The following is a 57,671-nucleotide window of genomic DNA, read 5'->3' as shown; positions in this document are numbered from 1 at the left end:
ATAATGTCTATAGCAATCATATAAGGATAAATTTGGTAAGTCAAGTCTAGAAAAAATAGATAGACAAAAAATACGATAATGTTTTTTTATCAAATTTTACTAAGCATGATGAAACCAGCCTTATAACATGTTGAAAAATACGTATTCTACAAGATATGAAAAAATAATAATAATATGTAAAAAAATGTGTTGACATTATGAACTACAGATGGTAATATATTAAATGTTGACGGCGCAAAACGTTGGAAACACAAACGTGGCGGTGTAGCTTAGTTGGCTAGAGCGTCCGGTTCATACCCGGAAGGTCGGTGGTTCGAATCCACTCGCCGCTACCATTAAAAAAATGGGCGTTTAGCTCAGCTGGGAGAGCACCTGCCTTACAAGCAGGGGGTCATAGGTTCGAGCCCTATAACGCCCACCAAATTACAATATGGCCTGGTAGTTCAGTTGGTTAGAATGCCAGCCTGTCACGCTGGAGGTCGTCGGTTCGAGCCCGATCCAGGTCGCCATTTTTATTAAAAATTCATATTAATAAAAAGTAACATGTATGGTGGGTATCGTCAAGTGGTTAAGACACAGGGTTGTGGCTCCTGTATACGTGGGTTCGACTCCCACTATCCACCCCATTATAACTTTTATTTGTTGGGGTATCGCCAAGCGGTAAGGCAATGGATTCTGATTCCATCATGCGCAGGTTCAAATCCTGCTACCCTAGCCAATTAAACGGCTAGTCGTAAGGCTGGCTTATGGCGGCATAGCCAAGTGGTAAGGCAGAGGTCTGCAAAACCTTTATCCCCAGTTCAAATCTGGGTGCCGCCTCCATGAGAATAACTCTAAACTCGTTGAAATTGATGGGTTTAGAGTTTTTTGTTTGTCTTGATTTATGTATGCAGCTGTATGCACTATCCTAAAACAGATGTCATTGTTTTGGTAACTTTGCTTGTGTTGTACAGTGTGAATTGTTATAATTCTACTGTGATAAATGCAGGGAAGCGTTGATTAATTCCGTGCGCATTCCTTAGACAAAATTTTTTAGAAAAGAGGATAACAAAAATGATTCAAGTAGAAAAACTTTCCTATGGTTTTCCTGCAAAAGATTTATATAAAGAGGTTTCGTTTACATTGAGAATGGGGCAGCATTGCGCTTTTATTGGAAGCAATGGTGCTGGAAAATCGACTCTTGTTGATATGATTATTCATCCGGATAAGTATTTGTACGATGGAAAGATAATCAAAGATGAAAGCTGTCGTATTGGTTATGCCAGCCAGTTTGCTGTGAGAGATAAAGAGCAGGAATGCACTGTTTTTAAATATCTAAGTGAGAGATTCGTGGAAAATCAGCAAGCGACAGTTGCAGTGTGTGAAGAAATGGCAGTGGCTGAGGATGCATCACCGTTATTCCAGAAATATCAGGATCTTTTAGATGCCTTTGAAGCCATGGACGGAGATAATTATGCAAACAAAATCCGTAAACAGTTATATGTAGCCGGTATGCGTGAATTAGAAGAAACAAAGTTATCACAACTTAGTGGTGGGGAGTATAAATTACTTCAGATTATGAGAGAAATATTATTATCTCCCAATCTTCTTGTGTTGGACGAACCGGATGTATTTCTTGATTTTGGCAACTTAAATAGACTTTGTCAGTTGATTAATGGTTATAATGGCACCTTATTAGTTATTACACATAACAGATATTTATTGAATCACTGTTTTAACAAGATTTTACATTTAGAGAACGGTGATATTCAGGAATATGATGGTAATTATACAGAATATCGTTGTTCCCAGCTAAAGGAAAAATTAAAACTTAAACTGCAGAGTACTTCCGAACAGGAAGAAATTGAGCGTACTGAGAAAATGGTTGATATTTTGCGCACAAGAGCTACGATACTTGTCAATCCTGTTATTGGAAGTGCTGTAAATGCAAAGCAAACGCAACTTGACCGTTTACGTGCAAGAGAAATTAAGGCACCTTTTATTGAACTTCGTGAGCCAAAGATTGAACTTCCGGCAATAGAAGTTGAAACAGAGCATACTGTTTTAAGCATTACAGATTATAATATTTCATTTGATGAAAGTTTACTTAAAAATATCAATTTTGAATTGCTAGCTGGCGAAAAAGTAGCTATCGTTGGTGCAAATGGTACAGGAAAAACTACTTTAATGCGCGATATCTTAAAGAATAACCATCCTTCCATCCATATCGATGAGAATACAAGCTATGCGTGCTTATCTCAGCTTTTGGGCGAGAATATGGATGAAACAAAAACGGTATACGAGGTTATGGAAAACTTAGGCTTTGAGACAAGGGAAAGTATCCGTGAGTATCTTGGAAAATATTGTTTGGAAGGTGATACCTTAAAGCAGAAGGTGGGTCAGTTATCCGGTGGAGAAAAGAATTTGCTCCAAATTGCGATGATTGCAAATACAAATGCAGAACTTCTTATTCTTGATGAACCGACTAGCCATTTGGATCTTTACGCACAAATGGCTCTGGAAAAAGCTATTTCCGAATATAAAGGGGCTGTACTCATGGTAAGCCACGATTTCTATCTTGTAACAAATTGTGCAGATTACGTTTTACTTATAGAAGACAATACGATTAGACGTATGCGTACACGCTCTTTCCGTAAAATGGTATATAATAAATATTTCGATCAGAAGTATTTAGAAATAGACAAGAAAAAACAAGAATTAGAAGCCAATATCACATTAGCCTTTAAAAAGAATGAGCTGATAACTGTAGAAAAATTTTGCAGCCAGTTAGAAGCACTTAGCGCAGAATAGTGAGTAGTATGGAGGAAAAAATGACTGAATTATTAGCCCCAGCAGGAAATATGGAAGCTTTAAAAGCTGCAATTTCTAATGGTTGTGATGCAATATACTTAGGAATGCAAAAATTTGGTGCACGTGCATACTCATCAAATTTTGATTTAGAATTGTTAAAAGAGGCTGTTACGTATGCGCACCTTAGGAATGTTAAAATCTATGTAACAATGAATACCATCGTTTTCCAAAACGAAGTTGAAGAGATGAAAGCGCAGATGCACGAATTAAATGAAATCGGTATTGATGGAATTATCGTTCAGGACTTGGCTGCTTTCGATTACATGGTTAAAAACTTTCTTGATATGGAAGCACATTGTTCAACTCAAATGGGAATAGACGATTTAGACGGAACTTTATTATTTAAAGAACTTGGTGCTAAAAGAGTTGTTTTGGCCCGTGAGGCCCCGATTGAAAAAGTAAAAGAGATAAAGAGAATCGCCAAAATACCTTTAGAGATTTTTGTTCATGGTGCTTTATGTGTTTCTTATTCTGGAAACTGTCTTATGTCTGGATTAATCGGCTATCGAAGCGGAAATCGCGGAAGATGTGTTGGATCATGTCGTAAGGAGTATGAGCTAATTGATACGGCAACAGATACCTCTTTAGGGAAAAACTATATTCTGTCTACTAAGGACTTAAACACGATCAACTATATCGATGATTTAAAAGAAATTGATTCTTTAAAAATAGAAGGCAGAATGAAAGAGCCTGCATATGTTGCGAATGTTGTATCAAAATATCGCAAGGCCTTAGATCATAAATTAAACGAAGAAGATAAAGAGAATCTGAACAAAACATTCAATAGAACCTTTACGAAAGGATATTTGTTTCACGAAGATCAGAAAGATATTACAAACATTTTAAGACCGAATAACTTTGGTTATGAAATTGGTAGAATTAGCAAGTTTGTTAAAGACATGGTTGAAATAACACTTACACGACCTTTAAATCAAAACGATATCATCAGAATAAGTCATAACAATGAAGATGTTAATTTAACTGTTGTAAAATTGTACGATAAAGATGGCAATTTTATCAACAAAGCAGAAGATGTCTGCTATATCAAAATCAAAGAAAAGTTGGCTAAGGGTGATTTAGTATATATAACGAAGGATTATTCCTATTACAAAGAGTTGGAATCATCACTGGAAAAAGAATTTAGGCGCTTTAACCTAGATATTAAAGTGTATGCATATCCAGATTCAAAGCTTATCATAAATGGGTCGGGCTTAGGCTTTAATTATTTATATGAAAGCGAGGAAATACTAGGGGTCGCAATTAATAATCCAACAACAAAAGAACAGGTAATAAAGCAATTTTCGAGATTAAATGATACGATATTCGAACTGAATCATATAGATTTTGAGGAATGTAATTCATTTATTCCGGCTAAACTGTTAAATGCGGCAAGAAGAGAACTTGTACAGGGCTTATATGACTTAAAGCTTAACAGTCAAAAGAAAAGAACCAAGGCTTTGAAAGCAAAAGAAAAAATAAGCTTTGCTCTTGAAAAACCATACCTTACGGCTTCTGTAACGACTAAGGAACAGTATGATGCTTGCGTGAGCTGTGGAATTCAGGAAATCTATTTTGAAAACATTGTTAGAAGAAACCAGAACGATTATAAGGAAAAGGAAGGAATGCTACTGATTGGAGGGTATGGCGGAATATATCACTACAGAAAAACGAATCCTTTTGTTACGGACTATTCTCTAAATGTTGTTAATTCTGCTAGCTGCTATGAATTATATACATTAGGTGCGAAACGAGTAACTTTATCGTATGAATTGAATAAGAGCCAAATTGAAGATTTAATGAATGCCTATTATGAAGAAAATGATGGCTATCCTGCGCTAGAAATGATTGTATATGGTAAGGCTCCTTTGATGTTTACAAAATATTGTCCGTTGAAAAAAATGGATCAATGTGGTGTTTGTAGAACAAAGAGCTATGAGTTAAAAGATGAGTACGGGACGTTCCCTATCATTTGTCATGATGATTGTACAACGACTATCCTAAATGGAAAGACCCTTAATCTGTTAGATGAGATGCCTTGCATAAAAGGAATCGAGGCATTCAGATTAAACTTTACGGTTGAATCAAAAGAGCAGGTTGAGAGAACCATTCAGAAGGCCTTAAGCAAATTAAATGGTGGAGTGGGTAATGCGGCCTTTAATCAGGAAACAGACACAAGAGGACATTTTAATAAAGAGATTTTGTAGGGAAATCCCAGTTTAAATCTGGGCGTTGCCTCTAAACGTTGAAGTTTCAATATTCTAAGGGTGTTGAGACTTCTTTTTTTGTTTTTACCCTTGAAGGAAAAAGGTCTGTAAGAAAGGATGATAATATAACACATTCTCGAATAGGGTCGTTTTTGTCGAAATAACTCAAGTCAATGAATTTGAAATTATTGGTAATTAGGCGTATTATATAAAATAAAGGATAATATGAAACTATTGACTTTAACAGGAGGTTTGTATGAATGATAAAATGATGAAATGTAAAGCTTGTGGAGCTGACATTGCAAGAAATGTAAAAAGCTGTCCCCAATGTGGTGCAAAAAACAATAAACCAATAATAAAGCGTTGGTGGTTTTGGGTAATTATAGTAGTCGTTGCTTTAGGTATCATAGGTTTGGGTAGCAATAATACTTCGTCCAATACTGATCCTTCGGCTTCGCAGACTGCATCAGAAAACGAAAGCAATGCTGCATCAAAAGAGTCAGCATCTTCAACTGAAGATAAGGTACCAGCAGAGTACAAATCTGCACTCAAAAAGGCAGATTCTTACGCAAACAGCATGAACATGTCTAAAGCAGGTGTATATGACCAATTGATTTCTGAGTATGGTGAACAATTCTCAAATGAAGCTGCACAGTATGCTATTGACAATGTAGAAGCTGACTGGAAAGCCTGTGCTCTTGCTAAAGCTGAGTCTTATTCGGATACTATGAATATGTCCAAAGCAGGTGTATATGACCAATTGATTTCTAAAAACGGCGAACAGTTCACAGAAGAAGAAGCGCAATATGCTATTGATAATGTTGAGGCTGATTGGAAAGCTAATGCTGTTGCCAAAGCTAAGTCATACCAAGAATCAATGTCTATGTCTCCTTCAAGTATTCATGACCAGTTAGTATCCGCTAATGGCGAAAAATTTACCGCCGAAGAAGCTGACTACGCTATACAACATTTAAATGATTGAATATATTTAGAGAAATACTAAATGGCTATAAATTTATAATATACATATAAAATAAACCTCCTAGATTAAAGTATATATAACATTAATCAGGAGGTTTTTTGTAGAAAAAATTAATTATAATTTAGAATTGAAAAATTACCATCTATTGAATCTACTAAAATAAAATAGTCTATATTGTCTACATCTTTACATTGCGTTAAGTAAAATAATTTATGAAAATTCTCAGTATTTATGATTAAAATATTGGGAGTATGCAGTAGTTTCATTTTACCCAAATACACTTTCATGACGTAATCATGTCCGATGTTCTCCATATCATATTCTGATACCTGAGGGGCTATGGCAATCGTATGATCAATTTCTCTTTCTACAAATTTAGGTTTGCCTTGACCAATTGCAGGTTTCCCATAAACAGAATCAATGTTACACATAATTTGTTTATCAAATTTGCCCATGATACCATTGAATTTTATGGAGTAAATTTGTTTTGTATAGGGATAATATACCTCATCAATTTTTACAATATTAATAGCGCCATCTTTCTCTTCTAACATCCTAACTACTTGGTCAGATGTATAAGTTTCTTCGATTGTTTTGATTAACATGATAAATAAAAACCTCTAGATTTCAAATATTCTTGATTTAACATGTGGTTTGAAACTGCTTTACTTTCTGTAACTAAACTTTTGCAATTAGCACTTTCAAGTTTTGGTGAAATTTTAGCATTTTTACCCGATGCTTTTTCTAATAATTCTTTTATTTCAGGCGTGGTTTTTTGACCAAACTGACTACCTACAATCATTGCAAGAATTGAAATGATTGTGCCTGCAAAGAATGCCGAATCTCCCATTCCCATAGCGGTCATAACAAAATTGGTTCCACCACCGCAGACCATTGATGCGCATGCTCCTGTTGCATTTGCTTTTTTCCACCATATCGCACAAAAATAGGATGGCATAAATGCACAGGCCATGACACCAAAGGCAAAAATTACAAGTTTAAATACGCCTGGGGGCTGGATTACGGCAATTGTAATACCTACTATACCAACTGCAAAAATCATAAGTCTTGACATAATTACAACTTGTTTATCGGTTGCGTTAGGTTTTAACCATCTTTTATAAAGATCGATTGATAGAACTGTTCCGGTTAATAGTAATAATGCTGCAACGGTACTCATAATAGCAGACATAATAGCAGTTAAGACTACGGCAGCAATTACCCCAGGAAACATCATAAAGGCCAACTCTGGTATAACCATTTCAGGATCAAGAATGTTTGGAAGCAAGATAATTCCACAAATACCTAAAATATAAGGTGAGAATATAAATAATTGATTCCAAATGGTAGCATAAATTAAGGTTGTCTTGGCAGCTTTTGGGCTTTCCATGGCCATGTGCTTCACCAGAACATGTGGCAGTCCAACATAACCTATTAAGTAAATTAAAATAGCACTTGCTATGACTCCCCAAGCACCATGATATTGCAAATCTTTACCCCATACACTCAAATAGGTAGGATCAATCGCTGCAAGCTTAAGATTGAGTGCAGTAAGACCACCGATTTTCTTGATAGAAAGCACCAAGACTCCAATAACAGCTGTTACCATAATTATTCCTTGTATAACATCTGTCCAAGCAACTGCAAAGTATCCACCCACAAAAGTATAAAATAAGATAACTCCTACACCAATAATTAAGGAAGGAGCAAAAGGAAAATCAAAGAGTAATGCAATCGTTTTGCCAGCTGCTAAAAATTGAGCAAGAATATACCCACTTAAACCAAATATACAAATGATAGCTGCAATTGTTTTTACAAATTTAGAATTATTATAACGTTTTTCTAAATATTCGATTGGGGAAATACAATCAAGAAGCTGAGAAAGTCTTCTCATTCTTTTACCCATTACTGCAATATTTACAATACCTCCACCGGCATCACCAACTGCATAAAATAATGCAAACCAACCTATTGCATAAGCTAGAGATGGCCCCCCCATAAACATATAGCCACTCATCGCGGTTGTCTGGAGTGTCAAAGCTGTAACAAAAGGACCCATAGATCTTCCACCAAGCAAATAGTCTTCAGATTTTTTAGCTTTCTTTTGCCAGTAAAGTCCCATTCCTATCATTGCTATAAAATAAAATGCTAATACAATAATTTCTACCCTCATTAAGTCTGCCTGCCTCCCCTCTCGAATTCGCTATCATCCGTGATAGCATCTTGTTTTGCCATAAAAATATAAATTATGATAGCTATGGTCATAAAAATTACTGGCCAGCTTAAAAATGCAAAGAATGATATGATTGGCATTCCAAATAAAGTCATGATGACCCCTCCCTTTTAAATAGATAAATACTCTTATTACCATCATACGATAAAATTATTTAGAATATTCTGTATACATCACCTTATATAATCCCCAAAAGGCAACTTTAGCGCTTTGAAGGTGAGAACTTATATGTTAATATATGAACAACAGTTTATGGAGAACATTAATCAACGGATTAAAAATATAGAGTGAAGAAATATCCATATTGAGGGGAAAGGTAAAGTTATGAAGAAGGTTGCTGTTGTTGCCACGGAAAAAGACTATGGCATTTTTTTGAGAAATAACATAGAAAAATATTTAGGAAAATATGCAAAATTTAAAGAATATTCCATGAGGGAAATGCAACGGATAAATGCATTACAGGAAGATATTGTTCTGATTTCAGGGTTTAATATTTTTCAAAGTGTTAAACCTAAGTTAAAAAGCAGTTCAAAGCTAATTGTACTTTCTGTAACCCTAAATAAACCCCTGACAGAGAAACTAAAAGACGTAAAAACAGGTAGTCGTGCGCTTTTGGTAAATTTTGATATTCGGTCATGTATAAATACCATTACTAATTTACATGCTGCGGGGTTTGAGAATATAGAATTTATTCCATATTACCCTGGAGTAGAATATGACAAGAGTATAAAACTTGCAATTACTCCCAACGAAGCACATCTGGTTCCGGAAGAAATAGAAGCAATACTTGATATAGGTGAGGGAATTGTAGATATAAATTGTATCTTTGATATTGCGGAAGCTCTTGGAGTTACCAATTTATTCACATCAAATGAAATGATGAAGGCTAAGGAAAATTACTACTTTACTAATTCTAATATGGAAAGGTTGTTGGGAGAAAACGAAAATCTGTCTGGAGGAATTGAGACCCTTATTAAACTTATGAAACAAGGTATCATTATTACAGATGTGGCAGGAAAAATACTTCAGGCTAATAAAAAGTCAGAAGTTATTCTGCGTGGCAGAACGGATATGCTGATTGGTTTTAACATCGGAGAGATTTTACCTGAATTAAATGGAAATGATAGTAGTTCATATAGGAAGAATATTCTATCAGCCAGTAAGTCCTTTGAAAAATTAATTGAAATTGGAGGGCGTAATCTGATGGTGTCTTCTGTTGCAATTACTGTAGAAAACGAAGTTAATGGTAGTGTTATAACACTTGATGATTTTGAAGAGGTTGAAAACAAGCAGCATGGCATAAGATCTAAGCTTGCCGGAACCAATAATGAGGCAAAGTATACGTTTGATGATATTAAGGGAAAGAGTAAAGAAATAAAGGATACTATAGCTATTGCAAGGAGAATGTCAAAAACAGATTTTTCTGTTTTGATAACTGGAGAAAGCGGAACTGGAAAAGAAGTATTTGCCCAAAGCATTCATAATGAATCCAAACGTAAGAATTATAATTTTGTAGCTATAAATTGTGCAGCAATACCGGAAAATCTTTTGGAAAGTGAAATGTTTGGTTACGAAGAAGGGTCTTTTACGGGAGCAAAAAAAGGTGGCAAAATAGGATATTTTGAGCTAGCCCATAAGGGTACCATTTTTTTAGATGAAATTGGAGAAATGCCCTTATCATTACAGGCGAAACTTCTTCGAGTTATTGAAGAAAAGAAAGTGGTTAGTGTGGGAGCTCATAGGGGCATAGATGTAGATGTTAGAATTATAGCAGCAACGAATAAAAATTTATTTCAAATGGTGGAAAAAGGAAAATTCAGAGAGGATTTATTTTATAGAATAAATGTATTGCCGCTACAATTGCCTAGTTTGAGAGAGAGAACAGCTGATATTCAGATATTGTTGGAATATTTTATGGATAAAAACGCGGAGAGTTTTGTTATTTCTGATGAGGTTAAAAATATTCTTTCGGTCTATCCGTGGAGAGGAAATGTTAGAGAACTTAGAAATCTGGTTGAGTATATGACAAGTCTGGATAAAAGTGAGATTGGACAAGAGGATTTATCTCCTATTCAAAAGTACTGGATTCAGAATGACATGTCAAATGGAAATGAAGAACGTTGTTATTGGAAAGTAACAAACAATCCAGAAAGAAGCTATATAAAATCAGTTGACTTTTCATCGATTGAAGCCAAGTTTATTCTATCTGAAGGGAAGAAAATAAAAATATACAGATTTATATTGGAAAAACTCTCAAATGCATTTTATGAGAAAAAGAGACTAGGCAGGAGTTCTTTAGAACGGCTGGCAAGTGAAAACAACTTGTGTTACACGGAGGCGGAACTAAGAACATGCTTGAAGAGGCTAGACGATTTTGGATTTATCAGAGTTGGAAGAGGACGAACGGGTAGTGTAATTACAGAGGATGGGTTAAAATTTTTTGAAAAAATACGAAATCAAGAAACTTTTACGATTGTAACAAATGGGTGAATAGGGTGAATAAAAACCTATTCACCCATTTAATTTTTGTATTTTTCATAAAAAGCATCGTAAATAAAGAAAAATCGCCTGTTTTTGTTGGCACGGTTTTTGCTATATATAAGTACATAAAAGCGTTACAAGAATTGTATAAAAAAAGAAAGAGAGGGATTATTATTATGTTTATTTTGGAACAAATTGATGCTTTTTTTGCAAACATCGTCCCAATAGGCGATTTCCTTTGGATTTTTCCTATGAATTTTGAATGGTATGCAAATATACCCATTTTAGGGCAAATACCATTTGCAATTTTCTTGCTAGTTGGTATGGGCTTTTATTTTACTTTCAAGATGAAAGGGGTTCAGTTTAGATATTTCAAAGCTGGTATTCAAACATTGACCAGAAAGAAAAAAGGTAATGTTGGTGTCAGCCAGTTAGCGGCTTTTATGCTAAGTACAGCAGAAAGAGTTGGTCCGGGAAATATCATAGGTGTTACAGGGGCAATTTCATTGGGAGGACCGGGTGCTTTATTCTGGATGTGGGTTTCAGCCACTGTGGGCATGGCAAGTTCCTTTGTGGAGTCAACACTTTCACAAATCTTTAAACAACGTGATGGTGATGACTATGTGGGCGGTCTGCCTTTCTATGGAGAACGAATATTTAATAATAAAAAGTGGGTGGGCTCTTTCTTGAGCGTAATGTTTATAGCCTATGCAATGCTTTGTATACCAATTCAAACTTTCCATGTATTTACTGCAACTGGAACTGCTGCAAGTATTGTTGCTGGTGTAACAGTTAAGACGCAGTCCGTGTTATATTATGCCATTGCTGTTCTCGTAATCGTTGGAATTGCTGCAACAATATTTGGAGGCATTAAAAGAGTTACTAGAATAACAGATTTTATGGTTCCGATTATGGCAGTTATTTATGGGGTAATCGTTATTGTTATAGTAATAATTAATATTGGAAAAGTCCCAGCATTCTTATATGCTGTGGTTGCTGGTGCATTTAATCCAGAATCGATTTTTGGCGGTTCATTTGGTATTGTTTTATCTCAAGGTATTAAGAGAGGCCTGCTGTCCAATGAAGCTGGTCAAGGTACTGTGACTATGGCAGCCGCAATTTCAGAGGCTAATCATCCTTGCGAGCAAGGGTTTATACAGTCAATTGGGGTATTCCTAGATACTATTATCATTTGCACAATGAGTGGCTTTATTGTAGGAGCAGCAAAAATTTGGAATAACAGTTCATATGATTTTATCACACTTAAAGATTCAAAAATTGATTTATATCTAACTTCGTTGAAAGAAATGATTCCAGGAGCTGCGATGGATAGCTGTATTTCGGTTATAATTTGCATATGTTACGCATTATTTGCTTTTACTTCACTATTAGGATTAATTTCTTTTGCAATAGTTGCAGGTACTAAAATTTCCAAGAGCAAAAAATATATTAATACAGTTAGAATATTAGGTGCATTTGTATTTGTACCGATTGGAACGCTGTGTGTATTAGCAGGTCTTCAACTTGATAACATTTGGTATGTATCTGATTTACTGAATATCGTTTTAGTCTTTGCAAATGCTCCAATTCTTTTCTATGGCTCAAAATATGTTGTTAGAGCATTGAAAAACTATGCGGATGGCAATGGGGAGAGGTTTGTATCATCTGAAATAGGGGTAGAGAGTGATATTTGGACTTATGAGGAACGTGAAAGAATGAAAGACTTATAAGATGAGGAGGCTAAAATGAACAATATAAAATGGCCAGAAGGATATAAAAGTGCAGTGATGTTTTCTTTTGATGTGGATGGTGATACTACGTGGGAGAATGGAAACAGAGGATTACCAAATGGTGACAAATACATAAAATCTTTATCTGTAGGTCAGTATGGACCCAAAAGGGCTGTAGATATGATTTTAGATAAGCTTGATACGTATAGTGTAAAAGGGACATTCTTTATTCCAGGCTTAACAGCAGAACGGTATCCTGATATGGTTAAAAAAATATATATAGCAGGCCACGAAATAGGGCATCATGGTTACGCTCATGAGAGATTTGCCGGGAAATCTACAGAAGAACAGATAGAGATAATTGAAAAAAGTCAAAAAATATACGAAGACTTAGTTGGGAAAAAGGCAATAGGTTTTAGGACGCCATCAGGAGACTGGGCTGTTGAAACACCAGGTCTTTTGTATGAAAGAGGATTTTCATATTCCAGCTCCATGCGTGGTGATGATAGACCATACAGAACAATAATTGATGGAGAAGAAACAGACTTCATAGAAATTCCTACAAAGTGGGAACTGGATGATTATGTGGCAATGGCATACAATATGTATCCAGCCGAGCCTGCAGGTCTTGATAGAATCTCTTGCTATAGAAATGTATCGGATAATTTTATGCGAGAGCTGGAGGGGAGTCATCGCTTTGGTTTATGCATATCCTTTATGATGCATCCTCAGGTTATAGGAAGTCCTGGTAGAATACAAATTCTTGATAAGCTTTTAAAAACTGCAACAGAAACGGATGATATGTGGATTGCCACAGGACATGAAATCGCTGACTGGTATCGTAAAGCCTATCCTTTAAGCCGTGAAAAACAAGAAAGTGAAAAGAGGTAGATGGTATGTATAGACAAAAGATAGAATGGCCGAATGGTAAAAAATGCGCCGTTGCAATAACCGTAAATCTTGACGCTGAACTGTTTTGGCTGCAGTTGGATCCTAGTTGCATAAATATGCCCAAGACTTTATCTATGGGACAGTATGGTATGTCAAGAGGCCTGGAGAGAGTACTATCGGTATTAGAAAACTATGGAATAAAAGGTACTTTCTTTGTACCAGGGAAAGTTGCTGAAATGTACCAGCAAGAAATAACAGGTATAGTTTCTAAAGGGCATGAAATTGCCAACCATGGATACAAACACGAGAATATGGCTCTGCTTTCTGGCGATGAACAGAGAGAGATTTTAAGACAGGGGAAGAAGTCCATAGAAACAGTTTGTGGTATCACTCCAAAGGGATTTCGTGCACCTGAGGGTGAATTAACTTTAGAGACCCTTGAAATTGCAAAAGAACTTGGATTTAAATATTCAAGTAATTTAAGCAATGATGATAGACCTTATAGATTAAGTTTAAGTAATGGCAATAGTATTTTAGAGATACCTATTCACTGGGCATTGTTTGATCTACCTTATTTTGCATTTAACTATAGGCCGGCATTTCCTATAGGTCAGGGTAGAATTGCAAATTATAGCGAGGTTACTTTTAATTGGATGGATGAGTTTGCGGGATATTATGAATATGGTCTATGTTACGTGTTGCAGGTAGACCCGCAGACCATAGGAAATCCTGCTAGAATTAAGATTCTGGAAGATACACTTGATTATATTATGGAAAAAGAAGATGTATGGTTTGCAACGTGTTCAGAAATATGTGATTATATGGAGGGGAAATAATATGGCAAATTTATGGGGAGGACGTTTCTCCAAACAAATGGACAATTTTACGGCAGATTACAATGAGTCAATAAGTTTTGACCATAAGTTATATAAGTATAGCATTATGGGCAGTAAGGCTCATGTTCAAATGCTTGCAAAACAAGGAATTATAAGTCAGGGAGATTGTAATGAAATTTTAAGGGGCCTTGATGTTGTTGAAAAGAAATTAGACAATAATGAGATTGAGTTTAACATCATCGATGAAGATATTATGATGATTATCGAAAAGGCACTGGCAGAGGAAATTGGTGATGTTGGAAAACGATTACATACAGCCAGAAGTAGAAATGATCAGAATGTAGTGGATGAGACCCTATTCCTGCGTGATGCAACAAAAAAAACCATGAATCATTTGGCTGATTTGCTGGAGGTAATTACTAAAAAGGCAGAGGCTGAATCAAATATAATTATGCCAGGCTTTACGCATCTTCAACATGCCCAGCCTATGACCGTTGGATTTTATTATATGGCACATTTTCAAGGAATCAGAAGAGATTATGAGAGATTTGAAGAAAGCTTAAAAAGGTTAAATGTCAATCCATTGGGTGCATGTGCAATGGCAGGAACGACGCTTCCAACAGACCGTCATGAAACAACAAGACTTCTGAGCTTTGATAATACTTCAGAAAATGCGCTTGATACTGTTGGTGCAAGAGATACATTTGCAGAATACTTATTTAACGCGGCATTATGTATGACTCATTTAAGTAGTTTTGCTGAAGAAATAATAGTATTTAATTCACAGGAATTTCATTTTATCACAATAGATGATAGCTTTTGCACAGGAAGCAGCATCATGCCACAAAAGAAAAATCCTGATATTGCCGAATTAGTACGTGGTAAATCAGCAAGGACAATTGGGAATCTTACAACACTTTTAACCATGTTAAAAGGAACATTCCTTACCTTGAATAAGGATTACCAGGAAGATAAAGAAGCGCTTTTTGACAGTATTCATACTTTGGACAGAACAATTTATATCTTTGCCAGAATGCTTGAGAACATAACCTTTAATGAAGATGTTCTGAAGGAGCAATTGAAGAAAGGTTTTATTGAAGCAACAGATGTAGCAGAATTTCTGGTATGCAGGGACATTCCATTCCGAGATGCACATGAGATTGTTGGAGAACTTGTTAAGTATTGTGAGAAAAATGGTAAGACTTTCCCAGATATTATAAAAGAAGATTTGAACAAGCTTAACTTCCCTGTTGATTTAGAAAATTTAAGCCAGTTTAGTATTGAAAACTGCATTAAGAACAGAAATAGTTTCGGAGGAACTTCATATAGCGAGGTAGATAGACAAATAAATAATGCTAAAGCCTTTGTTAAAAAAATCTCGCTGCAGTAAAATGCCGTTGCTGATGAGGCTGTAAGATTGGGTTTCAATAGAAAATAGGGGGAATTATGGAATATCGAATAGAACATGATACCATGGGGGAAGTGAAAGTTCCTACAGACAAATACTGGGGGGCACAAACACAAAGAAGTTATGAAAACTTTAGAATAGGCCGAGAAAAAATGCCTGTTGAAATAGTACGAGCCTTTGGAATACTGAAAAAGGCGGCAGCTCTTTCCAACATGGAATTGGGAATGCTGGATAAAAAGCGTGGTGAAGCTATTGTTAGGAGTTGCGATGAAGTTATTGACGGTGGGCTGGATGATAACTTTCCATTAGTAGTCTATCAGACCGGTAGTGGAACCCAGACTAATATGAATGCTAATGAGGTAATTGCAGGCAGAGGCAATGAAATGGCAGGAGAAAAAATACTTCATCCTAACGATCATGTAAATAAGTCGCAGAGCTCCAATGATACGTTCCCTACAGCGATGCATATTGCAGCAGTAGTTGCCATAGAAGACCAGCTTATCCCTGCTATTTCAAAATTAAAAAAGACTTTTATAAGGTTGGAAGTAGAAAACAAAGATATAATTAAGTGTGGTAGAACTCATCTTCAGGATGCCACACCACTTACATTAGGTCAGGAAATCAGTGGATGGCGTAACATGCTGGAACAGAGTGAACTCATGATAAAAAATTCTTTAACTGGGATTAGACAATTGGCTATTGGAGGAACCGCGGTTGGGACGGGGCTTAATGCTCATAAAGATTTTGGTATTTTGACAGCTCAAAAGGTCAGTGAAATTACAGGCAAGAAGTTTATTTCAGAAGATAATAAATTCCATGGATTGACAAGTAAAGACGCCCTTGTATTTGCCCACGGTGCAATCAAAGCGTTAGCGTGCAATCTTATGAAAATTGCCAACGATGTCAGGTGGCTTTCCAGTGGACCAAGATGTGGAATCGGTGAACTAATCATCCCTGAAAATGAACCAGGAAGTTCAATTATGCCAGGTAAAGTAAATCCAACTCAGTGCGAAGCATTGACAATGGCGTGTGTTCAGGTGATGGGCAATGATGTGGCGGTAGGTTTGGCGGCATCCCAGGGAAATTTTCAACTAAATGTTTATATGCCTGTTCTCATTTACAATTTCCTGGAATCCGTGAACTTAATGGCAACTGCCATGGTTTCTTTTAACGATAACTGTGCTATAGGAATAAGGGCAAATATAGAAAAGATAGATGAAAATATGAAAAAATCATTGATGCTGGTGACCTCATTGAACCCACATATAGGTTATGAGAATGCAGCTAAGGTAGCAAAACTTGCGCATAAAGAAAATATAAACTTGAGAGAAGCGGTGGTGAAGCTGGGCTTCATGACAGAACAAGAGTTTGACAAAATTGTTGTACCGGCAGACATGGTTCATCCTAATGGAAATGCTGCGTTTAGTCTTTTATCAATTCAGTAGCATTCTCGATATTTACATCATATACTAACTTAAACTATTCAGGAATCTGTCTCAGTTAAGGAAATGCAGATACTGGTATACATAGTGAGGAATTTGTATTCTTTGCTATGAAGGAACAGGGCAATGAAGCTTGGATTTAACAAATCACATCATAGCCTGAAAAGGAGACGTTTATGAATAGTATGCTTGGTTATTGTAATGGATATCAATATCCTACTAGCGATAACGGAACAGTAAGACCCGTTGCTTTTGGCAGTTCAACCGGTGGGGCAGGTCCCTTGCCGGTGATTACAACGTTGTTGGCTGATCCGATTAACGTAGTTTCAACTGCAATTGAAACTGCTGGGATGAGAGATGTAACCAATCTTCTCATTTTTACCAGTATAATTAGTCTGCCGCTTGGAATTTCTGTAACGCTAAATTTCCAAATAACAAGAACGAATTCAGATGGTTCAACTATTAAAGTCGGCCCTACGTATACGTTCTCAACTCTGGCAACTGCCTTGGAATCAGAATCGTTTGCATTCCAGCTTGCAGATAGTAATCTTAGACCGGATAATTACACTTACTCTGTTGAAATTTGCACCAACTCTATTATTGATATAACTCCGGGACTAACCGTGAACAATGCAACGCTTTCAATCATTGGGTTTAATGACTAAACAATTGATACGGAGCTGCTCATATTGAGCTGCTCCGTTATTTCATCGCTACATCCAGTTTCTTACAATGGATGATGGTTCTCCTCCTTAAGGCTGAACAACATTAAAAGACCTTCTGAAAAACAGGGGGCCTTTTAATATTTCAAAATAAAAACAGAAGTAGATTTATTACTTAATTTGGTATTTAAAAATCTACCCAAACATATTATTTCTTAAGTCAATAATAAAATATGGTTATTTGATTATAGGAGGGTATTAGTGGGATATTTTGTTAATACTGCAGAAAATGTAAATATATATGTAGAGGATCTTAATCCAAAAGGAGAAAATACAATCCTGTTTATTCATGGCTGGCCTGGAGACCATAATCTATTTGAATATCAGTTTAATCAGCTCCCAAAGATAGGATTCAGATGCATAGGAGTAGATACAAGAGGATTTGGCAATTCAGATAAACCATGGACGGGATATGATTATAACACATTAGCTGATGATATCAGAGCTGTAATTGATGCTTTAGGATTAGATCATATTACAATGGCAGGACATTCAACCGGAGGGGCAATCGCCATTCGATATATGGCCCGGCATAAAGGTCATGGCGTATCAAAACTTGCTCTATTTGCCGCAGCAGCGCCCAGTCTGATTAAGCGTCCTAATTTCCCTTATGGACTAGATAAGGGAACAGTTGAACAAATGATTCAAGCGACGTATGACGATCGGCCTAATATGCTTGAAAACTTTGGAAATATTTTTTTCTTTCAGCATATTACTCAGGCATTCTCAGACTGGTTTTTCCAATTGGGGCTACAGGCATCTGGATGGGCGACCACGGCTATTGAAAATACTTGGATTAATGAAGTACTGTTTTCAGATTTAGAGACAATAAATGTTCCAACTTTAATTATTCATGGGATTCACGATAAGGTTGTTCCATTTCAGCTTGGTCAAATACAAAATGGAAGTATTATAAATTCAAAGCTCATACCATTCTATTATAGTGGACATGGAACATTTTACGATCAGAAAGATGAATTTAATGAAGAGTTAGCAAAATTTGTGAATGAACAAAATTTTACATGCAGCAGTTAAAGAAGCTATTAAGCTTCTTTTTTCTCTTTAATAAGATAAATAATAAAATGTTTTTATAAGGAGTCATTACATTAATGGGGTTAAGTTTTTTATTGTAACAAATTGAAGAATTCTATACAGTATGTTATAATTAATAATTATGTTAAAAAATGAACTGACTAATAATCTTACAAAATGAAAAGAAAAGAGATGAAGTAAAAGATGGATATAAGAGATTTACTGCCAGAAGATTCAGAAGGAAGGCTTAGAATTATACAGGAAAGTGTTCCGGGAAAGCAGATTTCACTGGCACATATTATAGGTGGGCCAAGGCCTATTGTATATAAAAAGTTAGGACTGAATCCTGATATAGATTTTGACAACTCAGCAATTGGGATATTAAATGTAACGCCGCCAGAATCAGCAGTAATTGCAAGTGATATAGCTATCAAGGCGGGAGATGTGTATCTAGGATTTGTAGATCGGTTTAGTGGCACATTGATTATTACAGGTAGACTTTCAGAGGTAGAAACGGCTATTCAGGAGATTGTTTCATACTTCAAAAACGAATTGGAATTTGCTGTGTGCAGAATAACAAGAAGGTAAAATAATTATGAGGAAAATTATGCTTGTTGGGCGCAGTGAGGCAGGAAAGACTACATTAACGCAGGCTTTGAAGGGCGAGAAAATAACTTATCATAAAACTCAGTATGTCAATTACTATGATGTTATCATAGATACACCTGGTGAATACGCTGAAACAAATACTTTAGCAGGAGCATTAGAAATTTATTCTTATGAAGCAGATGTAATAGGGCTTTTGCTTAGTGCTATTGAACCATATTCTTTGTATCCCCCTTGCATATGCGCCATTGCAACGAGAGAAGTAATAGGCATTGTAACTAAAATAGATCATAAAGATGCTGAGGTGGAACAGGCCAAAGAATGGCTTAGGTTAGCCGGTTGTGAAAAAATATTTTGTATTAGCTCATACACAGGGGAAGGTGTTTCAGATATTTTAGAATATTTAAAAGAAAATGACGATGTGCTCCCTTGGGAAGTGGCAAAAGCAAAAGATGACGCTTTAAGATAGTCATCTTTTGTTTTTTGCAGATAAAAACACCATTAATTAATTTAGATTTTGTGATTTGGAACAAATTTCTAATTATTCTACTTATTTTTCCCAAAAACCATTGAAGTAACCTCAAAAAATGTATAAAATACATGGTGCACTAGTAAAAAATAGAACTTATAACCTAATTGAGGAGGAAAAAATGGAAGAAAAAAATGTGATGGAGCAGGGAACTCCAGTTAAACAAAAGAAAAAGCGTCAATTCCCATCGGCATTTACGGTATTGTTTATTATTTTAATTATCGCGGCCATAGGCACCCAATTTATGCCAACAGGTTCATATTCAAAGCTCCTGTATAATGAAGATACGAAAAAGTTTGACATTACTGCACCAGACGGAAGTGTATCTTCAATGGATGCAGATCAGGCAACACTTAATGAACTTGATATTAAAGCTAGATTAGACTTATTTTTAGATGGCAGCATTAATAAGCCAATTGGTATTCCTGGAAGCTATGAAACAATTAAATCTAATCCACAAGGATTTACTGATTGTGTTTTAGCTTTAGTGAAAGGTGTATATGACACCATTGACATCAGCTTATTTATTTTTGTACTGGGTGGTATGCTTGCTTATCTAAATAAGTCAGGAGCTTTCGCTGCTGGTATGGGAGCATTATCTAGAGTAACTAAAGGGAAGGAATACATACTTATTATACTTATTACTATGTTGATTTCGCTTGGTGGTACTACTTTTGGTATGTGTGAAGAAACGGTTCCGCTTTATGCAGTAGTTATTCCAATTTTTGTATTAGCAGGTTATGATGCTTTAGTAGGTATTGCTGCAGTATATTTAGGATCATCTATAGGTACAATGTGCTCAACGGTTAATCCATTCTCAACTGTAATTGCATCCAATGCTGCAGGTATTAATTTCATGGAAGGATTTGGGATTAGAGTAGCAGCACTTGTTGTTGGAACGATTATCTGTATATTATATGTTATCAGATATGGTAACATGGTTAGAAAGAATCCTGAAAAATCACTTATCTTAGAAAGCAAAGCCTATATTGATGAAAAGTACTGCAGTGAGGCTGAAGTACCTGCGTTAACTGGCCGATATAAGATTATATTAACACAATTCTTTTTAACTTTTGTAATCATGGTTTATGGTGTAGTTAAGCTTGGCTGGTGGTTTGGCGAAATGACTGGCTTATTCTTAGTTTCTGCTATCATCATGGGTATCATTTTGCGCATGAGTGAAAGAGATATGGTTAATGAATTCTTGGCAGGTGCTGGAGATATGATAGGTGTGGCACTTATTTGTGGTGTTGCAAGATCCATCAATGGAATCTTAGAAAATGGTTTAGTATCAGATGCATTATTGAATACCATGTCAGGCTGGGTAGAAGGCATGAGTCCATTTGCCTTTGCTATTATGATGTACTTTATTTATATTATATTAGGATTCTTCATTAATTCATCATCAGGACTTGCTGTACTTTCAATGCCAATCATGGCACCTTTGGCAGATGCTGTTGGGCTTCCAAGAGAAGTTGTTATTACAGCATATATGTTTGGACAGGGCACAATGGGCTTCATTACTCCAACAGGCTTAGTACTTGTAGTCCTTCAATTGGTTCATGTAAACTACGATAAATACATAAAATTTATTATGCCTCTTATGGGAATCTTAGTAGCATTTTCAATTGTATTCCTTTGCATTCAGGTCGCAACTGTATAATGTTAATATTGATTAAAACTAGTTGTAAAGTAGGTAATAAACTAACTTAAATCTAAAAAGGCTCTCTCAAAGAAATTAATAATTGGGATAGCCTTTTTTACTATTAATAGAGCATTGCAGAAATATTAATAAGTATATAAGGAGGATGGAAATGAAAAATTACATTGATTTAATTGATGGGTATAAAGATCAGATGTTAGAGGATCTAAAAAAAGCAATTGCAATAAAAAGTGTTGCAGGTGAGGCCGAAGGAGACTCTCCTTTTGGAAAAGGAGTACAAGCAGCGTTTGATAACATGCTTGAATTAGGAGAAAGAGAGGGTTTTGCAACAAAGAATGTGGACAATTATGGTGGGCACATTGAGTTTAAAGGTGAAGGTGATGGTATTTTTGCATTAATTGGACATCTTGATGTAGTACCAGAAGGCAGTGGATGGGAACATGATCCTTATGGGGGAGAAATAATAGGAGATAAAATGTTTGGCAGGGGTACCATTGATGATAAGGGCCCTACAATGGCAGCGTTTTATGCAATGAAAGCACTTAAAGACTCTGGCTTTAAGCCCCGAAAGGATATACGTTTAATCTTAGGGTTAGATGAAGAAACGGATTGGAAGGGAATGAATTACTATATGGAGCATGAGGAAACACCAGATTCTGGATTTGCTCCAGATGCGGATTTCCCAGTCATACACTGTGAAAAAGGACTAATTGTATTTGATGTAGTTAAAAGATTAAATAATACTAATAAATCTGGTCTGCGTTTAATTAGCTTTGAAGGTGGTAATGCGCCCAACATGGTTGCAGACAGAGCCAAAATTGTAATAACTGGTGGAGATATCTCTGATAAAATTGAAGAGTATAAGAAAAACAGTAAACATGATATTGTTTGTGAAAAAGTAGGGGATACCTTAGAAATAACGGCAAAAGGTATTTCTGCTCATGGTGCAATGCCAGAAGAAGGGCTTAATGCAATAACAATTTTGTTTGAAGCAATTAAAGATATTGAATTTAATAATTCAGAGGTAAATACTTTTGTAAAGTTTTACAATGATACAATAGGATTTGATTATCATGGTGAACGATTTGGATGCGGCTTTGAAGATGAACCATCAGGGAAATTGAATTTTAATGTAGGAAAGTTCAAACTTAATGAGTCAGAGGCCAGATTAACTATAAATATTAGGTATCCGGCAACTATGCAGGAAGATGATATTTATAATGGTATGGATACAATAGTTGGTCCAATGGGATATTCGATTGAAAGACTGGATCATCTGGCACCATTATATGTACCTAAAGATCATGCTTTAGTAAAAGTGTTAATGGATGTTTACCAAGAATTCACAGGAGATATGAAAAGTGAACCCTTAGTTATAGGTGGTGCAACTTATGCAAGGACAGTACCGAATAGTGTGGCTTTTGGACCAGTATTTCCAGGAGAAGCAGCGGTAGAACATCAGGCAGATGAATATATTTCTATTTCAGGAATGGTTAAAGCTACAAAGATATTTGCAGAAGCAATATACAGATTAACAAAATAGAGGCTCTTATTATAAGGGTACTTAATCTGTCGCAATATGGGTAAAAATTTGGAACGTAAATAGTTGAATTACAGTCATGGGGTACTTCATAATTAGAATGAAGCTTTCAAGAGATGAAATGATTAGGGGGAACACCATGATAAAAGGAAAATTCCAAAAGGAATATCGGGTGTTATGTCTAGCTATAGTTGTAATTGTATGTATAATGCTTACAGGAGCCGGACGTGAACACATAGATTTAGGCGAAATACTAGATAAATCAGTAGATCATAAGAGCCTGATAATTGCAAATGATAATCAAATAAACTTAGATAATTTAGTTTCGGAGCGATGGATATTAAGAATTAACTATGATTTACATCATGAGGGTACAGAAAAACTAAGTATTCTTCAGGGATATACGGGTGATAATCATTTACTGGGAAGTAAGATGGAGAAACAAATTGCTTTTGTTGCATCTAATGAGCAGGAATGGTTTCCAACATTATGGTTTGATGCTTATGACTGGTCTGATGAAGAGAAAGGTGTTGGAATAATTAGTTTGATTTTAACCAAAGAAAGCCAATTAGCCTTTGGGCAGTTACCAGATACTACTTTATATGGGGAAGTACCTGATTATGTTGTGAACAACTTGCAAGATAGGGATTCAAGCAGTATTCAGAAAACCGAGGTGTATACAAACTATAATTTACAGATGCCCATTGAAGGGTTAAAATCAGTTGTGAAGCTGACTGAACCAATAAAAATCACTAGAACTATAGAAGTTATTATGCCTGAAATTATATAAAAGGTATCAATTTACAAAAGAGGCCGCAGATTGAATTTCTGCGGCTTTTTTATCGTAGTAAATATCACTGAGGCTTTTTTTATTGCAATAAATATGGTAAAATATAAGAAAACTATAGAAGGAGAAACATATGGCATTTACACATCTTCATGTACATACTGAATATAGCCTGCTGGACGGAGCTGCCAGAATAAAAGATTTGATAGCAAGAGCCAAGGAACTTGAAATGGATTCAATAGCTATTACAGATCATGGTGTAATGTTTGGAGTTATCGATTTTTATAGAGAAGCTTTAAAGAAGGGCATTAAGCCTATTATAGGCTGCGAAGTTTATACTGCAGCCAGGACCATGTTAGACAAGGATGCAGAAAAAGATAAGTATCAAGGGCATTTAGTACTTTTGGCGAAAAATCAAGAAGGATATCAAAACCTTATAAAAATTGTTTCTGAGGGCTTTACAAAGGGATACTATTATAAACCTAGAATTGATAAAAATGTTCTTAGACAACATAGTAAAGGTCTTATAGCTTTATCTGCGTGCCTGGCTGGGAACATTCAGAGAAAGTTGAGCAACAGAGATTATAATGGAGCCAAGGAAGAAGCCTTGGAGTTATTGGATATATTTGGAGAAGGTAATTTTTATTTAGAGCTTCAGGATCAAGGCCTGGAAGAAGAATATGCAATATTAGCGGATATGAAGAGGCTTAGAGAGGAAACGGGAATTCCTTTTGTTGCTACAAATGATGTGCACTATGTGAGGCAGGAGGATGCAGCTGCACATGATATTTTATTATGTATACAGACAGCTACAAATATTGATGATGAAAAACGTATGCGTTTTCCAAATGATCAATTTTATTTGAAGTCTGAACAGGAAATGAAAGTTCTTTTTGCAGGAATTCCAGAAGCAATAGAAAATACACAGAAAATTGCAGATCAATGTAAAGTAGATTTTACATTTGGAGAACTTCATTTACCTGAATTTAAAGCTCCTGAAGGAAAAAGCAATAATCAGTATCTTAGAGAACTTTGTGAGATTGGGCTTAAAGATAGATATGGCGAAGGAATAATAGAAATAAGGGAGCGGTTCGAATATGAAATATCCGTCATTGAAAAAATGGGGTATGTTGAATACTTTCTAATTGTTTGGGATTTTATAAATTATGCTAAACAAAATAAGATAATGGTAGGTCCAGGGAGAGGCTCTGCTGCAGGAAGTATTGTGGCATATGCTCTTAAAATTACTGATATAGACCCCATTAAGTATTCTTTAATCTTTGAACGTTTTTTAAATCCTGAGAGAGTCAGTATGCCTGATATTGATATAGATTTCTGCTACGAAAGAAGACAAGAGGTTATAAACTATGTTATAGAAAAATATGGGGAGGACAAAGTTGCCCAGATTATAACCTTTGGAACCATGAAAGCGAAAGCTGCCATAAGAGATGTGGGCAGAGCCTTGAATATGAGTTATGCAGAAACAGATGCCATAGCAAAGGCGGTTCCTTTTGATTTAAAAATGACCATAGGAAAAGCTTTAGAGATGAATCCGGAATTAAAAGCTGCCTATGACAAGGACAAGCGGGTAGCTCAGGTAATCGACACAGCCAGAGCTATTGAGGGGATGCCAAGACATGCTTCTACCCATGCAGCTGGTGTAGTTATATCCAAAAAAAGTATAAATGAATATGTGCCACTATATTTAGCAGAAAAAGGGGTATCTACCCAGTTTACCATGACTACAATTGAAGAACTGGGACTGTTAAAGATGGACTTTTTAGGGCTTAGAACTTTAACGGTTATCCGTGATGCACTTGAAATGATTGAAGCAAATCATGGAGTGCAGATTGATTTTTCAAGAATGACATATGATGACCCTAAGCCGTATGCTATGATAGCAAGCGGAAATACTCAAGGCGTGTTCCAACTTGAAAGCGCTGGAATGACACAGTTTATGAAAAACTTAAATCCAGACTGCTTTGAAGATATTGTGGCGGGAATTTCATTATACCGACCAGGTCCTATGGGCTCTATTCCTACATATATTGCAAATAAGAAATATCCAGAAGAAATCGTATATCTGCATAAAAGTCTGGAGCCAATCTTGTCCGTAACTTATGGCTGCTTAGTCTATCAGGAACAGGTAATGCAGATTGTACGTGATTTAGCCGGATATACCTATGGAAGAAGTGATCTTGTGCGTCGTGCCATGGGAAAAAAGAAAATGGACGTTATGCTTAAGGAAAAAGAATATTTTATTCATGGTCAAGAGGATGAGCAGGGAAATATTCAAATAATGGGATGCGTAAGAAATGGTGTACCTGAAGCTATTGCCGGGGAAATATTTAATCAAATGGTCAGTTTTGCTGAATACGCATTCAATAAATCTCATGCTGCTGCCTATGCAGTTGTTGCATATGAAACGGCTTATTTAAAAGCATATTATCCTGTAGAATTTATGGCAGCACTTATGACTAGTGTCATTGGAGACGGTGTTCAAATTGCAAAATATATTCGCAATTGCAATGAAATGGGAATTGAAGTACTTCCACCTAGCATTGTTGACAGTAGTAAAAAATTTACTGTTGTAGATGGGAAAATACATTTCGGATTGTTAGGGGTAAAGAATGTTGGGGGAGGAGTCATTGATGAAATTGTTAAATCCAGAGAGGATAAAGGTATACCAAAGGACATTTTTCAGTTTATATCCAATGTAAATATTCATGAGATAAATAAGAAGGCTATTGAAAGTTTGATAAAAGCAGGTGCTTTTGATTGTTTAAGTGAAAACAGAGCCCAGCATCTTGCAGTGTATGAAGGATTATTGGAGTCTGCTCAGAACAATTCAAAGAAAAATATTGAAGGACAGATGTCTTTATTTCAACTGAATAGTGAAGAAATGGAAGTAGACTCTATTTCGGGTAGGCTTCCGGATGTTGCTAATTTTTCACAAGATATTTTAATAGGAATGGAAAAGGAAATACTAGGGGTTTATCTGACAGGGCATCCTTTAAAGAATTACGAAGAGCAGATAGATAAGCTGGTTTCAGTAACTGCTGAAGATTTAGCTCATGCAGAGACCAATGAGAATGTAACAGATGGAATGAAAGCTACTATTGCTGGTATTGTAAGCGGGAAAAAGATACTGGTAACAAAAAGTAATAAGCAGATGGCATTTTTGAATATTGAGGATCTTTATGGAGAAATAGAAGTTGTAGTGTTCCCTAATGTGTATGACAAGTATTTACAATTAATTAAAGAAGATAACATATTGGTTATCAAAGGGACTGTAAACTTTAAAGAGGACGAAGCTCCTAAACTCTTGGCGGATAAAATTCTTCATATAGATGCTTTTAGTGAATCTTCAAAAGAAATACCGGTGAAAATAAAGGTACCAAGAAATCTGGAAGAAGGAAAGTGCTTTAATATAATTAAAGAATTAATTTTGGACAACAAAGGTCCAAAACCAGTTATGATATATATAGAGGAATCTGGAAAAAAATTCAGAACAAATCGTGATTTATGGGTTGATCCAAATAAATCTTTCATCAGTGCCATAGAAGGGCTGGTGGGAAAAGAAAATGTAAAGCTATAAAACTATTTAAATAGAAAAATAGAAAAATTGCTATACTATATAGAGTTGGAGGTAATTGTTATGAAAAAAATTGGTGTATTAACAAGTGGCGGAGATTCTCCAGGCATGAATGCTGCTATTCGTGCAGCAGTCAGAGGGGCAATTTATTTAGGTATGGAAGTGTACGGAATTGAAAAAGGATATGAAGGACTTATTGACGGAGATATAAAGCAAATGAATATTTCGTCCGTTTCAGATATCCTTCATAAAGGAGGTACTATTCTCAGAACTGCAAGAAGTGAACGGTTTATGACCAGTGACGGTCAGAAAAGAGCAAAACAGATGCTGGAAAGCTTTGGAATAGAAGGATTGGTAATAATCGGAGGAGACGGTTCCTTAAAGGGTGGACTTGATTTGTCAAAGCATGGAGTTACTGTGATGGGGCTTCCAGGCACTATTGATAATGATTTAGGTTATACTGACTATACCATAGGATTTGACACTTCTGTAAATACTGTACTTTCAGCTATCAGTAATATCCGTGATACTTCATCTTCTCATGAAAGGACTACAGTCATTGAGGTGATGGGCAGACATTGTGGTGACATAGCTCTTTATGCGGGACTTACAGGGGGTGCAGAAACCATTTTAATACCTGAAGTGGGAGTAGATATTAATGCTATTTGTAAAAAGATGGTACAGGGAAGAAACAGAGGGAAACTGCACAATATTATTATAAAGGCTGAGGGCATTAATATGTCGACACAGGAATTAGCGGAGACTTTAAAAGAAAGAACGGGAATGGAAACAAAGATTGTAGTTCTTGGGTATATTCAGAGAGGTGGATCGCCTACTGCCAGAGATAGAATGTTAGCCAGCCGTATGGCATATAAAGCAGTAGAGTTATTGCAAGAGGGAAGCGAAAGCAGAGCTGTTGGAATAAATGGAAGTGAAATCGTGCATTATGAACTAAGCGATGCTTTACAGATGAAAAGGGACTATGACAAGAAGGTTATGGAATTGGCTGATATATTATCCATTTAGGAGTAAATTATATGACAGAAAAAGATACAATAATAGAGCTTCCACCAAACATGGTTTTACGATCTCGATTACAGAATATTTTTGAAGAAAATGTCAAAGTAAAAAGAATTATTTATGTATCGGCATATACTGGATGGGGAAAGACTACTGCCGTGGCAGAATGGCTAAATCAAAAAGAACATGAAGCAGTCTGGTTCTGTTTAGGAGAACAGAGAAATCAGACCGTAATCAATAAAATTTTAACAGAAATCAACAGTAAACCAACGGAAAAATTTATTGTGATTGATAATTACCATCTACTTGATGAAAGAGAGATGGAGTATATGAATTTGATGGTTATTCAGTCAAATTGGAGGTTTGTGATTATTTCAAGGGCTGAACTGCCAAAAGCACTATCCATATATGTAGGATTATCACTACATTTAATTGGTATGGATCAGCTGAAATTTACAGAAGCTGAAATAATAGAATATTTTCAGCAGTATAATATCAGTCTGACTGATCAGGAAATTTCTCACTTATTTGTAGAGCAAAAGGGCTGGATAATAAGTTATAGATATGCTGCTTCAATAATGCAGGCAACAGGAGAACCATATGCAAGAAAAATTCAGTTGAAGGCATTAGAAGCAATATATCAATATCTTGATATTGAATTGTTAGGTAAGTTGGACAGGCTTGAAAAAAAGGTTCTCTTGACAGTAGGCTGCTTTGATAAAGTCACAGCAGAAGAGGCTGATGTACTTTTAGAATCAGAAGAGGCACATAGAGTGTTGAAAGAACTGACAAGGCAGGGCTGCTTTTTAACATTTTTATTACCAGATACTTATCTTGTTTATCCCTTTTTTCAAGATTACCTTACATATACACGAGATAAAGTATTATCTAAGGAAGAAATTGATAATATTTATAATACTGCAGGAGCCTATTTTGAAAAAAAGAATGAGAGTACGATTGCATTAGAATACTATATTAAGGCTAAAGAGTATAAGAGTGTAATTCGGCTTTTAATTGAGTTATCCAAGAGTCCAGTCGGCCAGACTGATTTATGGAAAAATAAAAAATATTACTTTCAATTGCCGGAAGAAATGATAAAGGAAGAACCTGCATTATGTTGTGGTATGGCTATGTTAGGCATTATATGTTTTAATCTGGCAGAAGCGGATAAGTGGAAAAGTTATCTTGAAAATCAATTGGAGCTTTTACCACAAGGGGATAAAAAAAGAACAGAAATATATGAAAAACTAGCCTATTTATCGATTGCAATGCCGAATAGTAACATGAGCAATTTTTTAAATGTAATGAAAAATTGGGCAAGAAAAGTCAGACATGAAGACTTAAAAATGCAGAAAGCTAACATTACTTGGAATACCCCTAGTGTGGTAAACGGAGGACGAGACTTTACTCCATGGCTAAAAAAAGCCAAATTGATAAGAAATCCTATGGACTGGGTAGTGATTTCATTATATGGAGACTATGGCATTGGTGTATTAGATGTTGCAGTAGCAGAGTGTTATTACCAGCAGGATAAAATTCAAGACGCATTAATACAAGTTGTAAGAGCAATATCTTTTATAGAACAAAAGGGAAGCATAATCATCCTGTTTGCAGCTATGTCTGTGCAGATGATGATTATGATGATATTGGGGCAAACTGTTACTACAAAGCCAATGCTAGATAATATGAGAGATAAAATTGAAGCTGCGAATGCAGAATTTTTGTATCCTAATCTGGAAGCAGTAAGTGCATTTGTAAGTTTATATGAAAACAATTACGAGAAGATTGAATATTGGCTAAATAACGAAGCACCCGATGAAAATGCCACATTCTGTACCCTTGATATATTTAGATATAATGTGAAATTAAGGGCCTATATTTTGTATGAAAAATATTATCTTGCTATAGGGCTTGCAGAAAAGCTAAGGCCTGTTTTTGAAGCTTTACATAGAAATATGGATCTGGCGCAATTGGATATGCTTTTAGCGATTGTTTATTACAGAATAGGACAGAAGGAAAAAGCTGAACAATATCTTACAGAAGCCCTTTTAAGGGGAGAAAAATATGGATATATCCGCCTTTTTGCTGATGAAGGAGAACCTTTATATAAAATATTAAGGAATTTTGATGCGGAGGATCTAATCGCAAAAAATTATTTAAATAAAATAAAAGAAGCAACAAAAAAAGTGGCTATGCAATATCCTTCTTATCTGACATTACTAAATAGTAAACAGGATGGATTATCGGCTTCTGAAATGGAGATCCTGAATCTTTTGGCTCAAGCAAAGGCTAATAATGAGATTGCTGAGTATTTAAATATATCGTTAAATACAGTAAAGTTTCATATAAAGAACATATACAGTAAGCTGGGAGCTAAAAATCGTTTTCAGGCAGTACATATTGCCAGAGATAAGAGAATATTAAGCAATGACAAAATGAGCTGAGAAATCAGCTCATTTTGTCATTTTCTCTTGTTTTATTTTTTTATCAATTACATGGCGGGATGCTAATTCTTTGTGAATATCATCCAGAGAAATACCCATTTCAATCATGAGTACCATCATGTGGTAGGTAAGGTCCGCAATTTCATATATCGTTTCTTTTTTATCTTGTGATTTTGCAGCGATAATTACTTCTGTGGATTCTTCGCCTATTTTTTTCAGCATTTTATCTATACCTTTTTCAAAAAGATACGTTGTATAAGAACCTTCCGATGTCTTTATTTTTCGATTTCTTATAAGTTCCATTAAACCCTCAAGGGTGAAAGGAATTTCCTCTTGATTCATATAAACAAAATCACTAAAACAGGAGTCTGTACCAAGGTGGCAGGCTGGCCCATCCTTTTTTACATAAACAGTAAGTGCATCTTTGTCACAGTCTGTTTGAATACTGACAATATGTTGATAATTCCCTGATGTTTCTCCTTTAAGCCATAATTGTTGTCTTGATCGACTCCAAAAACAGGTAAGACCTTTTTCCATGGATATTTTCAGGCTGTCTTTATTCATATAGGCTACTGTTAATACTTTTTTTGTTTCTGCGTCAATGACAACGGCAGGAATTAAACCTTTTTCATCAAATTTTATTTCATTTAAGTTAAACATAAATATTCTCCTTCAGTTATCTAACGGTAATGCCGTTTTTAGCTAACTCTGATTTTAAATTACAAATTTTTACTTCGTCAAAATGGAATATAGAGGCAGCAAGTCCTGCATCTACTTTCGGTAGAGTTTTAAATAACTTAGTATAGTCCTTTATACTGCCTGCACCTCCAGATGCAATTACAGGAACATTAACTTCATCGCATATGGCCCCCAGCATTTCTAAATCAAACCCGTTTTTTACGCCATCTGTATCAATGCTGTTGACGACTATTTCTCCAGCTCCATCAGTAACACATTTTTTTATCCACTCAATGGCATCCATTCCTGTATTTTCCCGTCCACCTTTAGAAAAAACTGTAAATTTTCCATTTACCCGTTTTATGTCTACGGAAAGAACAACGCACTGGTTTCCATATTTAAGAGCTGCCTGGTGTATAAGAACAGGATTTTTTATAGCACCGGAATTTACACTTACTTTGTCGGCACCACATTTCAAAACCCGGTCAAAATCTTCTATACTGTTAATACCTCCGCCTACTGTCAGGGGAATAAAAATACATTCTGCAACCTGACACAGAATATCAGTGAAAAGTGATCTATTCTCTGAAGTAGCAGTTATATCATAAAAAACCAGTTCATCAGCACCATTATCAGAATAATATTTTGCAAGCGCTACTGGGGAAGAAACATCTGTGAGACCTTCAAAGTTGACTCCTTTTACCACTCTGCCATTTTTTACGTCAAGACAGGGGATAATTCGTTTCGTAATCATATGTGCGCTCCTTTCATGCACTTGCAGCTTCAATTGCTGTAGATAAGTCAACTGCACCAGTATACAATGCTTTTCCGAGTATAGCACCATAAATGTCCATTTTAGATAGTGCTTTGATATCCTCTAGGCTTGAAACACCACCAGATGCAATTACATTTATGGAATAAGTTTGGGAAAGCCGGCTATATAATTTTAGATTAGTTCCTTTCATAGTTCCATCTTTTGAAATATCTGTACAAATAATAGTTTGGACTCCAATGTCCTGCATCTGTTGGCAGAATTCTTCACAGCTGTAATCAGAGAGTTCTGTCCAGCCCTTTATAGCTGCTTTTTCCTCTTTTATATCCACCCCAACAGCGATTCTTTCTCCATATCTTTTAACCGCTTCTTGAAGAAACGATTTATCTGTAATAGCTGCAGTACCAATGATTATACGGTTAACTCCGATAGAAAAATATTTATCTATCGTTTCTATGTCGCGGATACCTCCGCCTAATTGTGTAAAAAGGGTTACGTTTTCAACAATCTTCTTTATAACTTGAAAATTAGTGGTTATTCCATTTTTGGCACCCTCTAGGTCTACTATGTGAAGAAAAGAAGCCCCCTGAGCTTCAAAATTTTTAGCAGTATTGACAGGGTTTTGATCATATATGGTCATTTGTTTGTAATCACCTTTAAATAACCGTACAGCTGCGCCTTCATATAAATCTATAGCAGGGTATATATTCATTATTAATCTCCAATCTCACAAAATGCTTTTAAAATATTAAGACCTACATCACCACTTTTTTCAGGGTGAAATTGACAACCGTATACGTTATTACAGGCCACAGCCGCAGTTAACTCATTACCGTATTCAGCAGTTGCAATGATGGCATCATTACAATCGACAGCATAATAAGAGTGAACAAAATAAACGCAGTCATTTTCTTTTGTATATTTAAAAATAGGGTTTTTTTCTTTATTATGGGGAAAATGAAGAGCATTCCAGCCAATATGGGGTATTTTATAATGTTCAGGAATGACTTCTTGAATAGGTTTGACACTGCCTTTAATCAGACCTAAACCAATATGCTGCCCATATTCATAACTTTTTTCGAAAAGAAGCTGCATACCTAAGCATATACCCATTAAAGGTTTTCCTTTTTTCACTTCATCTTTTATTAATCTATCAAGTCCACTTTCTTTTAGCTTTTGAGCAGCATCGCAAAAGGCACCTACACCAGGCAGTATAATTTTATCTGCTTTTTTAATAATTTCTTTATCCCCGGTGATAATAACTTCTTTGCTAATTGCTTGAAGGGAACTTTTTAAAGAAAAGAGGTTACCCACTCCATAATCTATTATTACTATCATACTAATACTCCTTTTGTAGAGGGGATTTCATCTTTATAAGCTTCATTAATTTTAACGGCTTGCGAAAGAGTTTTTGCAAAGGCCTTAAAAGTACCTTCAATTATATGGTGGCTGTTGCTGCCAGAAAGTTGTTTGATATGTAATGTCATATTAGCTTTACGAATAAAAGCTAAAAAGAATTCTTCAACTAACTGGGTGTCAAATGTACCTACTTTTTCCGATGGAATTTGAAGTTCATAAGAAAGAAAGCTTCTTCCAGAAATATCTAAAGCACAAAGAATAAGGGCCTCATCCATGGGAAGGATAATGTTTCCATAACGGTTAATGCCACGCATGCCTCCAAGAGCCTCTGCAAAAGCTGTTCCAAGGCAGATGGCAATATCCTCTACAGTATGGTGATCATCTACATAAGTGTCACCTATACATTTTATAGTTAAATCAAAATGTCCATGACGGGCAAATAGTATAAGCATGTGATCTAGAAAGCCACAGCCAGTTGAAATGTTACTTTTGCTCGTTCCGTCTATATTAAGGTTCAGCTGAATATCTGTTTCAGCAGTTTTTCGATTTATTCTACTGATTCTCATTTTGTCGCCTTTCATTTATTATTTTTTTTAATGTACTTAAAAAAACGTCCATTTCTTCTTTAGTTCCAATGGTGATGCGGTTGAAATCTTTAATACGTGGAGCAGTAAAATGGCGAATTAAGATACCATTTTTTTTCAACTCTTCATATACGTACTTCCCTTCCATATCTGCGTGTTTAGCCAATATAAAATTTGCCTTTGAAGGAATTACTGTAAATCCCAGTTTTGTAAGTTCTTCTGTTGTGTACTCTCTATTCTCAGCTATTATTTTGCATTTTTCCATGTAATAATCATTGGCTCGAATGGTGGCTTCTCCAGCAACAAGTGTCATTCGGTTAATGTTGTATGGGTTGGTAGAATATTTAATTTTATTCAGGTCGTCAATAAGTCCTGTAGAACCTAAGGCAAACCCCAAACGAGCTCCTGCCATTGAACGGGATTTGGAAAACGTTTGAATGACTAAAAGATTATCATAGGAATTTATTAGGGGATAGCAGGATTCTGCTCCAAAGTCAACATATGCTTCGTCAATTACTACTACATTATTGGGATTTGTTTTTACTATTTCTTCAATCTGTGAAAGAGATAAGGTTAATCCAGTTGGGGCATTGGGATTGGCAATTACAATAAATTTATTTAGGCTGCAATAATCCCTATAATCAATTAAGAAATCTTCTTTTAAAGGAATTTCTTTATGAGATATACCATGCAGGTTAGCAAATACTTTATAAAAGCCATAGCTTATATCGGGGAAAGCCGCTTCTGTACCATTACCTGAAAATGCCATAAAAGCAAAGTTTAAAATATCATCAGAACCATTTGAAAAGTATAGCTGCTGTGGCAATATCCCATATAACTGTGCTAGTTTATTCGTTAATACCTTACATTCGGGATCTGAATAAAGCCGAAGCTTTTCTATTTCCTGACTATTTATTGCATCAAGAACACTTGGAGCCGGAGGGAAAGGGGATTCATTGGTATTCAGTTTTATATACTGCATATCTTGGGGTTGTTCGCCTGGGGTATAAGTTTCGAGTCCCTGATATTTTGCATTTAAAAATTTACTCATTTCAGCACCACCTTAGTCTTCAAAGCGGACTGAAACACTTCTTGCGTGTGCAGAGAGGCCTTCTTTTTCTGCAAAATAAGCGATATCATCAGCTACTTTGGAAAGAGCGTCTTTTGTATAATATGTATACTGGTATTTTTTTACAAAATCATCTACGGATAGGGGGCTTGAAAATCTAGCAGTACCACTTGTTGGGAGTGTGTGGTTAGGCCCTGCAAAATAATCACCCAACGCTTCAGGACAATTTTTCCCCATAAAGACTGAACCTGCATGACGTATGCTGTCTAAATAGTCAAAAGGGTTGTCTACACATAGTTCTAAGTGCTCTGGTGCGATTGCATTGGCAATTTCAATTGCAGTTTCAATTGTATTGGTTATAATAATTTTACCGTTGTTTTCTATGGACGTACGGGCAATTTCTTCCCGAGGCAGAAGTGCAAGCTGACGTTCTATTTCTAAGCTGACAGCTTCTGCAAGCTCCGGACAGTCTGTGACTAAAACGGCACTAGCCATTTTGTCGTGCTCAGCTTGTGACAGCATATCAGCAGCCATATACTTTGGATTACATGTTTTATCTGCAACAACAAGAATTTCACTTGGACCAGCAATCATATCAATGTCAACCATACCAAATACCTGTTTTTTAGCTTCCGCCACAAAGGCATTACCTGGGCCAACTATTTTATCAACTTTAGGTATAGTTTCAGTACCATAAGCCAATGCTGCTACGGCCTGAGCACCGCCAATTTTAAAAATTCTATCCACTCCGGCTATTTTTGCTGCAACTAAAATAATAGGATTAATTTGACCGCTCTTTGCAGGAGTAACCATAATGATCTCTTTTACTCCAGCCAGCTTTGCAGGAAGACAATTCATAAGCACAGAGGAAGGGTAGGTAGCAGTGCCTCCAGGGATATAAAGACCGACTTTATCAAGGGGGATAACTTTCTGACCTATAACTATCCCATTGGTTTCGTTGAGAATAAAGCTGTTGCAAACTTGTCTTCTGTGAAAAGCTGTAATATTTTCAGCAGCTTTTCTAAGGATACTAATAAATTTTTCATCAATAGAGTCAAAGGCCTCTTGTATTTCATTCTGTGAAACTTCTAAGTATTCAGGTGCAGTTCCGTCAAATTTCGCACAATACTCCAATAAGGCAGAGTCTTTCTTTTCTTTTACATTTTTAATTATTACAGAGACAGTTTCTTCCACTCCTGAAGAGAATATTTCTCTGGCAAAAATATTTGCATTATTGGTATCGCTATATTTTAAAATCTTAATCATGTACTAATCTCCTTATTCTGGTTTTGGACATTGTAGCTTTACTTCGTTACAAAGGGTTTCAATTTGTCCGCTTTTGAACTTAAAACTGGCCTTGTTTGCAATAAGCCGAGCACTTATAGGAATAATGGTTTCAATAGGCTCTAGATTATTTTCTCTTAATGTTGTTCCTGTTTCAACGATATCAACGATGACATCTGAAAGGTTTAAAATGGGAGCCAGCTCAATGGACCCGTTAAGCTTTATTATATCAATGTCACGACATTGCTTACTGTAGTATTCCCTTGCAATGTTCTTAAATTTAGTTGCTACTCGAAGAGTTCTGTCCGTATTATCTCTAAAATCCTTTTTGGCAGCTACTGCCATACGACATTTCCCAATATTTAAATCAAGAAGTTCATAAACATCAGGTGTGTATTCTATTAAAATATCTTTACCTGCAACCCCTATATCAGCAGCACCCCTTTCTACATAAATCGCGACATCAGAAGGTTTCACCCAAAAATAACGGATGCCTGCTTCTTTATTTTCAAAGATTAACTTCCTATTGTTATCATCGATAGAAGGGCAGGGGTATCCTGCAGCTTCAAACATTTTATATACTTTTTCACCAAGTCTGCCTTTTGGCAGAGCTACATTAATCATTTGATTCAAGGATTTCAAGCCTCCCATCTTTTAGTTGAAGTAATTTTTTGTATTTAAGGACTTTAGAAACAGACTTTTGTACCTGGACACTTTGGCCAAGGCTATTTAAATCTTTCACTACTTGGGTTAACGCTTTAATATCCGTGTCAGCATCATACAGGAGGACAATATCTATATCGAAGGGCTTTTGCGAGTAATTCAAATACTCCAATAGGTCAACATACACTGCAAAACCGATGGCGGCTGAGTGCTTACCCATTTTTTTCATAAGCTTGTCATATCGTCCACCTGAAAGTACAGCCGAAGGAATACCATCAATGAATCCTTGAAAAACGATGCCATTATAGTAATTCATCCCATTGACTATGGAAAAATCAATTTGTGTATTTTCAAATCCGTTAAGTTTTAATATGTTACATATGCTTTCTAATTCTGATATAAAATTACTCATCTTTGCATTAATACTAAGATCTTTCAGCTTGTTCATCACTGTGTCCATTGAACCGTATATGGAAATCAGTGCAATAAGTTTTTCACATAATTCTTCATCACTGTCAGTTTGTTTACATATATTTTCTATACCGTGAATGTTCTTTTCACTGATGTATTTAAAAACCATTTTTTCCTGACTAGCAGTAATATTTAAACCTTCAAGCATTTCGGAGATAATACCCATATGAGAAAGGGCGAGAATGTTATTAATACTGATGTTTTCAAGACTTTTAGAAGCAAGCAGAATTACCTCACACATATGATAAAGGTCTATGTCACCAATACACTCTAAACCTGTCTGCATTAATTCTTTATACGTCTTGGTATCTTTTGAAACCCGGTAAATGTTTTCACTATAATATATTTTTTGTATGCAGTCTGGCTCTTCTTTTAAGTTTTTTATAATAGATAGTGTAACATCAGGCTTCAGTGCCATAAGTTTGCCATTGGTGTCTGTGAAAGTTATAATATTGTCGCTCAGTAAAAAATCTTTGTTGCGAACATATAGGTCGTATTCTTCAAATTTGCCCATTTTGAATTGAGAATAGCCATAGTTTTCATAAAGATCCCGCAAACTTAAAAGGGCTTTTTCTTCATTATTTAAAATACTTTCAGTTATATTCATTTTAGGCTTCTCCATATCTGTGTTAATTGTCATCTTGATTTACTTATATACCACGGTAACAATATACCACGTTAATGTAATAAAGTAAAGAGCTAAAATAAAAAAGTTGTGAAAAAACACAAAAAATCGATGTAACATAGTGAAATGCCACATCGATTTTATAATTATCTTTATTTTTATAAAAGTGTACTTAAATACTTTAAGGTTCTTATTAGCTGACATACGTAGCTGCTTTCGTTATCATACCAGGCAACAACTCTTACTTCATAAACTCCAGTTCCACTTCTTGCAACAAGGGTTTGTGTAGCGTCAAAGAGTGAACCGTATTCCATTCCGATGATGTCACTGGAAACAAGTTCTTCCTCAGTATAACCAAAGGACTCGTTGGCAGCTTTTTTCATAGCCGACTGAACACCTTCAAGTGTAACTGTTTCAGAAGAATCTTTTAGTACAGCATCTAGAATTGTAATGGAACCACTAGCTACAGGAACTCTCTGGGCAGAACCGATGAGTTTGCCATCCAGTTCTGGAATTACAAGACCAATAGCTTTGGCTGCGCCAGTACTGTTTGGTACAATGTTGATTGCACCAGCTCTCGCACGGCGGAAGTCATTTTTTCTGTGTGGACCATCCAGAATCATCTGATCACCTGTATAAGCATGGATAGTCGTCATGAATCCTGTTCGTATTTCTTTATAATCACTAAGTGCTTTTGCCATTGGTGCAAGGCAGTTTGTTGTGCAAGAAGCAGCTGAAACAATGTGATCCTGTTTTGTTAATGTCTTTTCATTTACACCGTAAACAATAGTAGGAAGATCATTTCCAGCTGGAGCTGAAATTAAAACTTTTTTTGCACCTGCATTAATATGTGCCTGAGATTTTTCTTTTGATGCAAAGAATCCTGTACATTCAAGAACAATATCTATATCTAAAGCCTTCCAAGGTAAATTAGATGGATCTGGTTCTTTATAAATTCTTATCTGTTTATCACCCACAGTTATAGAATCCTCGTTAGATTCGATATTGTATTTCGTATATTGTCCTTGTACACTGTCGTGTTTAAGCAAATACGCCAGCATCTCTGGTTTACTTAAATCATTAATAGCCACAACTTCAAAATTGTCATCATCAAAAATACGCCTGAAGGTCAACCTTCCAATTCTACCAAATCCATTAATTGCAATCTTTTTTTTCATATTGCATGTACCTCCTTTATGAAATAGCTTGTGCGATATTTATTTATTTTGTTTATTAGAATAAAAGCTATACACTATTTTGACATTTATTTTGAACGGGATATGGAACTTTCCATATGTATTTTCATAGCTAAAGCCCCAGCCTCAATATCTTTATTTTTAAATGCTTCAAAAATTGCACGGTGTTCTTCTAGAACTTCTGCAAGATAATTGTCTGGATAAGGTGTAGGCTTTCTACTATGCTTAATATAAATTTGATAGGAAGAAAGCACATGCTGCAGCATTCTGTTGTGTGAAGCCGTATAAATCAACTGATGAAATCCAGTATTAATATTTAACATTTTATCAATATCATTTTTTTGTGTATAGAATTCCATGAATTCAAACGTTTCTTCTAAATCTTCCATTTCATCATCAGTAATTCGCTCGATAGCCCATTTAACTGCTTGAACTTCATATGCCTTGCGGAGTTCATACATATCTGCCATATCCTGAGTGGAAAAACCTATTACAAAAGCCCCACGGTTAGGGATTGTTTCGATAAGACCTTCCATTTCTAACTGTCGTAATGCTTCTCGGACAGGAGTTCTGCTCACCTTGTATTTATCACAAATGCTTTGCTCTGTCAATTTTTCTTCGGCGCGCATTTTCCCTTGAAGAATATCTTTTTGTAGTTTAGAAAAAAGGCTATTGGAAATAGGCAAATTTTGAGATTTTGCATTTTCATTATGTTGATAAAGTACCATTTGTTAAGCCTCCAATAATGACCTTCCATCAATTAAAGAAACAAATTGATGGAAGGTCAGATGCTAAAAAATTACAAATTTAAAGATTGATTTTTATTATAATTACACCGACTTAAATCTGAGATAAAACACAGTCTGCAAAAGCAGCTGCAGTTTCTCCAGATGTATCACCAGTCATATGCTTATTTGTTTGAGCAAAGTTTAATGCAGTTGAAAGTATATCGGCTTTTTCAGTATAGCCTATATGACGGAGCATCATCTCCGAAGCTTTTAATATACTGGAAGGATTAGCATAGTCTGCAAGGCCTTCAGCAACCATTCTTGGAGCACTTCCATGAATGGCTTCAAACATAGCATATTTTGTACCCACATTGGCACTGCCGGCAGTGCCGACACCGCCTTGAATTTGTGCGGCTTCGTCGGTAATGATATCACCATATAGGTTTGGCAATATAAATACGTTAAAGTTACTTCTGATTTGCTCATTTACAAGGTTTGCAGCCATAATATCTACATACCAGTCATCAACCTTAATGTTTGGATAATCTTTAGCAACCCGATAACATAAATCTAGAAATTTACCATCAGTTTTTTTCATAATATTTGCTTTAGTCACAATGGAAACATTTTTATTGCCATTTGCTTTTGCATATTCAAATGCAGCTTTAGCTATTCTTTTCGTACCATCTGTTGTAGTTACCTTAAAGTCAATAGAAATGTCATCGTTTATTTCCACGCCTCTGCTGCCAAGTGCATATTCGCCTTCAGTATTTTCTCTATAGAAAACCCAATTAATATTTTTTTCGGGAATATAAACTGGCCTTACATTTGCAAACAAATCAAGCTCTCGCCTTAGTGTGACATTAGCACTTTCAATGTTAGGCAGATTATCCCCTTTGCTAGGGGTAGTAGTAGGGCCCTTTAAAAGAATATGACATTCCTTTATTGATGCTAGTACATCTTCTGGCACAGTAGCATTTTTAGCAATTCGATTTTCTATGGTTAATCCGTCAATAGTGCGTAATTCAATTTTACATGAAGATAGCTCATCTTTCAACAACTCATTTAAAACTCTTCTGGCTTCTTTTAGAATAACAGGTCCGATACCGTCACCATCAATCATACCAATTACAATTTTATCAAGTTTAGAAAAATCTACAAACTCACTGGAAACCTTCATTTTTTCTACTCTTGCAATCTGTTCTGCAATAATTTTTTCAAAATCTTTAATATATTCCATGCCTACGCTCCTTTAATTGAATTGATTTTTCCACCGCATAAAATCATATTGATTTCTAAGTCAGAAAAGTTTGTAAGGGTTCTGTATTCTTTGCCGTTATCTAAATTCTTTACTACAATGACGTTTTCTTTAATCTGTTGCTTTGCATTTTCTATAACAAGTTTCTGGCCAATAGCAAAATCTTCATAATCAGCAGGGTTTTCAAAAATTAGAGGCATGATACCGCTGTTAATCAAGTTTGAACGATGAATTCTTGCAAATGATTTAGACAAAACAAATTTTACACCTAAATAAAGTGGAGCAAGAGCCGCATGCTCTCGGCTGCTTCCTTGGCCGTAATTTTCGCCACCAATAATAGCACAGCTGCCAACTTCTTTGCAGCGAGTAGAGAATTGATTGTCAATTTTTTCAAAACAGTAGTTTGCCAGATGTGGAACGTTTGAACGATATGGAAGCAATCTTGAATCAGAAGGCATGATATCGTCTGTTGTAATGTTATTACCAGCATGTATAACAACTGTTGCACTTACAGTGTCACTTAAAGCAGTATTCCTTGGAAATGGTTTGATGTTTGGTCCCATTTCAACATCTGTATTGTCTTTATTAGTTCCTTTAGGGTAAATGATAAAGTTATCATTAAACGTAAAATCAACAGAATTAATAGCAGGAAGCTCTCTGCCACATGTCATACCATCAGTAAGAACGCCAGTTATAGCAGAAATAGCAGCCGTCTCAGGACTTACCAGGTAAACATCTGCATCTAATGTACCGCTTCTTCCCTTAAAGTTTCTGTTGAAAGTCCTTAGAGAAACAGCCCCGGATTTAGGGGACTGCCCCATACCGATACAAGGACCGCACGCATTTTCAATAATTCGAGCACCTGCATTAATCATATCAGCCAGAGCACCATTTTGAGCCAGTTTGGATAGTATTTTACTGGAACCTGGTGAAATAACAAGGCTTACATCCTTGTGAATTTTGTTACCTTTTAAAATTGCAGCCACTTTCATTAAATCTGTATAGGAAGAGTTTGTGCAACTACCTATAGCTACCTGATCAATTTTTATATTGCCTATATTTTTAATGGAATCTACATTGTCAGGACTGTGAGGCATTGCTGCTAAAGGAGTAAGCTCTGACAAATTAACTCTCAGAATTTCATCATAAACTGCATCAGCATCAGCAGCTAATGGAACGTAGTCATCGGGTCGCCCTTGTTCAGTTAAATATGCAAGAGTATTCTCATCACTTGGGAAAACAGAAGTTGTAGCACCAAGTTCTGCACCCATATTTGTTATAGTTGCTCTATCTGTAACTGACAGGAATTTTACGCCATCTCCCGTATATTCAACAATTTTACCTACGCCGCCTTTAACTGTTAATTTTTGAAGCACATATAAAATAACGTCTTTAGCAGAAACCCAAGGTCTTAATGTACCAGTAAGTTCCACGTTGATTACTTTTGGGACATTAAGGCTATAGGTGCCTTTTGCCATTGCCATTGCTACATCTAGGCCGCCTGCACCAATAGCAATCATTCCTAAACCACCACCAGTTGGAGTGTGGCTGTCTGATCCTAATAATGTTTTTCCTGGCTTGCCATAGTTTTCTAGGTGTAATTGATGACAAATACCATTACCTGGCTTTGAGAAAAGAACACCATGTCTTTGAGCAACGCTTTTAATGAAGGCGTGATCATCTGCATTTTCGAACCCAGTCTGAAGGGTGTTGTGATCTATATAAGCTACAGAAAGTTCTGTTTGGATTTTATCAACATTCATAGCTTCAAGCTGAAGATAAACCATAGTTCCAGTTGAATCTTGAGTTAAGGTTTGATCCATTTTTATTGTTATTTCATTTCCCAGGGAAAGGGTACCTTCTAGAAGATGATTTTGTAGAATTTTATAAGCTAAAGTATTTCCCATTTAAGTCCTCCTATGTTAAAACTAAAATATTGTATTTATGTATACAATTATACAATCACCATGAAGGCGTGTCAAGAAAAAATCAATATAGCGTAAAAAATATAAAAAAATAGGCGAAAAATGCTTAAACACTGCAATTACAGTTATTTAACTCAATTTTCAAAAAATTTAGAATTAAAAATTAAAAAACTAGTTACATTAGCTAAATTCCGTAATATACATATAAAGTAATCGTTTTTATCATATGATTTAGGAGGTGTTATTTTATGTCACAATGCACACAGGTTGAATGCAATGGTCTATATGAATTAACAGAAGCTGCTCGTGCAGAGCTGGTTAACTCAAAATATTATAATGAAGATCTTGCGCCTTCATCAGTATCTCAAAGAACATGGACTACATATAACATTACCGCTCTTTGGATCGGTATGGCTATTTGTATTCCTTCACTTTCCCTTGCAGCAGCACTGATAGGAATGGGTGTTTCGCCATGGCTTGCAGTTCTAAATGTAGCTTTAGGAAATTTAATTGTTCTTATTCCTATTCAGCTTAATTCTCATGCAGGAACTAAATATGGCATTCCATTTCCTGTATTTTCAAGATTAACCTTTGGTGGCGTTGGTGCACATATTCCAGCCCTGTTGAGAGCTTTTGTAGCTTGTGGCTGGACTGCAGTGCAGGCTTGGGTTGGCGGCGGTGCTGTAGCTGCCATTCTTGGGTGCTTTATCCCATCATTTAGAGACAAAGACTGGGTTATCTCTATCTTTGGTAATCCTTGTCAGGTAGGTCAATTAATTGGATTCTTAATATTTATGGTATTTATTGGATGGGTAGCATATAAGGGCTCTGAGGGAATAAAACTTGTTCAAAATATTGGTGGACCTTTACTAATTGTTGTAATGCTTTGTTTGTTTATCTGGTCCGTTATGACTGCCAATGCAGCAGGCTTTGGTTTTGGGGAGGTTATGTCACAGGGAAATGATGGAGCTTTAATTGAGCAGTTTGGGGGGTTCTGGTATATATATCTTGCAGGATTGACTGGAAATATTGCATTCTGGGCTACTATTGCTTTAAATATTCCAGACTTTTCAAGATATGCAAGATCACAAAAGGATCAGTTTAGAGGGCAGTTGTATGGAATGCCTCTTCCAATGTTCCTTTGTGCATACATAGGTGCGTTCTTTGCTATGTCAACCAAGCTTTCCATGGGAACAGCAATGTTTGACCCAACAAATGTATTTTATTATGTAGACAATAAAATAGCAGTTGTTATTTGCGCTATAGGTGTTGCGGCAGCCACTATTACTACTTGTGTAGCAGCAAATGTTGTTGCCCCTGCAAATGGATTCTCCAATCTGGCTCCGACTAAAATTACATATAGGATGGGAGTCGTTGCTACTTGTATTATTGCAGTCTTAGCACAGCCTTGGTGGATCTATGGATCTGGCGCAGCTTACGTATTTACTTGGTTAAATAATTACGGAACGATTCTTGCTCCAGTGGCTGCTATTTTTATTGCAGATTATTATTTTATCAAGCAAAAAAGAGTGGATGTAGCAGGGCTTTATGCAGGGCCTAGTGGAAGATACTGGTATAAGGGCGGCTGGAATGTTGCTGCTATTATTGCATGGGTGGCCGCATTTATTATACCACTTTTAGGAAATACAGTTATGCTGTACGATCCATCAACAGGAGTAGGACCAAGCTTTATTCAATGGCTGGCAGCTAATGGATATATAGTATCCTTCATAATTGGTTTTGTTGTATACGTTGCTCTTATGAAGAACGATCAACTTTCAATCGTAACAGAAGAAGAGCATGAAGCTATGACAGAAAAAATTGCATAGCTATAAATTCATAAATAACAAGGGGGTAGAAACATGGATTTACTGATTAAGGGTGGCACATTGGTAACTGCTGAATCATCGTTTAAGGCAGATATTGCTGTTTCTAATGGCAAGATTTCAGCAATCGGAACCAATCTAAAGCCTGAACAGAAAACGGAAGTAGTGGACGCAAAGGGGAAGCTTATACTACCAGGAGCAATTGATGGTCATACACACTTGGCAATGCCATTTGGTGGTACGGTTTCCACAGATGACTACTACTCAGGAACAAGGTCTGCTGCATGCGGTGGAACTACTACTGTATTTGATTTTATACTTCAAGCAAAGGGAGAACTTATGCTTGATGCAATTAAGCGGAGAAATGATTTGGCAGCACCTGATGCTGTGGTTGACTATTCTTTTCACATCGGAGTGTCAGATGTTTCAACTAAAGAATTACTGGACTCTATGGAAGATGCCGTTAAAGCGGGTATACCATCATTCAAAGTATTTATGGTATATGATTTTGGCGTAGATGATGGGTCTTTTTATAAAGTTTTGCAAAAATCCGCTAAAATTGGTGCATTAGTTGGGGTCCATGCTGAAAATAGAGATGTAAATAATGTTCTTATTCAGCAGTATCTTGGAGAGGGAAAAACAGATGCCTGGTGGCATTACATGTCTAAAAATGAACAGGTTGAAGGAGAAGCTGATGTAAGAGCTATAAACCTTGCTAAAATGGCAGGAACGTCTCTTTACATAGTACATCTTGCGAATAAGCAGGGAATGGAGGCAGTAACTCAGGCCAGGGATGAAGGCTATCCAATTTTTGCGGAAACTTGTCCTCAATATTTGCATTTTACCAGTGATGTCTATAAAAGAAAAAGAGGCAGAGACTTTGTTTGCTCACCACCAATGAAGGGTAAGACATCGCAAGATGCTCTTTGGGAAGGTATAAAACGTGGAGACATCACAACTATTGCTACCGACCATTGCCCGTTTACACAGGCTGAAAAAGATTGGGGAATAACCACTAAGGATGGTAAACCGGGTAATTTCACTACCATTCCAAATGGGTGTGCAGGCATTGAGAATATGTATCCTTATATGTTGTCAGAGGCAAATAAAGGGAAAATTACTTTCAATAAAGCTGTGGAACTTTGTGCTGCAAACCCAGCTAAGTTGTTTGGTCTTGAAGATCAAAAGGGCAGTCTTCAAGTCGGTCTGGATGCAGATATTGTTATTTATGATAAGAAGAAAGACTTTGTCATAACAAATGAGGATATGCATGGTGAAACAGACCACACTATTTGGGAGGGTGTTAAAATAAAAGGATACCCCGTTGCTACCTATAGCAGGGGCAGGTTAGTATTTAAAGACGGTGAATTTTTAGGTGATAGGGGCGGCGGAAAGCTTATTAAGTGCAAACCTATTAAGTTTAATGGCCCACAATTATAAATTATAGGATTTACAGAATGCGGAGATTGCACAATCTTCGCATTTTGGTTTTCTTGCATCACAGCAATAGCGGCCATGAAAAATCAGACTATGGTGAGCTCGTGACCATCTTTCTTCTGGTATTACTTTCATTAGAGCTAGCTCTGTTTTTAATACATCTTTTTCATGAACTAAACCTATGCGGTTGGAAACTCTGAAAACATGAGTGTCTACAGCTATCCGTTGGTGGCCAAAACCTACAGACAATACTACATTGGCGGTTTTACGTCCTACACCAGGCAATGCGATTAGTTTGTCGTAATCTTCAGGGACTTGTCCGTTATATTCTGAAGCTAAAGTTTTACATAAAGATAAAACATTTTTAGATTTTGTTTTATACATACCTATTCTTTTTATTATATTTTGAATGTCTTCCTCTATGGCTTGTGACATAGAGAAAGCATCCGGATATTTTCTAAATAACTCTTCGGTGACTAAATTAACACTTTTATCTGTAGTTTGTGCGGAAAGAACTACCGCGACTAAAAGCTGAAAGATTGAGTTATGATTTAAAGCACAATCAGCATCTGGATACATTTCTTCTAATTTATCTAAAAGTTCATTTATTTTTTCTTTAGTGAATTTCATGTTTCTTTTACCTCCATTTTTTTATTATATACCCATTTAAACAATTAATGTAACAATAAAAGTACAAGTTGCCGCACTATGAATCATTGACATTGGTATATTTTTGAATTATTATATTAAAGTCCGACCAATGGGTCGGCTTAGTATTTAACAGACATACTATTTTAGGGGGTAAGCATTTTGAAAAAAAATAAAGAAACATCTACTTTCAGCGAAACGGCTGAGAATAATACTTTAGAAGTATTAGAACAAAAACCGAAAAAGAAAAAGACAAAGATTATTACAATTATTGCTGTAATATTTATAATAGGTCTTGTTATTTTTAGAGTTGTATCTTCTATGGCTGCACCAGAGACTGAAAAAGAATCTGTAGTTAATGTGAAAACGGCTTTAGCAGAGAAAATGTCTATCAATACGACTTCTCCGATTACTGGAAGAGTTGAACCTATAGAAGAAGTAAGTATTGTTCCTCTTGCAACCGGAAAGATAACTGCAGTTAATGTGGATATTGGAGATAAGGTTGCTAAAGGAACAACATTATTTCAAATTGATGGAACACAATTTGCCACTACATTAAATAAAGCTAAGGAAGGGCTAAATGTTGCTAAGTCTTCTTATGACAGAATCAGTGCCTTATATAAGGAAGGTGCAGTATCTTATCAAGATTATGAGAAGGCTCAGTCAACTTATTTAAATGAACAGCAGAATTACACTGCAGCCAGTGATTCTTACAGCAATTGTACAGTTACTTCGCCTATAAATGGGTATGTAACATCTAAAAATGTAGCAGTAGGAAGCATTGCCTCATCGGCTGCACCCGCTATGACTGTGGCAAATGTAAGTACATTACAAATAAATACCAATGTTTCAGAGTATATAGTTAATGATTTAAAGGTTGGTGATACCGTTGATGTATACATATCAACATTGGGGAAAGATGCGTACAAAGGGATTATTCAAGCAATTTCACCAGCACCGGCTGCTGGAGAGCTTACTTATCCAATAAAAATATCAATAAGCGATGACCAAGGTAAAATTAAAGCTGGTATGTTTGCTGAGATAAGAATTGTTTCAGAAGAAAAGAAGAATACTCTCTGTGTACCTTCAGATAGTGTAATCATGAAAAATGGCACAGCTGTAGTGGTTACTCTGGATAAGGGCAATGTACCAAAATATAATGAAGTAACTACAGGTATAGATAATGGTAAATACGTGGAAATTCTTTCAGGTATTAAAGAAGGCGACACAATCGTTATATCCGGTCAACAGTATGTGACAGAGGGCGCCCCTGTTAATATTACAAAATAGTAGAATAGAGGTGTAAATATGAATTTAGCTAGTATATCCATAAAACGACCAATAGCAACTGTAATGCTGATGTTGATGGTAGTTGTACTGGGTGTTTATTCTTTGATTGGATTACCACAGGATTTATTTCCTAAGATAGAATATCCATATGCATTGGTGATGACTTCCTATGGGAATGCATCACCTGAGGAAGTTGAGAAAATGGTAACTGAACCATTGGAGAAGGCTCTGGCTTCTGTTGAGGGATTGGATAAAATGAAGTCCATGAGTATGCCAGGTCAATCAATAGTGATGATACAGTTCCAAATGGATACGGATATGAACTTCGCAACTTTAAATATGCGTGAAAAAATAGCTATGGTACAAAGTTATCTGCCTGATGACGTGGGTGATCCTATGGTTATGAAAATGGATATGGGTGCGATTCCTATCACACAGATTTATGTGTCGGGAGATATGCCGTTAAGTCAGTTAAATAACCAGATAGAAGATAATGTGGTAAATTATCTGGAAAGAGTTGCCGGTGTTGCTTCCGTTACTGTAATGGGTGGCGTTGACGAGGAAGTTGCCGTGAAAATAAACCAGGACAGACTGTCAGGATATGGCTTATCTTTAGCACAGATTGCACAAATTTTAGCAGCTGAAAATATAAATATGCCCAGTGGTGATGTATCAAAAGGTGATACTGAAATCGTAGTAAGAACTATGGGCGAATTTAAGTCTGTTAATGATATTAAGAATTTGCCTATCACATTAAGTGACAGAAGCATAGTTAGGTTAGGGGATATTGCTTCAATTTCTGATACATATCAGGACCAGGAATCTATCAGCAGGATTGATGGAAAAACTGCAATAGGTATATTTATCACAAAACAATCAGACGCAAATACAGTATCAACCTCTAAAGCAGTAATAAAAGAGATGAAGCTGCTACAGGAGAAGTTCCCAGATTTAACATTCACGGTAGGATTTAATCAGGCTGATTTTATCCAGAACTCTATTAAATCTGTTTCTCAATCAGCCATAATGGGAGGATTACTTGCGGTACTCGTGGTATTCCTGTTCCTTAAAAATATGCGTTCCACTTTAGTAATCGCTTTATCTATACCAATATCGTTGTTAGCTACATTTGCACTGATGAATGCACGTGGAATGACATTAAATATGATAACCTTATGCTCTCTTACTATAGCAGTAGGTATGCTGGTAGATAACTCTATAGTAGTGCTTGAAAATATATTCAGAATAAGGCAGGAAACCAACTGTGCTGAAGAGGCTGCTGAAAAAGGAAGTAAAGAAATCTTTCTTGCCATTGTTTCATCTACACTTACTACAGTAGTTGTATTTCTACCAATAGCCCTTAGCGGTGGTATTACAGGTATGATGTTTAAGGATTTCTGCTTTACGATTATTATAGCTTTAATGGCTTCTTTGGCAGTAGCTATTACTGTTGTACCGATGCTTTGCTCTAAATTATTAACAAGAGGTTTGTCTACCGAATATATACGTTTAGGCAAACATCGATATAAGTTTAGATATCTGCAGAAGTTTACACAATTTATTGAGGAATTAAAGGAATCTTATGAACAATTTATGCGAAAAGCATTAAAAATGCGTAAGCGTATTATTGCCATTTGTACAGCTATATTCATCGTTTCAATAGTTTTAGTAGGAGTTGTAGGTACAGAGCTGATGCCGGAATCTGATGAGGGAACCTTTACTATAAATGTAGATGTACCATATGGTACATCCCTTGAAGATAAAGATAAAATTCTGACTAAAATTGAAAATTATGCTATGACTATTCCAGAAATGGAACATTGTACAGTGGATATAGGGCAAACAAGTATGATGTCTTTCGGGGACAGCTGTAGTCTAAGTATTACTTTAGTTGATAAGCAGGAGAGAAAGCGAAGTACTAAGGAGGTCGTAAGACAAGCCAAAAAGGATTTAGCTTATTTTACGGGAGCTGAATTGGAAATAAAAGAATCTTCATCCATGTCTTTTGGAGATGAATCAAATTCTGACTTGTCTATTGATATAAAAGGAAAAGAATTGGATGAATTGGATAAAATTGGAAGTAAACTTTGCAAACAGATTGAAGCAGTGGATAATGTTGTTTCGGCGGAAGTAGACAGTTCAGAAGGAGATCCAGAGGTAAAAGTAGTTTTAGACAGGGGCACTGCGGCTTATTACGGAATTACAGCATCACAGCTTGCTAATGGATTATCCACTGCTCTTTCAGGATCCACGGCTACTAAGTTAAAAATTGATGGCGAAGAAATCGAGGTTAATCTTTCCTTACCGGATGAATATGGTGATTCAGTAGATAATATGAAGCAAATTGTAATTACAGGAGCTTCAGGCATGTCGGTTCCTGTAGGCCAGATTGCAGATTTCGAATTTGGCAATTCACCAAGCAGTGTAAACAGGATGAACCAGCAAAGATATATAACTATTGCAGTAGACATACAGGGGAATGACTTAAGAAAAGTATCTCAGGATGTAATTAAGATTGTAAATAACTACCAATTTCCTGATGGATATTTTTATGAAAGTGGAGGGGAACAGGAACAGATGATGGAATCCTTTAGAAGTCTGTGCTTAGCTTTAATTGTTGCTCTTGCTTTGGTATACTTAATATTGGCTGCTCAATTTGAATCGGTTACATTGCCTATAATGGTTATGATGTCTATACCATTTGCTATGTCAGGAGCATTTTTAGCTCTATTTATAACGGGTACGGCTTTATCCATGGTATCATTTTTGGGTTTAATCATGCTGGTTGGTATAGTAGTAAACAATGCTATCCTATTGGTGGAATTTATTAATCAGAACAAACAAATTATGGGTAGAAATGAGGCTCTTGTACAGGCTGGAAAGATGAGACTGCGACCAATACTCATGAGTGCAGGTACAACCATTATTGGGATGATTCCTATGTCAATAGGCATAGGCGAAGGAGGAGAGACTCTTGCGCCAATGGGAATATCCATAATAGGCGGGCTAATAGCATCAACCATAGTTACATTAATTTTTGTTCCTGTATTATACTCTATCTTTGATGATAGAAAGTTCAAAAAAGAGGAAAAACGTAAAGCTCATTACGAAATGGTCTCTAAACTTGAAGCAAAGTGGCATGAAGAGGACTTAAAAAATGTATAGCTGTAAAGAAACCAAAAAGCAAAAAATATTAGAAGCTGCTTACCTGTTATTCAGTGAAAATGGATATAAGCAGACTAAAATTTCAGATATTGCTGCTACAGCAGGTATCGGTAAGGGAACTGTTTATGAATATTTTGACAGTAAAGAATCTTTGTTGATAGAAATTTTTTCAACTGGCATTGAAGAATATATGGCTGAGTGTGAAAAAATAGTGCAATCAGAAGGTACTCAGACTGAGAAATTGATGAAATTAATAAAGCTTGAATCAAAGTACACTGAGGAAAATGGGACACGAATGATGAAGTTATCCATGATGATTTTGGATACTAGTGATGGGTTGTCAGTTGGTTTTATGAAAAAAATGAGCGACCTTTGGAATGATAAATATAGATTTGTTTATCATATTTTAGTTCAAGGCATGGATAAAGGTGAATTCAGAAAAATCAATACCGAGATTGCTGCTATATCCATAATGGGAACGGTAGGAGGATATTTGAATATCAAATATGGATTTAGCACATTGCCTGACATAATATTACCGCTTAATGTGAATAATCTTGAAATTCAGGAACTTATAGAGCTTATATTAAAGGGAATCCAAGCCTGAAATTAGTATGAAGGATATGACATTTGCATTATGCCAGTACAATAAAAGCAGTTGGAAAAACCAACTGCTTTTTGCATATTTATTATTTATTTGCACCACAGCACTTTTTATATTTTTTGCCGCTTCCGCAAGGGCAAGGATCATTTCTACCAGGTTCTTTTTCTTTTACTACAGTTTTTGATTTTTTGAATTCTTTTATGATTTCTTCTCTCTTTTCTAAAGGAAGAACTTTGTCCCAGGCCGGAATTGAATATAGATAGTCAGCCTCAGCACCAAGCATATTGAAGAAAAGCTTTTCAAAATCGATGTTTAGCTTAATTTCAGTATTTTCATCATATTCTTCAATTTTCATTTCATTCTTTAAACTTGTATTAATACCATCGAGAAATCCCATAAATATAACGGGATCTGCCTCATATTTATCTACAAGTTCTTGAAAAGTTCCTGCAGGAACTTTTTTATGATTATCTAAGATATCTGTATAAATCTTTGTTTCTGTAGAACTATATTTTTCCCAAAAATCAGTGAATGTTTCATCTGTCTGATTATCAATCAAATTTTGCCACTGTTCATATAAACTCATTTGTTTTCACCTCTATTATTTATTATATAATTTTTTTGCAATTTCAAGTACATCACCCATAACAGCACTTCCTGTTGGGAGAGGACCAGCACCTTTGCCATAGAACATTAACTCGCCAACTGCATTCCCAGTTACATATACAGCATTAAATTCGTTACTTACAGATGCAAGAGGGTGGGAGTTATTTAGTAACATAGGTTTTACGCTATAGTCTATTTTATCCCCTTCTTTATGAGCATAAGCGATAAGTTTTATTTTGCTGTTTTCAGCCTTTGCGGCTTCAATATCGTTTTGTGTAATGCTGCTGATTCCTTTTGTTGGGATATCTTTTGGAGCCACATAGGTATTAAACATTATTGATATAAGAATGGATAGCTTATTTGCAACGTCGATACCTTCTACGTCTGCAGTTGGATCAGCTTCTGCAAATCCCAGCTCTTGAGCCTTCTTAAGTACATCATCGTATTTTAAACCAAACTCAGTCATCTGTGTGAGAATGTAGTTCGTTGTGCCATTTACAATCCCCTGAACTTCAACAAAATCATTAGCCTGAAGAACCGTGGTAAGAGCATTTATAATGGGGATTCCTCCTCCTACACTAGCCTCATATCTAAATTCTACACCATTTGCTTTAGCTACATCTGTTAGTTCCTGAAAATTCGCAGCTACAGCCGCTTTGTTGGCGGTTACTACACTTTTCTTATTTTTCATCGCGTCAAGCATAAAAGTAGTAGCGGGCTCAATGCCGCCTAAGAGTTCGATAACGATGTCTATATCAGGATTCTTAAAAATTTCATCTGGATCTTGTGTAAATTGCTCTTGGCAAACAGTGATATCTCTTTCTCGAGTGGTATCTCTTTCTAGAATTTTACTGATTTCAAGATTAAGACCGGTTGCCTTAGTAATTTGCACTTTATTCATTTCAAGGGTTTTATAAGTGCCAGTTCCAATGTTACCTAAACCTAGTAGTCCTATTTTAACTGTTTTCATTTTTATACCTCCAAGATAGTTTCGTGCGGCAACGCCGTTTTAAATCGTAGAAAATATTATATACTATTTAAATGGGTTTGTCTTTAATTTTTTCGATTTTTAGAAAGTAAAGGCGTAAATAGTGTTTTTTTGTATTAAATATGCTAAACTATATTCGTATATAAGTTGATTTTAGAATGGAAGGTGAAAATATGGCAATTCACATAGTATTTGTGGAACCTGAGATACCGCCAAACACAGGAAATATTGCAAGAACTTGTGCGGCGACAGGAAGTGTACTTCATTTAGTAGAACCGTTAGGTTTTTCTATAGATGATAAAAGTGTTAAAAGAGCGGGGCTGGATTATTGGCCTTTTGTGCAGTTAGAGGTGCATCAAAGCCTCGAAGCTTTTATGGATAAATATGGAAAAAGACAGCTTTACTTAGCGACTACAAAGGGTGGACACAGATATACAGATGTACAGTTTAAGGATGAAGACATGATTTTATTTGGAAGAGAAACAGCAGGCCTCCCAAGGGAATTTATTGCACAGCATAAAGAAAAGGCTATAAGGATTCCAATGAGTAAGGATACTAGATTAAGGTCATTGAACTTATCCAATTCAGCAAATATAATACTTTTCGAAGCATTAAGACAGCTGGGGTTCCCGGAGCTTGACTAATTTTTCTAATTATTATTAGTTTGGGGTGGAAATATTACTATTTTGTAGTATAATTATTTTGAGTAAGTTTGCTTATATTGTGATTTGAGGTAAGATATGAGACTTGGATATGATTTAACAATTGAACAAACACAGAAACTTGTAATGACACCGGAGTTGATTCAAGCTATTCAGATATTACAGTTTAATACACAGGAGCTGGACAACTACGTTGAAGAACAGCTTCTAGTTAATCCTGTGCTTGAACAAGGAAACAGTCACTCTGAGCCAAGTGAAGCCAATGAGACGGCAGAGACTGTAACAGCTTTAAGCGAAAAAACTAGAGAATTGAACAGTGAAACATTAGGCAGTAATGAGCTTAGCAGTAATGAATGGGCTGAACATATAAAAGAAAGAGAATACGACGATATTAGTTATAAGCAGGGAGAGTATTCCAAGGATGATAAAGAATATTCTTTTGAGCAGTTTGTTACATCAGATGTAACATTACCAGAGCATTTGATGTTTCAATTACAGTTTGCACCGATAAAACAAAGCTGTCGTACCATTGGAAAGTATATAATAGAATCTTTGGATGATAATGGCTATATGACGCTTACTAATGAAGAAATTGCAAGGGCGTTAAATGTATCTGAGGAAAAGGTAAACATTGTACTGGACGCTATTCACAGTTTTGATCCCGCAGGGGTTGCAGCCATGGATTTAAAAGAATGCTTACTAATTCAGCTTGAAAATAGAGGCGAACTAGATGAGATGGTAGAACGTGTCATAAAAGATTATCTTGAAGATATTGCGGCTAACAGGCTGGCTACAATTGCTAAAGAAGTGGGGATTACAGTACAAGAAGTACAAGAAATAAGTGATTTAATAAGAAGTCTAGAACCAAAACCGGGGAGACAGTTTGCATCCCAGTCAACAACCAGATATATTGTACCTGACATCATTGTAGAAAAGGTGAATGGTGAGTATGTTGTTACTATAAACGAAAGCAGTACGCCTAAGCTTATGGTGAGTTCATATTATGAAAAGGTACTGCGCGAATCTCAAAATGATCCTAATTTAACGAAATTTCTTTCAGGAAGATTAAATTCTGCCATATGGCTTATTAAGAGCATCGAGCAGCGCAAACAGACGATATTTAATGTGGTAAGCGCTGTGGTAAAGTATCAGCAGGAATTCTTTGATAAAGGATCAAAATATTTAAAGACTTTGACCTTAAAGCAGATTGCAGAGGAAGTAGGAATACATGAGTCTACAGTAAGCCGATCTATAAATGGAAAATACATGCAAAGTCCTAGGGGAGTTTATGAAATAAAATATTTCTTTACAAGCGGTGTATCAGGTACACAGGGAGAAGGCATTTCCTCTCAAAGCATAAAAACTTTTATAAAGGAAATAGTATCAGGAGAGAATCCTAAAGCCCCTTACAGTGATCAGGATATGGTCAAGCTTTTAAGTGACAGAGGTATAGAACTTTCTAGACGTACTGTTGCAAAGTATCGCGATGAGCTGAATATTCTTTCATCTTCAAAGCGAAAAAGATATTGATTATTAATTATGGTTAATAATAGATAATTGCTAATGATTTAAGCAAAATATGAGAAATTTAAAATGTAAAGAGCAGAGAATGCTAGGAGGAGAAAAAAATGGCGATTAAAGTTGGCATTAGTGGGTTCGGTCGTATCGGACGTGTTGTAATACGTGCAGCAATGGATTTTGAAGATATTGAAATCTGTGGAATCAATGTGCGTAATGCAGATTTAGAGTATATGGTTTATATGCTTAAGTACGATACAATTTTTGGAAGATTTCCAAAGAGCCTGGAAGTATACGAAAAGGGAATTGTTATAAACGGCAAAAAAATCCCAGTATACAGTGAAAGTGATGCCGAGAATATTCCTTGGACAGAATGTGGAGCAGAGTACATAGTAGAAGCTACAGGTGCTTATGTTACAACAGAAACTTCTATGAAGCACATTAAGGCAGGTGCAAAGAAAGTTATTATATCAGCACCAGCTAAAGACAAGGAAACTCCTACTTATGTAATGGGTGTTAATCATGAAAATTACAATAAAGATATTCATGTAGTATCTAATGCATCATGTACAACTAACTGCCTTGCACCACTAGTAAAGGTACTTGAAGATAACTGGGGTATTGAGCAGGGACTTATGTCTACAATTCATGCGGCTACAGCTAAACAGAAGGTTGTTGATGCTCGTTCCATGAAGGACTGGAGAACTGGGAGATCTTCATTTGGTAACATTATTCCTTCATCAACAGGAGCTGCTAAAGCAGTTGGTCTTGTCATTCCTTCAGTGCTTGGGAAGCTAACGGGTATTTCTTACAGAGTTCCTGTAGCAGATGTTTCTGTAGTTGACCTAAATGTGCAATTAAAGAAGTCTGCAACTTATGATGAAATCTGTTCTAAGGTTAAAGAAGCTTCAGAGGGAAAAATGAAGGGCGTTATTGAGTACATTGATGATGAAGTTGTATCCAGTGACTTTATAGGCGATGCTCATACTTCCATTTTTGATGCTAGGGAAGGTATTATGCTTAATGACAAATTTGTAAAGCTGATTGCTTTTTATGATAATGAATATGGATATTCTAGCAAAATACTTATGTTGATTCAGCATATGTATAAGGTAGATAGAGCATAATATCAAATCTGCAAATTAAGAAATATGATTTTTTAGCATCTGACCTTCCAGCAATTTGCTTCACAAATTGGGATAGGTCATTATACGATAAAAATCCGGCAATTAAGAAATATGATTTTTTAGCATCTGACCTTCCAACAATTTGCTTCACAAATTGGGATAGGTCATTATACGATAAAAATCCGGCAATTAA

General features: G+C 35.9%; 47 protein-coding genes and 6 tRNA genes. 33 read left to right on the top strand and 20 right to left on the bottom strand.

Annotated elements, in window-relative coordinates:
• The first annotated feature begins 258 nt into the window (after nt 1–258).
• The 9 genes from RTW14_RS15145 to RTW14_RS15105 all read left to right on the top strand — a co-directional run bounded on the left by RTW14_RS15145 (nt 259) and on the right by RTW14_RS15105 (nt 6,036).
• A tRNA-Met gene (locus RTW14_RS15145) sits at nt 259–335 on the top strand.
• Between the two features lie 10 nt (nt 336–345).
• Nucleotides 346–421, top strand: a tRNA-Val gene (locus RTW14_RS15140).
• Between the two features lie 11 nt (nt 422–432).
• Nucleotides 433–509, top strand: a tRNA-Asp gene (locus RTW14_RS15135).
• A 41-nt stretch (nt 510–550) separates the two neighbouring features.
• Nucleotides 551–626 (top strand) — tRNA-His (locus tag RTW14_RS15130).
• 17 nt (nt 627–643) lie between these two features.
• Nucleotides 644–718, top strand: a tRNA-Gln gene (locus RTW14_RS15125).
• A 30-nt stretch (nt 719–748) separates the two neighbouring features.
• Nucleotides 749–822 (top strand) — tRNA-Cys (locus RTW14_RS15120).
• Between the two features lie 231 nt (nt 823–1,053).
• Nucleotides 1,054–2,790, top strand: coding sequence for an ABC-F family ATP-binding cassette domain-containing protein (locus tag RTW14_RS15115; RefSeq protein WP_312652919.1), 1,737 nt, complete (start codon nt 1,054–1,056; stop codon nt 2,788–2,790).
• A 20-nt stretch (nt 2,791–2,810) separates the two neighbouring features.
• Complete coding sequence (locus RTW14_RS15110) at nt 2,811–5,054, top strand: U32 family peptidase (protein ID WP_312652917.1); 2,244 nt, start codon at nt 2,811–2,813, stop codon at nt 5,052–5,054.
• A gap of 256 nt (nt 5,055–5,310) precedes the next feature.
• A complete protein-coding gene (locus RTW14_RS15105) occupies nt 5,311–6,036 on the top strand; it encodes an Ltp family lipoprotein (protein WP_312652915.1) in 726 nt (241 codons plus the stop codon).
• A gap of 110 nt (nt 6,037–6,146) precedes the next feature.
• Here RTW14_RS15105 and RTW14_RS15100 read toward each other — a convergent pair whose 3' ends face one another.
• The 3 genes from RTW14_RS15100 to RTW14_RS15090 are packed head-to-tail and all read right to left on the bottom strand — an operon-like array spanning nt 6,147 to nt 8,364.
• Nucleotides 6,147–6,641, bottom strand: coding sequence for a hypothetical protein (locus RTW14_RS15100; protein ID WP_312652912.1), 495 nt, complete (start codon nt 6,639–6,641; stop codon nt 6,147–6,149).
• Nucleotides 6,635–8,209 carry a sodium/proline symporter gene (locus RTW14_RS15095; RefSeq protein ID WP_312652910.1) on the bottom strand — a complete coding sequence of 525 codons (1,575 nt, stop codon included), beginning with the start codon at nt 8,207–8,209 and terminating at the stop codon, nt 6,635–6,637. Before RTW14_RS15095 ends, RTW14_RS15100 begins: the two co-directional genes overlap by 7 nt.
• Entirely contained in the window at nt 8,209–8,364 is a 156-nt protein-coding gene (locus tag RTW14_RS15090) for a hypothetical protein (RefSeq protein WP_312652908.1), read from the bottom strand. The genes RTW14_RS15095 and RTW14_RS15090 overlap by 1 nt, the downstream gene beginning before the upstream one ends.
• Before the next feature lie 229 nt (nt 8,365–8,593).
• Here RTW14_RS15090 and RTW14_RS15085 point away from each other — a divergent pair, with 229 nt between their 5' ends.
• From RTW14_RS15085 to RTW14_RS15010, 16 genes are all read left to right on the top strand, one after another.
• Nucleotides 8,594–10,759 carry a sigma-54 interaction domain-containing protein gene (locus RTW14_RS15085; protein ID WP_312652906.1) on the top strand — a complete coding sequence of 722 codons (2,166 nt, stop codon included), beginning with the start codon at nt 8,594–8,596 and terminating at the stop codon, nt 10,757–10,759.
• Nucleotides 10,760–10,926: 167 nt separating this feature from the next.
• Complete coding sequence (locus tag RTW14_RS15080) at nt 10,927–12,480, top strand: alanine/glycine:cation symporter family protein (protein ID WP_312652904.1); 1,554 nt, start codon at nt 10,927–10,929, stop codon at nt 12,478–12,480.
• 15 nt (nt 12,481–12,495) lie between these two features.
• Nucleotides 12,496–13,371 carry a polysaccharide deacetylase family protein gene (locus tag RTW14_RS15075; protein ID WP_312652902.1) on the top strand — a complete coding sequence of 292 codons (876 nt, stop codon included), beginning with the start codon at nt 12,496–12,498 and terminating at the stop codon, nt 13,369–13,371.
• Nucleotides 13,372–13,376: 5 nt separating this feature from the next.
• Entirely contained in the window at nt 13,377–14,207 is an 831-nt protein-coding gene (locus RTW14_RS15070; protein ID WP_312652900.1) for a polysaccharide deacetylase family protein, read from the top strand.
• A gap of 1 nt (nt 14,208) precedes the next feature.
• Nucleotides 14,209–15,597, top strand: coding sequence for an argininosuccinate lyase (gene argH, locus RTW14_RS15065; RefSeq protein ID WP_312652898.1), 1,389 nt, complete (start codon nt 14,209–14,211; stop codon nt 15,595–15,597).
• 56 nt (nt 15,598–15,653) lie between these two features.
• Nucleotides 15,654–17,060, top strand: a complete 1,407-nt coding sequence (fumC, locus tag RTW14_RS15060) for a class II fumarate hydratase (protein WP_312652896.1) — start codon at nt 15,654–15,656, stop codon at nt 17,058–17,060.
• Nucleotides 17,061–17,233: 173 nt separating this feature from the next.
• Nucleotides 17,234–17,722 (top strand): DUF4489 domain-containing protein, encoded by a 489-nt coding sequence (locus tag RTW14_RS15055; RefSeq protein WP_312652893.1) that lies wholly within the window; start codon nt 17,234–17,236, stop codon nt 17,720–17,722.
• A 258-nt stretch (nt 17,723–17,980) separates the two neighbouring features.
• The gene (locus RTW14_RS15050; protein WP_312652891.1) at nt 17,981–18,814 is read left to right on the top strand and encodes an alpha/beta fold hydrolase; all 834 of its coding nucleotides are present in this window, start codon (nt 17,981–17,983) and stop codon (nt 18,812–18,814) included.
• A gap of 201 nt (nt 18,815–19,015) precedes the next feature.
• Nucleotides 19,016–19,399 (top strand): BMC domain-containing protein, encoded by a 384-nt coding sequence (locus tag RTW14_RS15045; protein ID WP_312652889.1) that lies wholly within the window; start codon nt 19,016–19,018, stop codon nt 19,397–19,399.
• 7 nt (nt 19,400–19,406) lie between these two features.
• Nucleotides 19,407–19,886, top strand: a complete 480-nt coding sequence (locus tag RTW14_RS15040) for a EutP/PduV family microcompartment system protein (RefSeq protein WP_312652887.1) — start codon at nt 19,407–19,409, stop codon at nt 19,884–19,886.
• A gap of 181 nt (nt 19,887–20,067) precedes the next feature.
• The gene (locus tag RTW14_RS15035; protein WP_312652885.1) at nt 20,068–21,609 is read left to right on the top strand and encodes a YfcC family protein; all 1,542 of its coding nucleotides are present in this window, start codon (nt 20,068–20,070) and stop codon (nt 21,607–21,609) included.
• Between the two features lie 151 nt (nt 21,610–21,760).
• Nucleotides 21,761–23,152 (top strand): dipeptidase PepV, encoded by a 1,392-nt coding sequence (gene pepV, locus RTW14_RS15030; protein WP_312652883.1) that lies wholly within the window; start codon nt 21,761–21,763, stop codon nt 23,150–23,152.
• 136 nt (nt 23,153–23,288) lie between these two features.
• Nucleotides 23,289–23,939, top strand: coding sequence for a hypothetical protein (locus RTW14_RS15025; protein ID WP_312652881.1), 651 nt, complete (start codon nt 23,289–23,291; stop codon nt 23,937–23,939).
• Nucleotides 23,940–24,069: 130 nt separating this feature from the next.
• Nucleotides 24,070–27,534, top strand: coding sequence for a DNA polymerase III subunit alpha (locus RTW14_RS15020; RefSeq protein ID WP_312652879.1), 3,465 nt, complete (start codon nt 24,070–24,072; stop codon nt 27,532–27,534).
• A gap of 60 nt (nt 27,535–27,594) precedes the next feature.
• Complete coding sequence (gene pfkA / locus RTW14_RS15015) at nt 27,595–28,557, top strand: 6-phosphofructokinase (protein ID WP_312652877.1); 963 nt, start codon at nt 27,595–27,597, stop codon at nt 28,555–28,557.
• An 11-nt stretch (nt 28,558–28,568) separates the two neighbouring features.
• Nucleotides 28,569–30,995: a LuxR C-terminal-related transcriptional regulator gene (locus RTW14_RS15010; protein ID WP_312652875.1), complete on the top strand. Its 2,427-nt coding sequence runs from the start codon at nt 28,569–28,571 to the stop codon at nt 30,993–30,995.
• 9 nt (nt 30,996–31,004) lie between these two features.
• Here RTW14_RS15010 and hisIE read toward each other — a convergent pair whose 3' ends face one another.
• The 13 genes from hisIE to RTW14_RS14945 form a co-directional block, all read right to left on the bottom strand.
• Entirely contained in the window at nt 31,005–31,655 is a 651-nt protein-coding gene (hisIE, locus tag RTW14_RS15005) for a bifunctional phosphoribosyl-AMP cyclohydrolase/phosphoribosyl-ATP diphosphatase HisIE (RefSeq protein WP_312652873.1), read from the bottom strand.
• A 16-nt stretch (nt 31,656–31,671) separates the two neighbouring features.
• Complete coding sequence (hisF, locus tag RTW14_RS15000; RefSeq protein ID WP_312652871.1) at nt 31,672–32,427, bottom strand: imidazole glycerol phosphate synthase subunit HisF; 756 nt, start codon at nt 32,425–32,427, stop codon at nt 31,672–31,674.
• 13 nt (nt 32,428–32,440) lie between these two features.
• Nucleotides 32,441–33,157 carry a 1-(5-phosphoribosyl)-5-[(5-phosphoribosylamino)methylideneamino]imidazole-4-carboxamide isomerase gene (hisA, locus tag RTW14_RS14995; RefSeq protein ID WP_312652869.1) on the bottom strand — a complete coding sequence of 239 codons (717 nt, stop codon included), beginning with the start codon at nt 33,155–33,157 and terminating at the stop codon, nt 32,441–32,443.
• A 2-nt stretch (nt 33,158–33,159) separates the two neighbouring features.
• Entirely contained in the window at nt 33,160–33,783 is a 624-nt protein-coding gene (hisH, locus tag RTW14_RS14990; protein WP_312652867.1) for an imidazole glycerol phosphate synthase subunit HisH, read from the bottom strand.
• Nucleotides 33,780–34,370 (bottom strand): imidazoleglycerol-phosphate dehydratase HisB, encoded by a 591-nt coding sequence (gene hisB / locus RTW14_RS14985; protein ID WP_312652865.1) that lies wholly within the window; start codon nt 34,368–34,370, stop codon nt 33,780–33,782. Before hisB ends, hisH begins: the two co-directional genes overlap by 4 nt.
• Entirely contained in the window at nt 34,357–35,439 is a 1,083-nt protein-coding gene (gene hisC, locus RTW14_RS14980; RefSeq protein ID WP_312652862.1) for a histidinol-phosphate transaminase, read from the bottom strand. The genes hisB and hisC overlap by 14 nt, the downstream gene beginning before the upstream one ends.
• Before the next feature lie 12 nt (nt 35,440–35,451).
• Nucleotides 35,452–36,723: a histidinol dehydrogenase gene (gene hisD, locus RTW14_RS14975; RefSeq protein WP_312652860.1), complete on the bottom strand. Its 1,272-nt coding sequence runs from the start codon at nt 36,721–36,723 to the stop codon at nt 35,452–35,454.
• Nucleotides 36,724–36,735: 12 nt separating this feature from the next.
• The gene (gene hisG, locus RTW14_RS14970; RefSeq protein ID WP_312653100.1) at nt 36,736–37,365 is read right to left on the bottom strand and encodes an ATP phosphoribosyltransferase; all 630 of its coding nucleotides are present in this window, start codon (nt 37,363–37,365) and stop codon (nt 36,736–36,738) included.
• Nucleotides 37,358–38,482, bottom strand: a complete 1,125-nt coding sequence (locus tag RTW14_RS14965) for an ATP phosphoribosyltransferase regulatory subunit (protein WP_312652858.1) — start codon at nt 38,480–38,482, stop codon at nt 37,358–37,360. The genes hisG and RTW14_RS14965 overlap by 8 nt, the downstream gene beginning before the upstream one ends.
• Nucleotides 38,483–38,658: 176 nt before the next feature.
• Complete coding sequence (gene gap, locus RTW14_RS14960; protein WP_312652856.1) at nt 38,659–39,678, bottom strand: type I glyceraldehyde-3-phosphate dehydrogenase; 1,020 nt, start codon at nt 39,676–39,678, stop codon at nt 38,659–38,661.
• Nucleotides 39,679–39,764: 86 nt separating this feature from the next.
• Complete coding sequence (locus RTW14_RS14955) at nt 39,765–40,424, bottom strand: GntR family transcriptional regulator (RefSeq protein WP_312652854.1); 660 nt, start codon at nt 40,422–40,424, stop codon at nt 39,765–39,767.
• 112 nt (nt 40,425–40,536) lie between these two features.
• Nucleotides 40,537–41,664, bottom strand: coding sequence for an isocitrate/isopropylmalate family dehydrogenase (locus RTW14_RS14950; protein ID WP_312652852.1), 1,128 nt, complete (start codon nt 41,662–41,664; stop codon nt 40,537–40,539).
• 2 nt (nt 41,665–41,666) lie between these two features.
• Nucleotides 41,667–43,589: an aconitate hydratase gene (locus RTW14_RS14945; RefSeq protein WP_312652850.1), complete on the bottom strand. Its 1,923-nt coding sequence runs from the start codon at nt 43,587–43,589 to the stop codon at nt 41,667–41,669.
• Nucleotides 43,590–43,855: 266 nt separating this feature from the next.
• Between RTW14_RS14945 and RTW14_RS14940 the strand changes: the two genes are divergently transcribed.
• Both RTW14_RS14940 and hydA read left to right on the top strand, forming a co-directional pair.
• Nucleotides 43,856–45,436 (top strand): NCS1 family nucleobase:cation symporter-1, encoded by a 1,581-nt coding sequence (locus tag RTW14_RS14940; RefSeq protein ID WP_312652848.1) that lies wholly within the window; start codon nt 43,856–43,858, stop codon nt 45,434–45,436.
• A gap of 33 nt (nt 45,437–45,469) precedes the next feature.
• Nucleotides 45,470–46,873, top strand: a complete 1,404-nt coding sequence (hydA, locus tag RTW14_RS14935; RefSeq protein ID WP_312652846.1) for a dihydropyrimidinase — start codon at nt 45,470–45,472, stop codon at nt 46,871–46,873.
• On the opposite strand, the gene nth is transcribed toward hydA, so the two are convergent.
• The gene (gene nth, locus RTW14_RS14930; RefSeq protein WP_312652844.1) at nt 46,868–47,500 is read right to left on the bottom strand and encodes an endonuclease III; all 633 of its coding nucleotides are present in this window, start codon (nt 47,498–47,500) and stop codon (nt 46,868–46,870) included. The two genes, hydA and nth, sit on opposite strands and share 6 nt — an antisense overlap.
• A gap of 180 nt (nt 47,501–47,680) precedes the next feature.
• On the opposite strand from nth, the gene RTW14_RS14925 reads away from it, so the two are divergent.
• The 3 genes from RTW14_RS14925 to RTW14_RS14915 are packed head-to-tail and all read left to right on the top strand — an operon-like array spanning nt 47,681 to nt 52,580.
• On the top strand, nt 47,681–48,808 hold the full coding sequence (locus RTW14_RS14925) for an efflux RND transporter periplasmic adaptor subunit (RefSeq protein WP_312652842.1): 1,128 nt from the start codon (nt 47,681–47,683) through the stop codon (nt 48,806–48,808).
• An 18-nt stretch (nt 48,809–48,826) separates the two neighbouring features.
• Entirely contained in the window at nt 48,827–51,973 is a 3,147-nt protein-coding gene (locus RTW14_RS14920) for an efflux RND transporter permease subunit (RefSeq protein WP_312652840.1), read from the top strand.
• On the top strand, nt 51,966–52,580 hold the full coding sequence (locus RTW14_RS14915) for a TetR/AcrR family transcriptional regulator (protein WP_312652837.1): 615 nt from the start codon (nt 51,966–51,968) through the stop codon (nt 52,578–52,580). Before RTW14_RS14920 ends, RTW14_RS14915 begins: the two co-directional genes overlap by 8 nt.
• 82 nt (nt 52,581–52,662) lie before the next feature.
• Here the strand turns inward: RTW14_RS14915 and RTW14_RS14910 are convergent, their stop codons facing one another.
• The gene (locus tag RTW14_RS14910) at nt 52,663–53,163 is read right to left on the bottom strand and encodes an SEC-C metal-binding domain-containing protein (protein WP_312652834.1); all 501 of its coding nucleotides are present in this window, start codon (nt 53,161–53,163) and stop codon (nt 52,663–52,665) included.
• Between the two features lie 15 nt (nt 53,164–53,178).
• Nucleotides 53,179–54,153, bottom strand: coding sequence for a homoserine dehydrogenase (locus tag RTW14_RS14905; protein ID WP_312652832.1), 975 nt, complete (start codon nt 54,151–54,153; stop codon nt 53,179–53,181).
• Between the two features lie 191 nt (nt 54,154–54,344).
• Here RTW14_RS14905 and trmL point away from each other — a divergent pair, with 191 nt between their 5' ends.
• The 3 genes from trmL (at nt 54,345) to gap (RTW14_RS14890) (ending at nt 57,478) form a co-directional block, all read left to right on the top strand.
• Nucleotides 54,345–54,815, top strand: a complete 471-nt coding sequence (gene trmL, locus RTW14_RS14900; RefSeq protein WP_312652830.1) for a tRNA (uridine(34)/cytosine(34)/5-carboxymethylaminomethyluridine(34)-2'-O)-methyltransferase TrmL — start codon at nt 54,345–54,347, stop codon at nt 54,813–54,815.
• Between the two features lie 96 nt (nt 54,816–54,911).
• Complete coding sequence (gene rpoN / locus RTW14_RS14895) at nt 54,912–56,363, top strand: RNA polymerase factor sigma-54 (protein WP_312652828.1); 1,452 nt, start codon at nt 54,912–54,914, stop codon at nt 56,361–56,363.
• 98 nt (nt 56,364–56,461) lie between these two features.
• A complete protein-coding gene (gene gap / locus RTW14_RS14890) occupies nt 56,462–57,478 on the top strand; it encodes a type I glyceraldehyde-3-phosphate dehydrogenase (RefSeq protein ID WP_312652826.1) in 1,017 nt (338 codons plus the stop codon).
• On the opposite strand, the gene RTW14_RS14885 is transcribed toward gap (RTW14_RS14890), so the two are convergent.
• The coding region (locus tag RTW14_RS14885) for a hypothetical protein (RefSeq protein ID WP_312652824.1) at nt 57,438–57,671 on the bottom strand (234 nt) is incomplete at its 5' end. The two genes, gap (RTW14_RS14890) and RTW14_RS14885, sit on opposite strands and share 41 nt — an antisense overlap.

Source organism: Aminipila sp. (genome assembly GCF_032051575.1).
GTDB lineage: Bacteria > Bacillota > Clostridia > Peptostreptococcales > Anaerovoracaceae > Aminipila.
This window is presented reverse-complemented; position numbering and strand designations above follow the sequence as displayed.

What these genes read in the sequence shown, in the direction of transcription:
- RTW14_RS15115 (WP_312652919.1), top strand. Translation starts at nt 1,054, where the DNA reads ATGATTCAAGTAGAAAAACTTTCCTATGGTTTTCCTGCAAAAGATTTA.
- RTW14_RS15110 (WP_312652917.1), top strand. Translation starts at nt 2,811, where the DNA reads ATGACTGAATTATTAGCCCCAGCAGGAAATATGGAAGCTTTAAAAGCT.
- RTW14_RS15105 (WP_312652915.1), top strand. Translation starts at nt 5,311, where the DNA reads ATGAATGATAAAATGATGAAATGTAAAGCTTGTGGAGCTGACATTGCA.
- RTW14_RS15100 (WP_312652912.1), bottom strand. Translation starts at nt 6,641, where the DNA reads ATGTTAATCAAAACAATCGAAGAAACTTATACATCTGACCAAGTAGTT.
- RTW14_RS15095 (WP_312652910.1), bottom strand. Translation starts at nt 8,209, where the DNA reads ATGAGGGTAGAAATTATTGTATTAGCATTTTATTTTATAGCAATGATA.
- RTW14_RS15090 (WP_312652908.1), bottom strand. Translation starts at nt 8,364, where the DNA reads ATGACTTTATTTGGAATGCCAATCATATCATTCTTTGCATTTTTAAGC.
- RTW14_RS15085 (WP_312652906.1), top strand. Translation starts at nt 8,594, where the DNA reads ATGAAGAAGGTTGCTGTTGTTGCCACGGAAAAAGACTATGGCATTTTT.
- RTW14_RS15080 (WP_312652904.1), top strand. Translation starts at nt 10,927, where the DNA reads ATGTTTATTTTGGAACAAATTGATGCTTTTTTTGCAAACATCGTCCCA.
- RTW14_RS15075 (WP_312652902.1), top strand. Translation starts at nt 12,496, where the DNA reads ATGAACAATATAAAATGGCCAGAAGGATATAAAAGTGCAGTGATGTTT.
- RTW14_RS15070 (WP_312652900.1), top strand. Translation starts at nt 13,377, where the DNA reads ATGTATAGACAAAAGATAGAATGGCCGAATGGTAAAAAATGCGCCGTT.
- argH (WP_312652898.1), top strand. Translation starts at nt 14,209, where the DNA reads ATGGCAAATTTATGGGGAGGACGTTTCTCCAAACAAATGGACAATTTT.
- fumC (WP_312652896.1), top strand. Translation starts at nt 15,654, where the DNA reads ATGGAATATCGAATAGAACATGATACCATGGGGGAAGTGAAAGTTCCT.
- RTW14_RS15055 (WP_312652893.1), top strand. Translation starts at nt 17,234, where the DNA reads ATGAATAGTATGCTTGGTTATTGTAATGGATATCAATATCCTACTAGC.
- RTW14_RS15045 (WP_312652889.1), top strand. Translation starts at nt 19,016, where the DNA reads ATGGATATAAGAGATTTACTGCCAGAAGATTCAGAAGGAAGGCTTAGA.
- RTW14_RS15040 (WP_312652887.1), top strand. Translation starts at nt 19,407, where the DNA reads ATGAGGAAAATTATGCTTGTTGGGCGCAGTGAGGCAGGAAAGACTACA.
- RTW14_RS15035 (WP_312652885.1), top strand. Translation starts at nt 20,068, where the DNA reads ATGGAAGAAAAAAATGTGATGGAGCAGGGAACTCCAGTTAAACAAAAG.
- pepV (WP_312652883.1), top strand. Translation starts at nt 21,761, where the DNA reads ATGAAAAATTACATTGATTTAATTGATGGGTATAAAGATCAGATGTTA.
- RTW14_RS15025 (WP_312652881.1), top strand. Translation starts at nt 23,289, where the DNA reads ATGATAAAAGGAAAATTCCAAAAGGAATATCGGGTGTTATGTCTAGCT.
- RTW14_RS15020 (WP_312652879.1), top strand. Translation starts at nt 24,070, where the DNA reads ATGGCATTTACACATCTTCATGTACATACTGAATATAGCCTGCTGGAC.
- pfkA (WP_312652877.1), top strand. Translation starts at nt 27,595, where the DNA reads ATGAAAAAAATTGGTGTATTAACAAGTGGCGGAGATTCTCCAGGCATG.
- RTW14_RS15010 (WP_312652875.1), top strand. Translation starts at nt 28,569, where the DNA reads ATGACAGAAAAAGATACAATAATAGAGCTTCCACCAAACATGGTTTTA.
- hisIE (WP_312652873.1), bottom strand. Translation starts at nt 31,655, where the DNA reads ATGTTTAACTTAAATGAAATAAAATTTGATGAAAAAGGTTTAATTCCT.
- hisF (WP_312652871.1), bottom strand. Translation starts at nt 32,427, where the DNA reads ATGATTACGAAACGAATTATCCCCTGTCTTGACGTAAAAAATGGCAGA.
- hisA (WP_312652869.1), bottom strand. Translation starts at nt 33,157, where the DNA reads ATGAATATATACCCTGCTATAGATTTATATGAAGGCGCAGCTGTACGG.
- hisH (WP_312652867.1), bottom strand. Translation starts at nt 33,783, where the DNA reads ATGATAGTAATAATAGATTATGGAGTGGGTAACCTCTTTTCTTTAAAA.
- hisB (WP_312652865.1), bottom strand. Translation starts at nt 34,370, where the DNA reads ATGAGAATCAGTAGAATAAATCGAAAAACTGCTGAAACAGATATTCAG.
- hisC (WP_312652862.1), bottom strand. Translation starts at nt 35,439, where the DNA reads ATGAGTAAATTTTTAAATGCAAAATATCAGGGACTCGAAACTTATACC.
- hisD (WP_312652860.1), bottom strand. Translation starts at nt 36,723, where the DNA reads ATGATTAAGATTTTAAAATATAGCGATACCAATAATGCAAATATTTTT.
- hisG (WP_312653100.1), bottom strand. Translation starts at nt 37,365, where the DNA reads ATGATTAATGTAGCTCTGCCAAAAGGCAGACTTGGTGAAAAAGTATAT.
- RTW14_RS14965 (WP_312652858.1), bottom strand. Translation starts at nt 38,482, where the DNA reads ATGAATATAACTGAAAGTATTTTAAATAATGAAGAAAAAGCCCTTTTA.
- gap (WP_312652856.1), bottom strand. Translation starts at nt 39,678, where the DNA reads ATGAAAAAAAAGATTGCAATTAATGGATTTGGTAGAATTGGAAGGTTG.
- RTW14_RS14955 (WP_312652854.1), bottom strand. Translation starts at nt 40,424, where the DNA reads ATGGTACTTTATCAACATAATGAAAATGCAAAATCTCAAAATTTGCCT.
- RTW14_RS14950 (WP_312652852.1), bottom strand. Translation starts at nt 41,664, where the DNA reads ATGGAATATATTAAAGATTTTGAAAAAATTATTGCAGAACAGATTGCA.
- RTW14_RS14945 (WP_312652850.1), bottom strand. Translation starts at nt 43,589, where the DNA reads ATGGGAAATACTTTAGCTTATAAAATTCTACAAAATCATCTTCTAGAA.
- RTW14_RS14940 (WP_312652848.1), top strand. Translation starts at nt 43,856, where the DNA reads ATGTCACAATGCACACAGGTTGAATGCAATGGTCTATATGAATTAACA.
- hydA (WP_312652846.1), top strand. Translation starts at nt 45,470, where the DNA reads ATGGATTTACTGATTAAGGGTGGCACATTGGTAACTGCTGAATCATCG.
- nth (WP_312652844.1), bottom strand. Translation starts at nt 47,500, where the DNA reads ATGAAATTCACTAAAGAAAAAATAAATGAACTTTTAGATAAATTAGAA.
- RTW14_RS14920 (WP_312652840.1), top strand. Translation starts at nt 48,827, where the DNA reads ATGAATTTAGCTAGTATATCCATAAAACGACCAATAGCAACTGTAATG.
- RTW14_RS14915 (WP_312652837.1), top strand. Translation starts at nt 51,966, where the DNA reads ATGTATAGCTGTAAAGAAACCAAAAAGCAAAAAATATTAGAAGCTGCT.
- RTW14_RS14910 (WP_312652834.1), bottom strand. Translation starts at nt 53,163, where the DNA reads ATGAGTTTATATGAACAGTGGCAAAATTTGATTGATAATCAGACAGAT.
- RTW14_RS14905 (WP_312652832.1), bottom strand. Translation starts at nt 54,153, where the DNA reads ATGAAAACAGTTAAAATAGGACTACTAGGTTTAGGTAACATTGGAACT.
- trmL (WP_312652830.1), top strand. Translation starts at nt 54,345, where the DNA reads ATGGCAATTCACATAGTATTTGTGGAACCTGAGATACCGCCAAACACA.
- rpoN (WP_312652828.1), top strand. Translation starts at nt 54,912, where the DNA reads ATGAGACTTGGATATGATTTAACAATTGAACAAACACAGAAACTTGTA.
- gap (WP_312652826.1), top strand. Translation starts at nt 56,462, where the DNA reads ATGGCGATTAAAGTTGGCATTAGTGGGTTCGGTCGTATCGGACGTGTT.